This window comes from Asaia sp. Ae19-3, from assembly GCF_059801175.1.
On record NZ_JBCHWF010000001.1, the window covers coordinates 56,685 to 114,355 of the forward strand.

The following is a 57,671-nucleotide window of genomic DNA, read 5'->3' on the forward strand; positions in this document are numbered from 1 at the left end:
TCGTGATCTATGGCGTTTCTCCAGGTCTGATCAGTCTTGTATCGCTGCCGGGTCTGGCACTCTGGATGATTGACGGCTTTGCGTCCTGTCTGCTGTTGGGTGCGCTTTGCGCACGCTTTCGCGACATTCCGCCCATTATGGGGGCGTTTCTCCAGATCGCCTTTTACGTGACGCCGATCATATGGAAGCCATCCCAGCTTTCGCCGCGTCAAAGCGCTCTTTTGATGCTCAATCCGTTCTACGATCTGCTGGAACTCGTGCGCGCACCGATTTTCGGTACCCTGCCGTCGCTTCCGGTCGTCATGATCTCGGTCGGCCTGAGTGCGTTCTGGTGCTTCATTGCCTTCCTGTTTTTCGCCAGGACGCGTGCGCGTCTGGCTTTCTGGGTCTGAGTTCCATGCCCCTGATCCGCCTGATCGATTACTCGCTGACCTATCCGATGTTCCACGGCAGCGCTCGCTCGCTGAAGAAAAGTCTCTTCAAGGGGGTCAGGAACAAGGTTGCAGACCGGAAGAGCGCTGGTGGCAGTATCGTCAGCAACTCGGACACGACAGTGGTTCTGGCGCTGAGCCAGTTGACCCTTTCGATCGAGTCTGGCGAACGTGTCGGGCTGATCGGGCACAATGGCGCAGGCAAATCGACGCTTCTGCGTGCGCTTGCCGGGATCTATGAATCATCGTTGGGCGTCTTGCATGTCGAGGGCGATCTTCATGCGCTTCTGAGCCCGCAGGCCGGTATGAACACCGATCTCACAGGGCGTGAGAATATCCGGCTTTATGCGCGCTATATCGGTCTTAGCGATTCGGCGACCGTGGAACTTGAAGCCGACGTCGAGGCCTTTGCAGAGCTTGGCGCGTTTCTTGATCTGCCGGTGCGGCTCTATTCCTCAGGGATGGCAATCCGTCTGGGCTTTGGCCTTGCGACAGCACCCCGGCCTGAGGTCCTGCTGATGGATGAGTGGTTCATGGCGGGCGACTCCCATTTTCAGGAGAAGGCACGCGAGCGTTTGACCCGCCTTATCGAGCATGTGCGTATTCTGGTCATCACCTCGCACTCGCTCCCCATCCTGCGTCAATGGTGCACACGCATCATCTGGATGGAAGGCGGGCGCATCCGTATGGACGGCCCGCCGGATCTGGTGATTGACGCCTACAAGGCTGTCAATCACGGGTAATCTCACCCCTTGAAGATACCAGTGATCGAAGCGAGCAGCGCAAGGGCTTCCTCGCGAGGGCGCTGGAAGGTGTTGCGGCCGATGATCGATCCAAAACCGCCACCATCATGAATGCCGCGAATGGTGTCGAGCAGCGCGTCGGTTGTCGCATGTTCGCCACCTGAGAAGATGACGATGCGACGCCCGGCAAAGGTCGATTGCACCACGTGGCGGACACGCGCTTCCATGGTCGAGATGTCGATCTTCTGCTCGAGATAGACGGCCTTGGCGGCGGGCAGAGAAAGGGCGTCGGTCGGGGGCTTGACCTTGATGATGTGCGCGCCGCACTCGGCAGCCATATGGGCGGCATAAGCGCAGATATCGATGGCCGTCTCGCCCGCCTTGTCGAGCATCGGCCCGCGCGGATAGCTCCATACGATCACGGCCAGGCCAGCAGCCTTGGCTTCCTGGGCCAGTTCACGCAGCTCGTTCATCTGGTCGAAGCAGTATTCACTGCCCGGATAGATGGTGAAGCCGATGGCCGAGCAGCCGAGACGCAGCGCGTCGGCGACGGTGCCGGTGACGGCCTGGTTCTTCTCGGTCGCCAGCGAGTTCGAGCTGTTGCATTTCAGGATCAGCGGGATCTGTCCGGCAAAGGTCGATGCCCCGGCTTCAAGCATGCCGAGCGGCGCCGCAAAGGCATTGAGCCCTGCTTCGATCGCTAGGGAGAAATGATAATGCGGGTCATAGGCCGGGGGGTTGGCGGCAAAAGACCGCGCAGGCCCGTGTTCGAAACCCTGATCGACCGGCAGGATGACCAGCTTGCCGGTGCCTGCCAGCACGCCCGTATTCATCAGACGAACGAGATTGGCCTTTGTGCCGGGGTTATCGGCTTCGTAATTGGCAAGAATGGCTTTGACCTGGGGTGTCAGCGACATGCAGCGCTCCTGTTTTATTATTGGCCAGCCCGTGGGAAAGGTGACCGAAGGACTATAACGCTTTCTAACTGTCGCCACCCCGATCCGTTTCTTGCGACACCCGAACTAGCCTTCACAGATTCGACATCGGTTTTTGAACCAATGCATCCCACGGGGGGCTGTCGCGTTCACGCGGCACCTCCGTCCGCGCCCTGCCGCGCCACTACCAGCCTCTCAGGAGGGGAGGGAGAAAGGAAAGATGATGCGACATTTCGGCCTGCTCACCTGCCTTGCGGCTGGTACCTGCCTTTTCTCCCCCTCCGTGATGGCCGAGCCGGTTGCGCTGCTCCATGCCCGACTTGTCGATGGAACCGGAGCCGCCGCAAAACCGGATATGACGATCATCATCGACCACGGGCAGATCGTATCCATCGGCCAGGCGCCTGAACATGGGGTCAGGACACTCGATCTTCATGGCAAGACGGTCATGCCTGCGCTTATCAGCGACCACAGCCATGTTGGCCTTGTCGACGGGATGACCACGGCCTCGCGAAACTATACAAGGGCGACCATTCTTGCGGCACTTGAGCAGTACAGACGCTATGGCGTGCTGACAGTCACAGCCCTGGGGCTGAACAAATCGCCGCTCTTCGATCAGTTGCGTCGTGAACAGCATCAGGGCGTCAATCCCGGTGCAGATCTCTTCGGTGTCGATCAGGGCATTGGCGCCCCGGGGGGCATGCCGCCAGAAGCAATGGTGGACAAGATGGGTCATGACCAGATCTTCCGGCCTCATACGCCTCAGGAAGCGCGTCAGGCCGTTGACCGCATGGCCGATGAAGGCACGGATTTCGTCAAGATCTGGCTCGACGATCTGCATCTCACCAATCCTGCCAAACCACCTCTGCCGTTGCTGGGTGCGCCAGTGTGGCAGGCCGCGATGGCAGAGGCCCATAAGCGCCATCTGCGGGTCGCCGTGCATATTCATGACCTCGATCTCGCGCATCAGGCTCTGGCGCATGGGGCAGATATCCTCGCCCATGGCGTTCGGGACAAACCAGTCGATACGGCTCTGATCACCCAGCTCAGAACAAGCGGGGCCTGGTACATTCCAACCCTGTCGCTGGACGAGTCGACCTATTACTTCGCCGAGCATCCTGAAGTTCTGAGTCAGAGCGTTGTTTACGACGCCATGTCGCCCGCTCTCCGCAATACGGTGGCAGATGAGAACTGGCGCAAATCCACGCTTGCCAAACCCGCTTCGGCCGCTGCCCACGGGGCTCTGGCGATGAACGAGCGCAACCTTCTCGCCCTTTATCGCAGGGGCGTGCATATCGGTTTCGGCACGGATTCAGGGGCGACCCCCCTGCGTCTGCCGGGCTTTGCCGAGCACCGCGAACTGGTCCTGCTCGTGCAGGCAGGCCTCACGCCTCTTCAGGCCATCAATCTCGCAACCCAGCAGGCAGCAGCGCTTCTAGGGCTGCAGGATCGTGGCGTGTTGGCCGTTGGAAAACGGGCAGATCTGCTGGTTATTGACGGCGCTCCGGATCGAACCATATCTGATATCGACCTGATTTCTCAGGTCTGGCAGCGCGGTACGCCTGTCTCTGACGGACTCGTTCCTAAAGGAAAGACACCATGAACCGTCATCTCGGGGCTTTACTGGGGGCAGTACTTCTTGCCTCTCCCTCACTCGCCCTCGCACAGCAGGCTCCCGGCCGTTACGCCGATGGCACCGGAAATAGCGTGATTGACCGCCTGAATTCGTCGCAGCTCAACGATAACTACAAGGGGCCATACTACCATCGAGGGGAGGCACCGCCAGCCTTCAGGCCGGTGCAACTCCCGCCGGAGCCGCCGCCACCGCCGCCGCCGCGCCCTCTTCCCCGTCATCGGCATCATCCTCACCCGGTTCATCCCGGCTATGCCCAGCCTGTCCCTCCGCCGCGCTGAGTACGTCACGTCGTGACCCATGCGGTCATTCTGGCTGGGGGAAGGGGGAGTCGGCTTGGCGGATGCGACAAGCCGCTCCTTCCTCTGGGGCAAGGCACAGTGCTCGAGGCACTGTTGAAGCGTCTTCGGCCGCAGATATCGAAAACGGCGCTCGCTATAAGGGGCGACCAGACTGTCTATGATTCCTACGCCTTGCCGCTTCTGCGTGACGAGTTTGCTGATTGCGGTCCTCTCGCGGGCATCATTTCGGCGCTTGCTTGGGGGCAAAGTGAGGGTGCCTCCAGCGTGCTGACCCTCCCTGGGGACACGCCTTTCATACCGGAGGATCTGCTGCACAGGCTTTCGCCGGGGCCATCCTTCGCGATGAGTCTGGGCCGAACCCATCCCCTCGTGGCGCTATGGCCTACCAATTGCCTGCCTCTCTTGCGCGGCCATGTTCAGGCTGCCCTCGCCTCAGGAGATCGGCGCCAGCTGGCCGTACGTTGTTTTGCAGCCCGGCTCGGCATGCGTCCGGTCTCGTTCAGCGATGAGGGGGGAGATCCGTTTTTCAACGTCAACTATCCCGCCGATGTCGAAGCCCTCGCAACGCGGGGCAGCTAGGCCGCTGGGAGGAGGTCAAACTCCCTGAGCGCTGGCACGAAATTCTCGTTTTCGTGGCGAGAGCGGGCCAGCTTGACCAGCGCAAAACGCTGCAGAGGGTGCAGGGTCTTCCAGATGGCAAGATCGGGGGGGGGCAACATCGTCTTGTTCCGCCTGTGCCAGAACGCAGCCAGGAACAGAAGTGGTTTCGCGCCACAGAGACTCATCATTCGCGCCAAGCGCCTTGGGGGGCTCATCGCAATGCGCTTCGATAAAGGCGATCAGCTTGTCACGATAAACAATCTGTTCCGAGGGAGTCTCGCAGGCAAGATGCATGAGGTCGCGACGGATTTCCGCTGGCAGCTGACTCCATTGTCTCAGGCTCAGCTTGATACCGCAGCAATCGAGCTTGAGGCGTACGCGCATCGGGATGCAGCGTAATGTTCCGGCAAAATCCTGTTCGAAGGCAAAAAAATCAGCGTTTGGGTCAAAACTCATCAGGCGCTCATCTCGACAGCTTCCGGTTTGATCAGACGATGCGCCCCGCAGAAAATGGCGAGGCGATCGGGGCGGGCATTGCCAATAAGGGTCATGTCAGCCTTGCGCGCGACCTGAATGGCGCGATCCGTGGGCGAGGAAATCGCGACCAGCGTGGAAATACCGAGCGTCAGCGCCTTTTCGACCATGTCATAGGAGCAACGGCTCGTCACAAGGCAGAAGCCGCGACCAGGATCGCGTGGTGACTGGCTGAGGATTCCGATGAGCTTGTCTAGGGCATTATGGCGCCCGACATCCTCACGCACATAATGGATCACCCCGTCAGGCGCTGCCCAGGCTGCGGCGTGGACCATATGAACCTTCTGGTTCAGCACCTGCAACTCAGGCAGGGCGGCGAGCGCCTTTCGAATGGCGGGCACCAGAATGCTATGGGCGGAAAGGCTCGCTCCGGGGGTTGCGATCTCGTTGAGATCGGTCACGCCACACAGGCCGCAACTGCTGCTGCCCGTCAGAAGTCGTTGCCCTCTGCGGATCAGTCGGCTGAAATCGACGCCAGGAATGCGGATATGTGCCGAGAGCTGGTCTTCGTGCCGTTCGATATGACAGGAGATCAGATCCGCCGGTGTGGCGATGATCTTTTCGGTCAGAACAAAACCAAGCACGAAATCATGAAGATCGAGCGGTGTGACCATCATCACCGCATAGACATGGAATTCGTTGAAAATCAGCGTCAGCGGCGTTTCTTCCGCGATGCCGAGCTCGATGCGTTCCTGAACGCCGTCAGACCCGATCGCGACGGCATGGCGCAGCAGATGCGCGGCGGCAAGGCTGTCAGGTCGTATCGTCATGGCGTCCTCGCCGACGGGATCACGCGCACAGGAATCGATTTGGCAGCCGGTGTGCCGCTGATTTCATCATAGTGATTGAGCGGCAGAAGGGGGTTGAGTTCGGGATAATAACCGGCGATTGCCCCACGTGGCATCGGGTAGGCGATAGCCACCAGATCATCCACGCGCCGGGAAATACCGTCCGTCGAAAGCGTTTCGAGGCTTACCACCATCTCCTGCTCGAGACCGCGCTCTGCCATGTCTTCATCATTCATGAATACGACCATGCGGGTGTTGTAGATGCCGCGATAGCGATCATTCATGCTGTAGATCGTGGTGTTGAACTGGTCATGCGAACGTATGGTCGACAGGCGCAGCATGGCGTCATCCTCGATCGCATCATCAACGGCCAACCCCGGAAAGAGCAGGAAGCGGGCCTTGCCACTCGGGGTTTTCCAGACCCGACGACGGGGCGGTATATCGAGGTGAAAGCCCTGCTTGTTGCGGATGCGTGCATTGAAATCGGCGTAGATCTCCGGATAGACGGCAGCAATCCGGTCTCGGATCAGACTGTAATCATCCGCGAAAAGGGCCCAGGGGATGGGGCTTTCCGGCAGGGTCGCCTGTGCCATGCCACAGACGATAGCCACCTCCGAAAGCAGGTCAGGGCTCGCCGGTTCCAGCACGCCGCGCGATGCCGTCACAGTCGACATGGCATCTTCGATGGTGATGAATTGCTCGCCCGTTGCCTGACGATCGATTTCCGAGCGGGCGATCACAGGCAGGATGAGCGCATCGCGCCCATGCACGATATGGCCACGATTGAGTTTGGTCGCGATCCCCACGGTCAGGTTGAGGCGACGCATCGCCTCATAGGCGCGCGGGGTGTCGGGAATGGCATGAATGAAATTACCGCCCATTCCGATAAAGACTTTCGCCGTGCCTGCCAGCATGGCCTCTACCGACTCAACCGCGTGGTGGCCATGCGCCCGTGGGGGCTCAAAACCGAAGACGTCACGCAGACGGTCGAGATAGGCCTGGGTCGGTTTTTCGTCGATCCCTACCGTACGGTCGCCCTGCACATTCGAATGGCCGCGAATAGGGGCGATCCCGGCGCCTTTCTTGCCGAAATTCCCGCGCAGCATCAGGAAGGCAGCAATCTGCTGGATCATGCGCGCGCCCTGCTGATGCTGGGTAATGCCCATGCCAAAGCAGATGATCGTCGCGTTGGAGCGCGCATAGATTGCTGCAGCGCGCCTGATCTGGGTTTTTTCTATGCCTGAAACCCGTTCGATTTCAGCCCAGTCCAGCTGCATGATTTCTTCGCGCCAGGGGGCAAAGCCTTCTGTATGCGTCTCGATGAAAGCATGATCGAGAACGGCTTTACCCGCTGCGTCGCTCTCGAAAAGCGCTTTTGTCATGCCCTTGAAGAAGGCGAGATCGCCCCCGATGCGGATATGCACGAATTCCGTCGCGATGGCGGTCGAGCCGCCAGTCGCCATGGGCACAGGATCCTGCGGTTCGGTAAAGCGGATGAGCGCGCGTTCCGGCATCGGGTTGACCACGACGATCGGCACATTGCGTTTGCGGGCATGGGCAAGCAGACCCATCATGCGCGGCGAGTTCGTGCCCGTATTCTGACCGACAATGAAGATGGCCTCGGTATGCTCGAAATCATCCATCACCACGGTGCCCTTGCCGATGCCTATGGCACCGGGTAGCCCGCGGCTGGTGGGCTCGTGGCACATGTTCGAGCAATCGGGAAAGTTGTTGGTGCCGAAGCTGCGCACGAAAACTGAATAGAGAAAAGCCGCCTCATTCGATGTGCGGCCCGACGTATAGAACTCTGCCTCATCGGGGGAATTGAGCTGACGCAGATGGCAGCCGATCAGGTCGAAAGCCTCCTGCCAGCTGCAGGGAACGTAATGATCCGTCGTCGGATCGTAACGCATGGGCTCGGTGAGGCGGCCCTGCTCCTCCAGCCAGTAATCGCTTTGGTCAGCGAGCGCCGATACGCTGTGTTCGGCGAAAAACGCCCGTGTGACACGCCTCTTGGTCGCCTCGACCGCAAGTGCCTTCACACCGTTTTCGCAGAACTCGATCTTCTTGTGATGTGTCGGATCGGGGAAGGCGCAGCTGGGGCATTTGAAGCCCCCCGGCTGGTTCATGGAGAGCAAAGCGCGCGAACCCTTGCCGACAACGCTCTGTTCCAGAAGGGCTTTTGCTGTTGCCCTGACAGCACCCCACCCACCTGCCGGATGATGATACGGCTTGTGGATGGTCTTGCGATCGGGCATCGGGCGGTTCTCCGTTCAGGGGGCGGCGCCTGCCACCATATACGTATGAACCTTTCCAGCGTCGGAATCGCTCCCTCATATCTGCGTGAAGCCGATCAGAAGCTGCTCACCACCGAGAAGAATGTGCCGCGCCTCTGCCCATACTGTGCCTGCGTCACTCCTACGCCGCTCCCGTCGCGAATCTGGTAGCGATGGTCGAAAAGATTGACGACATCAGCGCGTAGCTTGAGGCTGTGCCCCATCGGGACGTGGGTGAAGGTATGAGCGTAGCCGATATTGAAAACAGCATAGGAGGGCTGCTTCTCCAGATTGGCGAAGCCGCTTCGCAGCCCGTAGCCATAGAGAAAGTCGAGATAGGCCATGTCATGCTTGTTGCTGTAGGACACGCCCGCCGATGAGGTGAATTCGCTCTGGTGATCGAGCTGGATGCCGTGACGCCTGATATAGTCCAGCTCGGCAACCTCGAACTGGTATTGAGCCGAGTTGATGTCCTTCGCCCAGGTCTTGACGAAGGAGAAATTGCCATAGATCGACCAGCCACCATGGCGCCATGAATTGCCGATTTCGGCGCCATAAACGCGGCCACGTCTATAGCTGAAGGGCGCCAGAATGACGGCACGGCCGAACTGACCCAAATCACCCTGATCGCGCGCCCATTTGCCATAGGCGTCAAGCGTGATCTGATAATCGCGCGTCACATGGTGCAGGATGCCAACATCGACATAATGGGATTTTTCCACCCTCGTTGGCGTGTTCAGCATGGTCTGGGGGGCGTTTGTCGTGCCGGCAAACTTGGCGAGGGTCGCATCTGAAATATATTGCGGCGAAGGCGGCGCGAAATAGCGCGAATAGCCAAAATGGATTGTTGTTGCGTTCGCCGCCTTCCAGACCATGTTGGCCCGTGGGCTGAGCTGCCCCTCACTATGGAAGGAGGAGGCAAAACGGTCATAACGCAAGCCGTAATTGAAGGTCAGGCGAGGCGTGATATGAAACTCGTCCTGAACATAGGCCCCGCCCTCGACGGCCCAGTTGCCACTATTGTCGACGATCCTTCTCGGGGTGGTCGAGGTCTGCTCGCCAGCGTCATCGACCGGGAAAGCCAGCGTGTTGGTATCGAGACGTTCGGCCGTATATTGCCCCAGCAGACCGAAACGCAGAACATGATGGGGCGCAATGTCGTAAGAGGTATCGACCTGCAGCCCGCCCGTGGTGAAGTCGTTTACCTCATGCTGCGAGATACCTGAAAAAGCGAGATCGCGGTTCGGGTCATTGCGGTAATCGATGCGGCCATAGCGAAAATAGGGAGAGATCTGCAGGTTCATCCTGTCGGTGCTGCGCTGATAGGACAACACGGCATAATAGTTCTGTTCGGTCTGTCCGTTATCCAGCAGACGCGACTGGATGCTCTGATCATCGGGCGCGATGGTGGAGGACTGATAGAGCACCGGCAGCCCGGTCGTGTTCGGAAGCTCGAAATCCGAATAGGAGGCACTGGTCAGGAGGCTGATACGGCTTTCGTCATCGAGCTGATAAGCCACATAGCCGAAGCCTTTCTCCTGCTGCGTGAAGTCATGGGTCGCACGGAAGGAATTCGTCGGGTTCTCGATGCCGATATCGTTGCGGTTATAGGAAGCCGTGACGAAATAATCCCAGCGGTCTTTCGAGCCACCAAGCTGAAGGGACGGAATGAAGGTGTTGTAGCTGCCTCCGTAAAGCGAGACCTGATTGTTTTTCAGGCTGTCACCTGTCTTGGTTTTGACATCCACAACCCCTGATGTGCGAAAACCGAACTGGGCGGGCAGTGTCCCTGTCAGCAGATCGACTGACTGGATGATGCGGCTATCCAGTTCCTGACCAAAGCCATTGAGCCCCTCGGGCAGCAGCACACCATTGACGCGATAGGTAAGCCCGCCATGCTCGCCACGCACATGGATTTCGCCATAGGAATCCATCACCACCCCGGGCAGACGAAGCAGGATCTGGCTGAAGGCTGCGTTTTCGCCGCCCGGCGTCACCTGGATCTGTCTCTGGTCAATCCCGTATGAGACGGCCCCCAGACCCGGGGCGATACGTCCGCGTGCCTGATCAAGATGCGCTGTCACGGTGATGTCTTCGCGACCGGGCGGTGTTTGTGCGACGGTTTTCTCGCCGGCCGCAGATAGACGGGGTGCCGTGCTTTTCTTTGGTGATCCCGAGGGCGTGCTGACTGCTGTCTCTACGGGAACGGATGAATGCGGCGTAGCTGTTGCAGGATGCGGTATTCCTCGCCTGGGTCCGGTCTTGACCCGCTGCGTGTCCTGCAATGCGGCTGATGTCAGCACGCTGCCATCCTGCGTCTTCCCCTCGGCTGCCAGGGCTTGTGTTGCGGCAAGGCATAGAAGGCATGGCCCTGTCAGAACTGAGCGCTTCAGAACCGGCTCCAGAAAAGCCGGAGCACGCTTGGGGATGGTGCGCAAATAAGTATATGTTTCAAGGAATCCCTTGAGCTTTCTTAGATAGCAAATGCTATATTGTGAAGCGGAAGGGGGCATGGATCGGTCTTTCACAGCATTTCGGTGGAAAAGGAGAGAGGGCCTCGCCTCAGGCGGCGAGGGTGTCGTAGAGAAGTTTGAAATTGAGGAGCAGAATGATCGCCGCCACGGCCCAGGAGAGGGTTTTCATGCCGGGCGAGATCGTGAAACGCCCCATCTTACGTCTGTCAGAGACGAACATCACCAGCGGGATGACCGCGAAGGGCAGCTGCAGCGAGAGCACGACCTGGCTGAAGATCAGCAGTTTGCCCACACCATGGTCTCCATAGAGCGCTGTCACGACCACGACCGGCAGAATGGCCAGACCTCGTGTGACAAGACGGCGCGCCCAGTGCGGGATGGTCAGGTGCAGAAACCCTTCCATCACGATCTGCCCGGCCAGCGTGCCGGTGACGGTGGAATTGGTGCCTGCGGCAAGAAGGGCGACAGCAAAAAGGGTCGAGGCCAGGCCCATGCCAAGCACGGGCGAGAGCAGGCGATACGCATCCTCGATCTCGGCCACATCCTGATGGCCTGTCCCATGAAAGGCTGCTGCAGACACGATCAGAATGGCAGCATTGATAAACAGCGCCAGCATGAGCGCGACCGTACTGTCGAGAGTCGCCCAGCGTAGCGCATCCTTGCGCCCCTCATCGTCACGCCTGTAGTCGCGCGTCTGTACGATAGACGAGTGCAGATAAAGGTTATGGGGCATGACCGTTGCGCCGATGATGCCAATGGCAATGTAGAGCATGGCAGGGTTGGTCACCACGCTTGCGCGTGGCAGGAACCCGGCCATCACAGCGGCTACCGGCGGGGCGGCTGCGACAATCTGCACGCCAAAACATACGGCGATGATGCTCAGAAGCGCGATGATGAATGCCTCGAGATAGCGGAAGCCGCGATTCATCAGAAACAGGACGATCAGCGCGTCGAAGGCCGAGATAAGCGCGCCAAAAAGCAGTGGGATATGAAACAGCAATTGCAGCGCAACAGCCGTGCCGATGACTTCAGCCAGATCGCACGCGATGATCGCCAGTTCACAGGTGAACCAGAGCACGAAGGAGATGGCGGGTGGAAAATGGTCGCGACAGGCCTGTGCCAGATCGCGCCCGGTCACGATACCCAGACGGGCTGCCAGCGCCTGAAGCAGAATAGCCATCAGATTCGAGATCATGATGACCGAAAGCAGGGTGTAGCCGAATTGTGCTCCGCCCTGCAGGTCGGTCGCCCAGTTGCCGGGGTCCATATATCCCACGGCCACCATATAGCCCGGCCCCACGAATGACAGGAAACGCCTGAGCCAGCCTGCGCCTTCGGGCGCCACACGCACGGAAGAGAAGACCTCGGGCAGACTATGCCCGTCGGCCCCGAGCGCACGTGTAAACCGCCACGGCGTGCGTTTCACATCGGGCTGGTCGGCGCCGATGGGATCGGTTCCGGTCTGGCTGGAGCAGGTTCCCTGTGCGGGCGGAGGGCAGGACATGGGGCGTTACTCAAACCTAAGGCTTATCAATATGCAATATGCTATATTTAGCAGAAGCATACATTCTGGACTGATAACGTCCTGTTGATCAGGTGGTTGGTTTTGGTGCGCTGTCAATGGCAGGGACGGTGCCGCCATCGGCTCGGCAGGTCTGGCCTTTCCACTGCGAAGACGATAGCGTCAGATGCGAACGATTCGCATAATGGCTTCATGCGGCGCCGCAGCAAGGAGTGTTCTGCCATGTTATGCAACGCCCCTCTTCCTGAAATGTCACTGGCAAGGCTGCGCGGAGTGACGGAAACCATGCTGATCACGCTGGCGGCGCGCGTGCTTGCCCCAGAGCAGGCGCCCGATCTCGGGTTTCGCGACCGTACGGCAGAGGCGATCGCGGCGCGGCTGGGTTTTGATCCGGCGCGTTTCGCTGCTGACCGTAAATCGATGCGTGGGACCATTCTGCGGGCCAGATGGTTCGACCGGGTCATCGAGGCCTGGCTCATGCGTTACCCGGCCACACTCTGCCTGAGCTTTGGTTCAGGGCTCGATATGCGCCAGAACCGGCTGAACAACATCGATGCGGCGCTGTGGTATGACATTGAGCTGCCCGAGATCCTGACCCTGCGTGAGCATGTTCGTCCGCCGGGAATGATCGGCACCGGGTTGGTAAGCGATGAACTGGGGGCGGGGTCATGGCTTGATGCCCTGCCGCATAGCCAGGGTCAGCCCATACTGTTTTTTGCCGAGGGTGTGCTGATGTATTTGCCGCCCGAAATCGTATGGCGCCTGTTTGCCCGGCTCAGGGATTTTGCGGCTGCAAGAAAAGCCCCGCTTGGTATCGTGTTCGACTATGTCTCGCCCTTCGTTTCACGGCATGCCCATAGCAATCCCAGTGTGCGTCAGACTGGGGCCCGTTTCGACTGGAGCCTGCGCCAGCTGCATGAGGTATCATCTCGTGTTCCCGGTCTGGTTCTGCGTGAGGACTACGATCTGGCACGTGATATCAGTTGGGGCGCAAGCTGCGTCGCCCGTCTTCATGCGCTGCTCACGCACGGGTCGCTGCTCTGTGGGGCGGCCTTGTTCGAGGCTGGCGCTGATACCGTCTGATCAGTTCGTGTCGGATGGACCAATCAGGGAGCCGAGCCCATTGGCAAGGGCGCGGTCGAAGGCAGCGAGTGTCTCGTCACTCACATAATGTTCGATCCCTTCCGCATCGACGCGCAGTGTCTCTTCACTGATGCCAAGGGCGCGCAGAAAGCTCTCGACGATGCGATGGCGGTTTTTCGCCTCATCGGCCACGCTCTGGCCTTTGCCGGTCAGAAAGACACCGCGATAGGGTCGGCGATGCACATAGCCCTCATTGGAGAGGCGGGTCAGCATCTTGGCGACGGTGGGTTGCGAGACGCCAAGCCGGGTCGCGATATCGACCTGCCTCGCTTCACGCCCTTCGGCCAGGAGATCGGCAATGAGCTCGACATAATCCTCGATCAGCGCATTGCGTCGTGCCGCGCGATTGAGGCGAAACCCTTCAGATTGCGTATCGACGTCAGGAAGCGTGACCTCTGGCATGCCAGTCGGGTCGTCGTGCTGCTCGCCGGGTTTCATGATGCCACCAGTCATGAAGCCCTCATCGCAGATTAGCCCGCCGATCTCAACTGCGCTCATGAAGCGGGGGCGTTGTGCGGTCTGCGTCGCCATGTCATGTCTGTGCCACCCGATCAGGCACCCAGCAGGAAGGACAGGATATGGCCGATCTCGACAGCATCGTTGCCGAAATCGCGCATGACATGCGAGGGATCACCGAGCGTGGCCACGTGGCCGACTATATTCCTCCTCTTGCCTGCGTTGACCCGGGGAAGTTCGGCATTGCCGTGATCGATGCCGGGGGCGGCGCCCATGTGGCGGGCGATGCCGATGAGGCTTTTTCGATCCAGAGCCTGTCGAAAGTATTTGGCCTGACCCTGGCCCTGACACTTGAGGGCAGCGCGCTCTGGAGCCGCGTCCGGCAGGAGCCCTCTGGCAGTGCCTTCAACTCGATCGTGCAACTCGAGAGCGAGCACGGCATTCCCCGCAATCCGTTCATCAATGCGGGGGCCATCGTCATTTCAGATATCCTGGTTTCGCATCTGGGTCGGATGGGCGCCCGTCAGGCACTGCTCGATTTTGCCAGGGCGCAGTCGGGCGCGCCTGAGGGGCTGTATATCGACGAGAACATGGCGCAGCAGGAGCGTGAGACGGGGTTTCGCAACGCGGCTCTTGCCAATTACATGCGCACTTTCGGCAATATCCGAAACCCCATCGACGACACACTCGACCTCTATTTTCATCAATGCGCGCTGACCATGTCATGCCGCCAGCTTGCGGGTATCGGAGGATATCTCATGACGGGCGGGGTGGACCTTCATACCGGTCGCATGGTGACCTCGGTGCCCAATACGCGTACCATCATGGCCCTGATGATGATGTGTGGCCATTATGATGGCTCTGGCGCTTTCGCTATCCGGGTGGGGCTTCCCGGCAAATCGGGGGTAGGTGGCGGTATTCTGGCCATTGCGCCTGGTCTGGCCTCCGTTGCTGTCTGGTCGCCCGGGCTGAATGCTCAGGGCAACTCGCTGCTTGGCACATTGGCCCTTGAGAAACTGGTGCAGAAAACGGGCTGGTCTGTCTTCAACCCGTTTCCGCTCTCGGTTCAGAAAATTACCTGATCAGCCAGAAAGAGAGATCGCATGAGCAAGATCACCCAGTTCTCGACCATTGGTGCGCTGATGGCCGGGCATTTTCGAGGCGAGGCGCCTCTCTCGGCTTTCTGCTCGCATCGGGCTTTTGGCCTAGGCTGCTCGGCCGAGATCAGCGGCGAACTGACCATCCAGGACGGTAAGGTGCATGAGGCGACGGCAGGTGAAGCGCTGCACTGCCTCTCGGCAGAAACGGAAATTCCCTTTGTGCAGGTGACGGAGTTCACCCCTCAGCAGGAGCGGGCAGTTTCGTCTGTCACTCATGAGAATGCACAGGAGCAACTCAGCCGCTTCATTCGCCCCGACAATATCTTTCTGGCTGTCTCGATAAGCGGCAAGTTCGAACATCTCGTGTTGCGTCGCCCGCATCGTGCCGATGACGGCAGTCGCAGCGTCGATCAGGTTGCATCAGCGCAGCAGGTCGATAGGCACGAGGCAATCGAAGGGCGTCTGATAGGCTTCTGGACGCCGGAACTGTTCGGACGCATCTCCGTGCCGGGTTTCCACTTTCATTTTCTCGACGTCAAATCGACGATCAGCGGCCACGTGCTCGAGTTTTCGGCGCAGAATGCCGTTCTGAGTTTCGAAGAGAAAACCACGATCGAGATCGTGAACCCATCCAGCATGTCTTTCAAGGCGCTCGATATCGACGTCGATGCGCTTGATGAGATGATTTATCGGATAGAAAAGTAATTATAATATAATTAATATATATCACTAGAAATTTTTGCAATTACCGCAATCATTTTATAAAATTGTAAATAACAATGATCGTATCAAAAATACCGAGGGCAGTTTTGTGTGTTTTCGTATTCTACGCTGGTTTTTAGATAATCAGCCGCAATTCGACGGGCGGAGTGATAAGGTTGTTTTGCGGCGACGGCTCCGGGTTTTTCCCTTTGCAACAGGTGCCTTGGCCTTTCTATCCAGCCAATCCGCCCACTAGGAAGATCCTCGTGTCAGGGCACTCTGTCTGTTGCCGCAACGATATGCATATGCGACTTTCGGTTTGCAGATATAGGGCGCGTTAAGAAAATGAAGCGGATAGTCAAAGCCTTCATCCTCGTTGCGATCATGGGACTTCACCCGGTTCGAGCGCAGCCCTATCATCCCTCATTTCATCCAGAAGCTCTCAATGACTCTCCGGCTGGGCGTCATAATGACGTTCTGGTGCTTGGCAGCCCTCATCTTTCCGGCCTGACCGCGCCATTTTCGGCCAAAGATCTCGACCCCGTAATGGGAAAACTGGCGGCATGGCACCCCGATGTGATCGTGACCGAGAGCAGCTCCGGCTTGCTATGCGAGTGGATGCGTCATCGGGGAGATGGGCTGGCCGCGTCGGTAGAGCGCTATTGCGCTGACCCGAGCCCCGCCGGAAAGGCGGCGGGTCTGACCGTCGTTCAGGCCAATGAAGAGGCCGATCGTCTTCTGGCCGATTGGCCGCAAAAGCCGAGCCCGGCCCAGCGCCGTCGACTGGCGCTGATCTTTCTGGCGGCGGGCGAGCCGAATTCTGCCGTCGTTCAGTGGCTGCGTCTTCCATCGGCAGAACGCCGGAATGCCGATGGATTGACGATTGAATTGGTCGACTGGCTCACTCTCCAGACAACACGCAGGAATGAGAGTATTCTGATCGGGGCGCAACTGGCGGCACGGCTTGGTCTGGAGCGCGTCTGGGGCATGGATGATCAGAATTCTGCCGGGATGGCGCAGGACGAGAAAGCCTATGGTGCCGCCCTGCAGCAGGCATGGAACAACCCGGCCACCAAAGCGCGTCTGACGCAGGACAAAAGACTTGATGCCCAGCTTGGCACAGTTGACGGCTGGCTCACGCTCTACAGAGCCTATAACGCGCCTGGCTACGCAATGGAGGCTTATCGATCTGACTGGGGGGCGGCTCTGAGGGAGCCCTCAAGGCAGGGATATGGGCGTCAATATGTCGGATATTGGGAAACAAGAAATCTGCGCATGGTCGCCAATATCCGCGAGTTGCTTACCCGCGCACCGGGCAGCCGTTTGCTCGTGATCGTCGGGGCGTCGCACAAGGCCTATTGTGAGGCCTATCTCGATCAGATGCGTGATGTTGATCTCGTCGATGCAGAGGCAGTGCTTCACTGAAAGGGGCCTTCTTCAGGTCGGCGCGCCGGGATTTCTGACGATGAGCCCTTGCCTCGTCGTCACGTCGTGACATGATGACGACCTCTCCCGACATCGTGCCTGACAAGGTGACATGAAGCCGCTCGATCTGACTGTTATCCTGATCTATTTCATTGCGCTCTCGTTTCTGATCTGGCGTGTCAGTCGCAGGGCAGGGAGATCGTCCGACGATTTTCTGTCAGGTCATCATGATCTGCCCTGGTGGGCGCTCTGCCTGTCTCTGGTCGCGACGGAAACATCGACGCTGACTTTCATTAGTATTCCCGGGGTCGGATATACACAGGGGCTCGTCTTTCTCGGTATTGCCGCCGGATATTGTGTCGGACGAGGCGCAGTCGCGCTGTGGTTTCTGTCACGCTATCGCGAGGGCGCGCTCACGAGTGCCTATACCCTGCTTGGGCAGCGCTACGGTGCCTCCATGCAGCGTCTGGCCTCGGGGGCGTTTCTGCTCACGCGCTTTCTGGCCGAGAGCATCCGCCTTCTGGCGGGCGCGCTGCCTGTCGTCTGGCTTTTTACACATGCAGGGCTGCCCGTCGGTCGGTGGACGGTTCTGGGCGCCATACTGGCTTTCACACTCCTCTACACCATGCTCGGCGGATTGCGTGCAGTCGTCTGGTCTGATGCGATCCAGCTGGGGCTTTATGGTTTTGGCGCGGTGTTCTGTGTCGTCTTTGTCGGGCACACCGTCACCATGGCGGGCTGGCATGAAGCCTGGCAGGCCGGGCGCCTGCAGGTCTTTCATCCGATGACGGCCACAAACTGGTGGCATGATCCGTTCACCCTTGCTTCTGCTGTTATTGGCGGGGCAGTGCTTTCCGTCGCGTCTCATGGCACCGATCAGCTTATGGTGCAGCGCCTGCTGGCCGCGCGCTCTCTGCTTGAGGCGCGCCTGGCTCTGATAGGCAGCGCAATCGTGGTGGCTCTGCTTTTCGGTCTGCTTTCGGTGCTGGGGGTGCAGCTCTGGATCCGGGAGGCAGGAAAGAACCTTGCAGGGCTGGGGCTCAACTCCCCTGATGCGCTCTTTCCGCATTTCATCGTCAACGCACTTCCGGCGGGGATATCGGGGCTGCTGATTGCAGGTGTGCTGAGTGCGACGATGGGGTCTTTGTCTTCCACCCTCAATGCGATGGCGGGCGCGAGCCTGACCGATTTCGGCCCTGCGCCACAGCGTCTGATCGAGCGCGCCATGCGGGCGCTGGGCTATCAGCCGCGTGCCCTGTCTGCCCCGCGACTCATGACGCTTTTCTGGGGCGTGGTTCTTCTGACAGGGGCTGCCCTGTTCACCATGGGGACCAAATCGGCGGTGATACTTGGCCTGACCATAGCAGGCTGGTCTTACGGGCCGACGCTCGGCGCCTTCCTCTGCGCGCTTTTTCTGCCGGGTCTTGGCGGGCGGGCCGTCAGGACAGGGTTTGTGGTGTCACTTGCTGCCATGGCACTCGTCCTGATCGGCGGGCAGATGGCGGGCGTTTCGATCGCCTTTCCGTGGCTTGTCCCGCTGGGTATCCTGTTTCACCTTGGCGCTGCCGGGCTCGTGAAGGCCTTTGGGCCAAAAAGCCGGGCGAGGCCGTAAAGGAGCATCATGACCAACAACTCGTCTTTTCCCCAGACCGAGGCGCATGATCCGCGCTACGCGACGATCGAACTCTGGCCCACCGCCACCATTCTCGACGCGCTGGCCGAAGCCCAGATGGCGGCAACCGCATTGGTGCGCGCCGCCGTACCCGCGCTGGAGGCGGTGATCGAGGCTGCTCTGCCACGGCTGCGCGAGGGGGGGCGTCTGTTTTATGTGGGGGCTGGCACTGCCGGGCGCGTCGGCATGCAGGATGGTGTGGAGCTGACGCCAACCTATGGCTGGCCCTCAGAGCGTCTGGTGCTGATGCTTGCCGGTGGCAGCAATGCGCAATCCCAGGCGGTCGAGGGGGCTGAAGACGACGAAGACGCGGCCATGGCTGAAATGGCGGCGCATCATGTCGGCCCGCATGACGTGGTGTTTGGCATCGCTGCGAGCGGGAACACGCCCTATAGCTGCGCAGCCCTGAACGCGGCGCGCAAGGCTGGCGCCCTGACCATTGGTATCAGCTGCGTGGCGGAGACGCGCCTTCTGCGTGAGGCAGAGCTAAGCATTCTGCTGCCGACCGGGCCGGAAGCCGTGGCCGGATCGACCCGGCTTAAGGCAGGGACAGCCCAGAAAGCAGCGCTGAACCTGCTTTCGACAACGCTCATGATCCGTCTTGGCCATGTCTATCGCGGGTTGATGGTCGATATGCGTGTCACCAATGCCAAGCTCGGTCGCAGGGCCGTCACGATGGTGCGTAGCCTCGCCGGGGGGAGTGATGCTGAAATCAACGAGGCGCTCAGGCTCAGCAAAGGCAATGTCAAACGCGCCGTTCTCCTGCGTCACGGCATGACACTTGACGAAGCCAACGCCGCCCTGGCCGCCAATGGCAATAACCTTCACGCCATTCTCAAAGCGTGAGGCCTTCATGATGATACGCCCTGCGGAACCGGGATTTCTGCGTGTTATCGGTCTTATGAGCGGGACGTCGCTTGATGGGGTCGATGCGGCGCTTATCGAGACCGATGGTGTAACGGTCGGGCGCCGGGGGGCGTCGCTCAGTCTGGGTTATGACGCTGCCTTGCGTCAGGCGCTCTATGCCCTGTTCGATCGCGCTTCGGAGCTCAGGGGTGATGAGCCTGAGTTGCTTTCGGCCGAGCGCGCCCTGACCGATATCCATGCAGAGGCTGTTCGTCAGGTTCTGGCGATAGAGGGCGAGGCCGATCTTATCGGTTTTCATGGCCAGACCCTGTTTCACGCGCCACAATCGGGTCGTACCTGGCAGATTGGCGACGCGCTGCGCCTTTCGGGTGCAACGGGCCTTCCGGTCATTCATGACTTCCGGAGTGACGATGTGCGGGCCGGAGGGGAAGGGGCTCCTCTGGCCCCCTGGTATCACGCCGCCTGTCTGGCGGGGCAGGTAGGGCCGGTGGCCATTCTCAATATCGGCGGGGTGGCGAACGTCACCTATGTCGGTCGTGACGGGACTATTCTCGCCTGCGATACAGGGCCCGGGAATGCCCTGCTGGATGATTGGGCCTTGCGTCATACAGGGGTCGCCTGCGATCGCGATGGCGTCCTTGCCCGTGCGGGGCAGGTCGATCAGGCACGGCTTACAGCTTTGCTCGCGGCACCGTTCTTTCATCGTCTCCCGCCCAAATCGCTGGACCGTCAGGCCTTCATCGCGGCCCTTGATCTACTGGCACCGCTTTCGGCTGAAGACGGGGCGGCAACGCTTGTGGCCTTTACGGTGCAGGCTGTCGCGACCACCATTCTGCCGGAGGCGCCGCGCGCGTGGTTTGTCTGTGGTGGCGGGCGCCATAATCCGGCGCTGATGCAGGCCCTCGCAGAGACGCTTGCGGGTCGTGTGGCCCCGGTAGAAACGCTGGGATGGAATGGTGACATGGTCGAGGCAGAGTGTTTTGCCTATCTCGCCATGAGGTCGTTACGCGGACTGCCTCTTTCCGCACCGGGTATTACCGGCGCACCCGGTCTGTTTACCGGCGGGCGGTTGAGTGTGGCGGCTATTCGTCCGGCCCTGGGATTCTGGCCATTGCCATTACGCGATGCAGCTCTGTCGTGTGATCCTCATTGATTGATCTGTCCTTTTTGCGCGCTCGATTGACAGTTTCCATGTGCTGATGCGTTGATGAAGCGAAACAAGGAATGGACGATATCATGGGTAAAATTCTGGCAATTCTGGTGGGCGCACTGACCTTATCCGCCTGTAACGGCATCGAGCATGCGGCCTGCAGCAATGATCCGACGGCGAGTTCCTACCCAGTCAACAGCCCCAAGGCCGTGCTGCATACCTGCAATTAAGGCGGTAACACATCCGTGACTTATTCGCAGATGACGGATGGGTCATGTTTGCGTAAGGTTTTTGACAGGTTAAACAGGTTGGTGCAACGGGTCCTTTCCCCATGCTCCTTCTGGCGCGCCATAGCAGCGTCGGAGGGGTGTTCGGAAAAGCCCTTCATCGATCGGGAGAACACCGTCGATGAGCCCTCTGCGCTGGCAGATGATCGCCTTGTGCTTCGTCGCCAATATCATCAATTTCCTCGACCGATCCAATCTCGCCATTGCGGTGCCGCGCATCGAGGCTGAACTTCACCTGTCATCTTTCCAGACTGGCCTTGCCCTGAGTGCCTTTTTCTGGACCTACGCCCTCATGCAGCTTCCGGTCGGCTGGTTGATTGACCGGTTTGGTGTCCGGCGTTGTCTGGCGGGATCGGTGCTGTGGTGGTCCTTCTTCACTGCGGCAACGGCATTTGTCTCAAGCCTGTCGAGCCTGATCGGGGCCCGGCTTCTGCTTGGCATGGGAGAAGCGGGGGCGCTTCCGGGTTTTGCCAAGGTGGCATTCAACTGGTTTCCACGCACCGAAAGAGGGTTTGCAAGCAGCATTTTCGATAGCGGCTCCCGCGTGGGTTCCGCTCTGGCGCTGCCACTCGTGGCGTGGCTCGTCGCCAGTGTCGGATGGCGCCATTCCTTCATCTGGACAGGGGCCTTGGGCTTCATCTGGGTGGCGGTCTGGTTGTATCTCTACCGCGATCCTAAAGATCATCCACGGGTTACGGATGAAGAGCGTGCGCTTCTGAGCCAGGGTCAGAGCGATGGCGCTGATTCTGACGGAGCCGTGCCTGTTTCTCTTCTCTACCTGCTGAAACAGCGCACGATCTGGGGGATGATGATCGGGTTTTTCTGTCTCAACTTCGCTATTTATTTCTTTATTACCTGGTTTCCGACCTTCCTGATCAATGCGCGGCATTTCTCGCTTGCCGATGTGCGTTATTACGGGCTCTTTCCGGCCCTGTTCGCCATCCCTTTCGGCTGGATTGGCGGCGGCGTTTCAGATGCGCTGCTGCGTCATGGCTGGAGCGCGACACGGGCCCGAAAGACCTGCCTCGTGGGGGGAATGCTCGTTTCCTGCGTGATCGCTTTTGCCCCGATCGTTGAAAGCTCGGCGATGGCGCTGGTTCTCATGGGGATCTCCTATGCGGCTTTGGCCTTTACCGCAGCCAATATCTGGACCTTGCCCGGTGAGGTGGCCCCGAGTGCGGCCAATGTCGCGCTTATCGGGGCCTTGCAGAATGGTGCGGCCAATCTCGCCGGTATCGGTATCTCGACCTTCACAGGCCTTCTGCTGATGCTGACGGGAGGCTCTTTCGTGCTGCCTCTGGCCGTGGCAGGCGTGCTCTGTCTCGTCGGAGCTTTCGCCTATCTCGTGATCATGGGCCCCGTCGAGCGTCTTGCCCTGCCGCAAGACACGCGGAAGTGAGACGCTCTTTGCGCAACGTCGATCGTGTTTTCAGGCTTTTATGCCCGTCTCTTCAGCCAGCAGGAATTTCGTCATGACCCAGGCTCTTGTCATCCACGCGCCGCACAACCTTCAGGTCGAGCAGCGTGACGTGCCGGCCCTGCAAGCAGGAGAAGTAAGGGTGCGTGTGGATGCGGGCGGGATCTGCGGCTCGGATCTGCATTATTATCATCACGGTGGTTTCGGCGCCGTCCGCATCAAGCATCCTATGATTCTCGGTCATGAAATCGCGGGGCGCATTGCCGAGAAGGCGCCCGATGTGAGCGATCTCGCCATCGGGGATGTGGTGGCCGTCAATCCGGGCCTCGCCTGTGGTCATTGCAGCCAGTGTCTCGCCGGTCGGGCCAATCACTGCACCGATATGCGTTTCTACGGCAGTGCCATGCGCGACCCTCATATTGACGGGGCTTTCAGGCAGGATCTGGTCTGCAAGGCGCTTCAATGCGTGAAGGCTGTGCATAAGACGCCGGCTGAACTGGCGCTTTCAGAACCATTTGCTGTGGCGCTGCACGCTGTCAGTCGTGCGGGTGCCCTGATGGGCAAACGCATTCTGGTGACTGGCGCCGGGCCCATTGGAACGTTGGTGGCAGTTGCAGCGAGACTTAATGGCGCCAGAGAGGTGATTGTCACGGATATCCTTGCCGAGCCGCTCGCGATCGCTCTCAAGGCAGGCGCCGACCGCGTGATCAATTCGCGCGAATTTCCCGAGGCATTGGTGGGGCTGGGGCGCAGTATCGATGTCCTGATCGAATGCTCGGGGAATGAGCAGGCCCTGCGTGGCGCGCTCGATCTGATGGCGCCTTGTGGCACCATCGTGCAACTGGGGCTGGGCGATGATGTGACCCTGCCGCAAAGCCGGATTGTCACCGGGGAACTGAGCTGGGTCGGTTCGTTCCGCTTCCGCGAGGAGTTCGCCCTGGCCGTCGATCTGATTGACTCTGAAAAGGCCGATCTAGGCGCGCTCGTCACGCAGCGCTTCGCATTGAGCGACGCAGGCAAGGCATTTGACCTCGCTTCAAACCGTCGGGAAGCGATGAAAGTCCTGCTCGAATTCTGAGGCCCTCTCTCCCGTGATCTGAACGAGAGGGGCCCGCCCCGCGTTCCTGCCGGGCGGTCATAGCCGAAATCTGCCTTCGACATCCTGTATCACCACAGGGCACGCAACCCCGGCAAATACCCCCAGCAGCCCGGCGACATGCGCAGTCGCTCAGGGGAAAGCCACCATGTCCACAGATGCGTGAGAGCGGTCGCTCAGGGTGTCACGCGTTGTCGTCCTGAAGCGGGAGACGGCGCGGGTCAGCGTATCTGCGGTTGAAACCAGATTGCCTACCGCTTCAGCACTTTCTTCTGCGGCTCCGGCATTCTGCATTGTCGTGCGCTCCAGTCCTGACATGGCACTATTCAACTCTGTGATGCTCTGCGACTGTTCCTGTGTGGCTGTGGCAATTGTCGAGACCGCATTATTGATTGCCTCGACCTGCTCCATGACTTTTTGCAGGGCGTCTCCCGTCTCACGCACTTTGGCCGCCCCGGTTTGTACCTGCTGATCCGACTGGCTGATGAGGGCGCCAATCGCTTCGGCAGCCTCGCGCGAGCGCTGGGAAAGGCTCCTGACCTCATTGGCGACAACTGCGAAGCCTTTGCCGACATCTCCCGCACGCGCCGCCTCGACACTGGCATTCAGGGCAAGAAGATTTGTCTGAAACGCGATTTCATTGATGATCGTGATGATGCCGCCAATCTCGCGAGATGAGCCCTCTATGGCTGACATGGCCGCTATCGTGTCGTTTTTGACCTTTTCGGCATGTTTGGCTTCGTGCCATGCGACAGACACCATCTTGTCTGTCCTGAGCGTCTGCTGGGCGGTCTGGCGTATCCGCTCGGTGATCTGCCCCAGGGCAGCGGACATCTCTTCGCCCGCAGCTGCCTGCTGCTCGGTGCGGCTTGAAAGCTGCTCGGCCCCCTGGCGGATGTCATGAGCATTCGTAAGGATATGGTCCGCCTCGGACGATATGTCGTTCATCGTTCGGGAGAGGGTGGCAGCTGTCTGGTTGAAATGCTGCCTGAGCGCCTCAAGTCTTTCAGGAATGTCGTTTTCGCCAATCCTGCGCGTGAGATCGCCATTAGCCAGGGCGCTCAAGGCATCGCCAAGAACCTGCACGGCGGCCTTGTCTTCTTCCGCACGGCGGGTCTGCTCGGCCTGCATGGCGACGCGCGCCTTGTCTATATCGTTCATATAGGTCGAGATCGTCAGATCTATCTCGAGAAGAACAGCCTTGCTGAGACTGACGAGCCGCTCCGTCAGGGCATCCTTGCTATGGGGCGAGAGACGGGTGAGCATGTTGCCGGTCGAGGTGTCGTGGATGATCGCCTTGAAGAGATGCTCCATCACACGGCCATAAGCGCCGATATAGAGGGTGGGCTCAAGGCCGATACGGGCATGAGCAGCACCAATCCGCTCGACATTAGTCACATAGCTCTGATCGAATCTGGCTTCGGCAATGCTGTGCCAATGGGCGATCTGAGCCCGTCTGGCGTGTTCCATATGCGCAGGGTTGGAGAAAAAGCCACCTGCCTCTGGCACCGCGCTGATCTTGCGGTAAAGCCCGTCGAGAGCTGCCGGTATTTCCCGGTCGATCAGATCCGTCATTGAGCGAAGAGCGCGGAGATCCGTCTCCTCCATGCCCATGAAATCCCGTCTGCGATTGAAATCTGTCAGCGTGGTTTCAGTCATGAAAGATCCGGTCCCTTACGTTAATCGCCGTCAGTATGCATGAAAGCCCCTGTATCGACCCGGTAACGTTACACTGTAAAGGCCCAATCCGGATGTAATTATAAAAGGTGAGTCGCCCCCCAAGCCTCTCGGGAGAGGCACTGGCTTAATGCTGACACTGGCGCGCTGCTTCTGAGACGTCTCATTTCAGAACTGGGCATTGATCGTGCCGATGAACTGACGCGGTGAACCGACGAACAGATTGCTGTTATTGTCGCCAGACAGCGAGGCTGCACCATAGACGCCACCGATATAGTTCGTGTCGAACAGATTGGTAATGCCGAAACTGGCCTTGAAATGCTCAGCAAAGCCGATGCGGCCGAAATCATGAGCGATTGTTGCGTTGGCCAGCCAGTAGGGGGGCAATCTGATATCGTTCAGGAAGGTCATCGGGCGCGAGGCGATGTAATTGACGTTGAAATTGAACTGCGTGCCGCGCCAGAGATAGGCCAGATTGGCTTTGTACATATAGGCCGGGTAATAGACCTGACTTTTCCCTTTCAGGCTATAGAGTTTGCCGCCGTAATTGATGCCCGTGCCCTGATAGCGGGCGTCGTTCCAGCTGAAGCTGTTGGTGATCTCAAGTCCCTTGACCGGGCGAATGGCGCCAAGAATATCGACGCCATCCATTGTCTCGCGCCCGACATTCATATAGGCGTTGCGCGTATTATTGGCCGTGCCTTCGGTGATGGAGGCGAGGCGGTTATAGTAATCCGTATGGTAATAATCGATTGTGCCAGTAAAGAATTTCGCGTCGTAGCGATAGCCGACGACATAATTCCAGGTGCGCTCAGGCCGAAGCGTTTTCTTGCTGGCGTCGAAGACCTGTTGGGCCGGTTGCGCGGCATTGCCCAGGCCGCCCCATGCCGTCCCGGACGTTGTCTGTGAGTAGTAATCATAGGCCCGCAGATTTTCGGCGATATCCCAATAGACCTCGTGATGATCGAGGAAATGATAATCAAAACTGAAATGTGGCAGGAAGGCCCCTGAAGCTGTCAGTGAGCCACGGGCCGGTCGCCTGTAATAGGCATTCCAGCCTTCATCCTTGAGTTGCTGCGTATAGTCGTTCTTCGTGCCGCCATGGGTGGTCTGGGTGAGGGATTTGAACCCGGCGAGGAGGGTCATCCCCTTGATGATCGTCCAGCGATCCTGAAGGAAAAACTGGAAGGTATTCGTGTTATAGGTGTTTTCGAACCAGGTATGTCCCGTGCCCTTTCTGAGGTCCGACATCATGTTATGGGCGGCTTCGGGCGTGTCCTCATACAGGCGGGCATCATAGACCCAGCGGTTATTCTCGTACCACAAACCGCCCTCGATCAGATTGTGATGAGGGGCCTCATAGGACAGCTTCTGTGTGAAGCCGAGACGGCGCATATCGGCATGGGCACGCTGCAGCGCCATGGGAACGCCACTTACGGTGCCGTCCGCCAGCAATTGAGGCACGCCATAGCTTGGGGAGGTGACGAAATTATTGGTCCCGCCGTAGACACCGCTTGAGATGTTGCCATAGGCGATGGTGTCGGAATGCAGATGTTCCGACAGATCGAAATGCCCGGTGACGGATGAGAGATAGCTGCGCTGTATCTGTGAGCCATCCCAGGCATAATTGCCGATTTCGTCATTCGACAGGATGCCTTCATAGCCTGGCGGTACATCAGAGGTGTATTGCGCGTAATAGGCCCAGAGCTTGGCCTTTTCGTAATCCGGTTTGAGATAGGTCGTGTCGCGGCCCATGCGCTCCCACATGTTTTTGGTGAGGGAGAGGTAATTGGCCTGTGTGAAATTACCGAAGCCGAAAAAGCCTGTCAGCTTGCCATGTCGGCCAACAGGCTGAATCAGCTTGGCGTCAGCCTGCAATTCGCGCTGATAGCCTTCGCCTTTCCAGAGCTTGCTCTCGGTTCTGGCGAAGGACGTGTAGAACTTCGTGCCGCTTGGATTGAGCGTGCCGCTATCAGCCCGCACATAGGTGCGAAACGCATTATAACTGCCAAAGCTTTGCGAGACGCGCCCACCGGCCTTGTCTGACGGGTCTGACGAGACATAGCTCATCGCCGCGCCCAGAAGCTGTGCTGAAAACGTGTCCAGAGAGCCCGCGCCCTGCGAGAGCGTCATTCCCTGCAAATCGTCCTGGATCATCGCCTGGGTGATCGAAACGCCGTTCTGGTTGGTAAAGCCCTGCGTACCAAGCGGCATACCGTCGAGTGAGGCACCGATCTGCGTCTGGGTAAAGCCGCGCACGTAAAAGGTATTGGCTGCCGTATCAAGGCCGAAAGCGTCAGATGAGGTAAAATTGGCTCCCGGCAGGCTTTGCGCCAGAATCTGCATCGGATTCGTGCCAGGGATGAAACGTTCCATGACGGCACGCGTGACAGCAACCTCTGCCCCATGATTACGCAGGCGTTTGCCGCTGACGGAGATCGACTCCTTGCCTTCGATTGCAGGCAGTGGGTGCGCCGGGCGGGGGGCCTTCTTCTTTGGGCGCCCCCGCTCCTTTTCGGAAACTGCCGAGGGAGACGTAGCAGCAAGCGGGGGTGTTGCCGCCAATGAACTCTGGGGACAGATCGGCATGACCACGCCAAGGGTCAGCAGAGAAAGGGACCATCTCCGGTAACGACGCGTCATTGAGATTTCCTGTTTTTATTACCTATAACATTGCGTTACAATAACGATATATTCATGGCAATATTATTTTGTAATCGTATTGTTTCCGGTTTTTCGGTTCTCAGGAAGCTAAGGGCAAGACGCGGGCAGTTTCCACCCTTTGCGGACAGCCCATGCAAGGGAGTTCCGTGAGACTAGAGAAGCGTGCTGCGCCCGAGCAACGCACCCTGCCTGTCGAATATGACCACATCGAGCTGGCATTCAGGATCGGCGAGGGTGTCTCTTGCCCTCTCGGCCGCACGCTGAGCGATCAGGGAGCCAAGCCTGTCATCACCCAGAGCAGTATAGCCCTGCGCGATCGTCTGGGCCTTTTCCAGCCTGTAGAGCTGAGCGTCCGTCAGGCCAAGCGGCGCGGCAATAAGGGCCAGGGCCTGCGGGTCGGCCAGTGTCCGGCTTGAATGCAGGTCGAGATGGCCCTGGGCCAGTTTTGTCATTTTGGCGAGACCGCCTGCAATGGTGAGGCGCGGCACGGGGTGGCGATGCAGATATTTCAGAAACCCGCCCGCGAAATCTCCCATCTCGATCAGGGCCGGGTCTGGCAGAGTGTAGAGAGAGCGGACGGATTTTTCAGAGGTCGATCCCGTACTGCCTGCGATATGGGGCAGGTTGAGCGCCCTTGCTACATCCACACCACGATGAATCGAATGAATCCATGCCGAGCAGGAATAAGGAATCACAATTCCGGTGGTCCCAAGCACTGACAAGCCTCCGAGAATGCCGAGCCGTGCATTCAATGTGCGTTTGGCCAGTTCTTCGCCATCGGCAATGGATATCGTGACGATAGCGTCTGCGGCACCGGGGGTGATCTGCTCCAGAGCGGTGCGGATCATCTTGCGTGGCACAGGGTTGATCGCGGGCTCGCCGGGGGGAAGGGGAAGGCCTGGCTGGGTGATGGTCCCGACACCGCTGCCGGCACGAAAAACGATACCGCTGCCTGTCGATGCGCGCGCCACGGTGACGGTAATCAGCGCCCCATGGGTAACATCAGGGTCATCTCCGGCATCCTTGACGACACGAGCCCAAACTGTGTCGCCGTTGCGTCCTGATCCATCCAGCGAAAACGCCGCCTCTCCGCCGCCGGGAAGGGTAATGGTGACAGGGTCCGGGCAGTCACCGATCACGAGCAGGGCCCAGGCCGCTTTGGCGGCGGCTGTTGCGCAGCTGCCTGTCGTCCATCCCCGACGCAGGGCCGTGGCTTGCGTCATCTCGGCTCTGCCTCCCTGATATCCGGGCGGCTCGGGGCCGCATCACTTTGCCTAGACGCTCTACATCGCATCTCGCGCCGGATATCACCAGAGCCTGCTTGGAGTGCGTGGTTCTGCGGCTCCTGCGGCGAAAACTCACAATGCGGGCATTTGAGGCATTTTCATTGTGAAGTTTAGTCGGGCGTCTGGTAAATCCTGACACGATATCGAAAAGAAAAAAGGAGGCCCTGACCATTCCCGAGCCCGTACTTGCGATACTTGTTATCGCTGTTGCCGCCTTTCTTGTCGTGTTTTTCCTTCTTGGGGGCGTGATGATCGTCCCGGGGCGGATGGTCTACGTCACCGAATTTCTGGGCAAGCCGCAGCGCAAATTGCTCGAGAGCGGCCTGCACTTCCGTATTCCGATCCTCACGCGTGTTTCATACAAGGTGTCGCTGCAGCAGATGCAGGTCGAGACGTCATCAGAGGTTAAGACGCTGGATGACGTCTTCATCGAGATCCGCTGGGTGCTGCTCTACAGCGTCCGAGATGATAGCGAGGCTGTATTCAATTACGCCTACAAGGTATCGCAGCCTGTCAAACGGCTCGTTTTTCGCGTCGAAAACGAGATCAGGCAGATCGCCTCGACCATGACGCTGGCGGAACTCTATTCGCAGCGCAACGAGATCGCCCGACGGGTGATCGATGATCAGGTGGCGGACGCGCTTGAATCAGGCCTCGATATCCATGGTGTTACCATCGAGCAGCCTATGCCGCCGCGCGAGATACAGGAAGCGATGAACAACAAGCTGGCAGCGATTGCCCGCAAGGATGCCGCTCAGGCAGAAGCCGAGGCCGAGATGGTGCGGCGTGTGGGCATTGCCAAAGCCGAGGCGGAGAGCAAGAAGCTGCAGGGTGAGGGGATCGCCAATGAGCGCAAGGCTATCGCTGCCGGTTTTGCCGAGGCGGCGGAGCTGTTTCGCAAGAGCATTCCCGATGTCAGCGAAGACGCTATTCTCACCTTGATGCAGAATGTAAATCAGGCCGATATGGTCGTGACCGCCAGCCGCTCAGGCAAGGCGACGGTGATTTTCGTACCGATCGACATGAATAGCGGCCAGATTGCCGCCGCGGCTTCTGGCCAGTTCATACCGACCGCCGTGTGACTTTTGCCTGACCCTGTCTTCGTGTCGCCTGTTAGGCGACGCAAAGGCACCAAAATTCCTATGACTTTCCTATAAAGCTTCGGGCTGCGCCTTCTGTCATTCCTATGGCGTGCGGATCGATAATCGGGCTCTCTTCAGGGAGCCTTTTTTCATGTTTGATGCTCTTTACGGCGCACTCGGCCTTTTCGGCTTCGTGCTCTGTCTCGGCTTCATTTCGATCTGCCAGAGGATCTAAAATGACGCCTGATCTTGTTCTTGGCGGTATCGTGACGCTTGGCCTGCTGGCCTATGTCACCGCCGTGCTTCTTCGTCCCGAGAGGTTCTGATCATGAGCCTTTCAGGATGGATCACCATTGCGGTGTTCTTTCTCTGCGTGGTCGCGCTGACACGACCGCTCGGAGGTTTTCTCAAACGCGTGCTCGAAGGCGAGCGCCATCTTCCGGGGCGTATGCTCGGCCCACTGGAGCGCGGGATCTATCGCCTTGCGGGCGTCGAGCCGACGCGCGAGCAATCATGGTCGCAATATGCGCTGGCCGTGATCCTTTTCAAGGTGTTCTGCTTCATCGCCGTTTATGCGCTGCTGCGTCTGCAGGGTGTGCTGCCGTTCAACCCCGGCGGCCTGGGGGCGGTAGCGCCGGATCTTGCCTATAATACGGCCATCAGCTTTCTGACCAATACAAACTGGCAGAGCTATAGTGGTGAGACCACGCTCAGCCCGCTTAGCCAGATGCTGGCCCTGACTGTGCAGAATTTCGTTTCTGCCGCTGCGGGCATCGCCATTGCCGCGGCCATCATGCGTGGTTTCGTGCGTCGTAGCGCCACGACCATTGGCAATTTCTGGGCCGATCTGGTGCGCGTGACCCTTTATGTGCTGCTGCCAGCCTGTGTGCTGCTGACCCTGTTTTTCGTGCTCGAAGGCGTGCCCCAGACCCTTTGGAGCAGCGTGTCGGCATTTACGCTGGAAGGCCGTCACCAGACTATCGCCCTCGGTCCTGTTGCCTCGCAGGAAGCAATCAAGATGCTGGGGACGAATGGCGGCGGGTTTTTTAACACCAACTCGGCCCATCCATTCGAAAACCCCAATGCGCTGACAAATTTCGTGCAGATGCTGTGCATCTTTGCGCTGGGCGCAGGGCTGACGAACATGTTCGGTCGCATGATCGGGCAGGAAAAGCAGGGTTGGGCCATCTTCTCTGCCATGGCCGCGCTGTTCCTGATCGGGGCAGGGGTGCTCTACTGGTCCGAAGCCCATGCCAACCCGCTTTTCGCCTCGCTCGGCCTCGATGGCGCGCTCGGCAATATGGAAGGCAAGGAGACGCGTTTCGGTGTGGCTGCGTCGGCGCTTTTTGCTACCGTCACCACCGATGCGTCATGCGGCGCGGTGAATGCGATGCATGAGAGCTTCCTGCCGCTGGGTGGCATGGTGCCGCTCATCAACATGATGCTTGGCGAGGTGATTTTCGGTGGCGTCGGCTCCGGGCTTTACGGGTTTCTTCTTTTTGCCCTGATTGCGGTTTTCATGGCCGGTCTCATGGTCGGGCGTACGCCGGAATATCTGGGCAAGAAGATCGAAGCCCGCGAGATCAAGATGACCATGCTGGCCGTGCTCTGTCTGCCGCTTGTCATGCTTGGCTTCACGGCACTCGCCGTTGTCATTCCGGCCGGAACTTCCGCCTTGTCGGCAAGCGGGCCGCATGGCTTCACCGAAGCGCTTTATGCCTATACCTCCGCCGCCGCCAATAATGGCAGCGCCTTTGCGGGGCTGACCGCCAACAGCTTCTGGAATGTGACCCTGGGCATCGGCATGATGATCGGCCGGTTCTTTGTGATCATACCGGCGCTTGCCATTGCGGGGTCCATGGCCGCCAAGAAGGTTGCCGCCCCGACGCCTGGCACGTTTCCGACCGATAACGGGCTGTTCATCGCGCTTGTGGCCGGTGTGATCGTGATTGTCGGCGGTCTGACCTTTCTTCCCGCTCTCGCTCTCGGTCCGATTGTCGAGCATCTCGCGATGCTTCACGGCACCACCTATTAAGAGGCGCCTGTCTCATGATCTCCTTTCCTTCTCCCGCGCCCCGGTCTGACGGGGCGCGCAAAGCCCCGCGCGCGCGTACAACAGTGCTGAGCAGCGCGCTGGTTCTGCCCGCGATGGCAGAAAGCCTGCGCAAGCTCGACCCGCGCGTGATGATACGCAACCCGGTCATGTTCGTGGTCGAGGTGGTCACGATGCTGACCACCATCCTCCTGTTCCGCGATATCATCAAAGGGATGCCCCATACGGGCTTCGCGCTTCAGATCACGCTCTGGCTGTGGTTCACGCTGCTTTTCGCCAATTTCGCCGAAGCCATTGCCGAAGGGCGTGGCAAGGCACAGGCCGACTCCCTGCGTCGCACGCGTACCGAAACGCGCGGCAAGCGTCTGATCCCGACCGATACCGGGCTGTATTCTCCCGCCGGGCTTTATGAGGAAGTCGCAGCACCCGAACTGGGGGTTGGCGATGTGGTTCTGGTCGAGACGGGTGATTTCATCCCGAGCGATGGCGAGGTGATCGACGGCATTGCGTCCGTCGATGAATCGGCCATCACGGGTGAATCCGCCCCCGTCATACGCGAGAGCGGTGGTGACCGCTCTGCTGTGACGGGCGGCACGCGTGTGCTGTCAGACTGGGTGATCGTGCGGATCACGGCAGCGCAAGGCTCGACCTTTCTCGATCGCATGATCTCGCTTGTCGAAGGGGCGCAGCGCCAGAAAACACCCAATGAAATTGCGCTGACCATTCTGCTCGCCGGCATGACGCTCATTTTCATCATCGCGGTGGCGACCATTCCCTCCTTCGCCCATTACTCAGGCGGCAGCATCTCGGTGCTGGTGCTCGTGGCGCTTTTTGTCACGCTCATCCCGACAACGATTGGCGCCCTGCTTTCGGCTATTGGCATTGCGGGTATGGATCGCCTCATACGCTTCAACGTGCTCGCCATGTCCGGGCGTGCGGTCGAGGCGGCTGGCGATGTCGATACGCTCCTGCTCGACAAGACAGGCACCATCACGATTGGCGATCGCCAGGCCAGCGCGTTCATGCCTGTGCCCGGTGTGACCGAGCAGCAGCTTGGCGATGCCGCCCAGCTTGCCTCTCTTGCCGATGAAACGCCGGAGGGGCGCTCTATCGTGGTGCTGGCCAAGACGCGTTTCGGCCTGCGCGGGCGCGAACTCAACGCCACCGGGGCGCATTTCGTGCCCTTTACGGCCCAGACACGCATGAGCGGCGTCGATATTGGGGCACGTCAGATACGCAAGGGCGCGGTCGAGAGCGTGATTGCCGCCATTGGCGAGAATGCGGCCTCGGTGGCGCAGATACGTAGCATTGCCGATGGTATTGCCCGTCAGGGTGGAACGCCGCTTGCCGTACTGGATGATGGGCGTCTTCTGGGCGTGGTGCATCTCAAAGACGTGGTGAAAGGCGGCATACGCGAGCGCTTTGCCGAATTGCGCCGCATGGGGATCCGCACGGTCATGATCACGGGTGACAACCCGCTGACTGCTGCGGCCATTGCTGCCGAAAGTGGTGTGGATGATTTTCTGGCTCAGGCAACACCGGAGGCCAAGCTGGCGCTGATCCGCAGGGAGCAGGAATCAGGCAAGCTGGTCGCCATGTGCGGCGATGGCACGAATGACGCCCCCGCGCTCGCACAGGCCGATGTGGGTGTGGCCATGAATACCGGCACCGTTGCTGCGAGAGAGGCCGGGAACATGGTCGATCTCGACAGCGATCCGACAAAACTGATCGAGATCGTGGGCATCGGCAAGCAATTGCTGATGACACGCGGCGCGCTCACCACATTCTCGATTGCCAATGACGTGGCCAAGTATTTCGCCATCATCCCGGCAATGTTCGTCGGGTTCTATCCCGCGCTGTCAGGGCTGAACATCATGCATTTGGCCACGCCGGAAAGTGCGGTTCTGTCTGCTATCATTTTCAATGCGCTGATCATCATCGCCCTTATTCCGCTCGCCCTGCGCGGCGTGCGCTATCGCCCGGTCGGTGCTGCTGCCCTGCTGCGCCGCAATCTGCTCATCTATGGCGTGGGTGGTCTGATCGTGCCGTTTGTCGGCATCAAGCTGATTGACCTTGTCGTCACCCATATCGGTCTGGTCTGAGGAAACACTCATGGTCCTCTCTCAACTGCGCCCGGCGCTTGTTCTCTTCCTCCTGCTCTCTGCCCTGACCGGTCTGGCCTACCCCTTGGGCATGACGGCGCTTGCAAACCTGCTCCTGCCGGAAAAGGCGACTGGCAGCCTTATCCACGCCAAAGGCCGGGTGATCGGTTCGAGCCTGATCGGGCAGGATTTTACGGCGCCACGATATTTCCACGGTCGCCCTTCTGCCACGATGGGGCCTGACCCCAGGGATGCCTCCAAAACGATCGCCATGCGCTACAACGCGGCTGCTTCTCTCGCCTCGAATGCCGGGCCGACCTCGAAGGCGCTGCTCGATCAGGTAACGGCGCGCACGGCTCAGCTCCGTGCTGAAAACCCCGATGCGTTGGCACAGGGCTGGCGTATTCCGGTCGAGCTTGTGACCAGCTCCGCCAGCGGGCTTGACCCCGATATCTCGCCCGATGCCGCGCTCTTTCAAATTGCGCGTGTCGCGAAGGCACGGGGGTTGTCGCCTGACCGGGTGCGTCATCTTGTGCAGAGCCAGACAGAAGCGCCGATCCTCGGTTTTCTGGGGGAGCCACATGTCAATGTGCTGGCGCTCAATCAGGCGCTCGATAGACTGGGCCAATGACCCCACGCGATTACGACCGCCCGGACCCTGACGCGCTGCTTCGCCAGAATGGCGGCTCGTCGCGCCGGGGAAGGCTGAAGATCTTTCTCGGTGCGGCGCCGGGTGTCGGCAAGACATTCGAGATGCTCACTGCGGCCCATCAGCAGCAGCGTGAAGGCGTGGCCGTGCTGATCGGCGTGGTCGAGACCCACGGCAGGAGCGAGACGGCATCTCTCGTTGAGGGGCTGGCTGCGCAGGCGACGCGCCCTGTCGCCTATCGCGGGCAAATACTGCAGGAGATGGATCTCGATGCCCTGCTCGAAAGTCGTCCCGCGCTCGCCCTTGTCGACGAACTGGCCCATAGCAACGCGCCCGGCTCGCGCCACCCCAAGCGCTGGATGGATGTCGAAGACCTGCTCGCCGCCGGTATAGACGTCTATACCACGGTCAATATCCAGCATCTCGAAAGCCTGAACGACGTCATCGCCTCCATTACCCGCGTGCGCGTGCGTGAGACCGTGCCGGACCGGGTGGTGGAGCAGGCCGATGAGGTGGAGCTGATCGACCTGACCTCGAACGATCTGTTGCAGCGTATGCGCGATGGCAAGATCTACGGCCCGCATACGGCGGGTCGCGCCATGCTGCATTATTTCTCGCCGGGCAATCTGACGGCCCTGCGTGAACTGGCCCTGCGCCAGACGGCGCAGCAGGTCGATGCGCAGCTCGTCGACCACATGAAGGCCAATGCCATTGCTGGCCCTTGGGCGGCGGGCGAGCGCGTGATGGTATGCCTGACCCTGCAGGATGGCGATGCCAGCCTGCTGCGCTATGGCAAGCGCCTGGCTGACAGGCTGCACGCGCCATGGATCGTGCTGCATGTCGAGACCAGCCGCGATCTGACCGATGATGCCCGTGCCCGCATGGCGTCGCAGATGCATCTGGCACAATCGCTCGGAGCCGAGACCGTGACCATTCCCGGGCATGATGTTGTGCTCGATACGCTCTCTTTTGCCCGCGCCCAGAACGTGACGCAGATCGTGGCGGCGCATCCTGCCGGGTCGGGCTGGATTGGGCGGTTGCGGCAGATTCTGGGACGTAGCACGACCGAACGGCTGATCCAGCGCTCCGACGGCTTTCCGGTGCATGTCGTGCCGCGCTCTGGCGAGGCGGTAACGGGGCGTCTGCGCGAGAAAATCAGACCAAGCCTGAGCCCTTATCTCGGCAGCACGGCCATCGTTCTGGCAGCGCTGGGTCTGGCGCTGCTGCTGCGTCAGGGCTTTGAAGTGAGCAATGTCTCGCTCGCCTTTCTAACCGCCATTCTGGGCGTGGCGGTGGCCTATGGGCTCTGGCCGTCTCTCTGGGCCTCGCTGCTCGGGATGCTCTGCTTCAATTTCTTCTTTCTACCGCCGCTTTATACCCTGACCATCGCGGCTCCCGATAATGTGGTGGCGCTGTTCTTCTTTTTCGCCACGGCCCTGATTGCGAGCAATCTGGGCGCGCGCGTGCGCAGTCAGGCCGTGGTGGCGCGGCATCGGGCCGAAGTCACGCAATCGCTCTATCATTTCAGCCGCACCATTACTGGCATGATCAAGCTGGATGATCTGCTCTGGTCGGTCAGCCACCAGATGGCGACCCTGCTCAATTGCCGCGTCGTGCTGCTGATGCCCGAAAACGGGGTGCTGCGCGTACAGACCTCTTATGATTCCGGCCATCCGATTGGCGAAGACGGTTTTGCCGCAGCAAGCTGGGCCTGGAAAAACAACCGCGTGGCGGGGCGTGGTTCCGATAATCTGCCCGGCGTCCGCTGGCTCTTTATGCCGCTGCGTACGGGACGCGGGCCAGTGGCCCTGCTCGGGATCGACCGCGACCGCGGCGGCGCCTTGCTGGATGCCGAGCAGCAGGGCCTGCTTGACGCGCTGGGCGAACAGACGGCGACCGCGATAGAGAGCATTCTGCTGGCTCGCGATCTCGACCGCGTGCGCCTTGACGCCGAGACCGACCGCCTGCGCGGGGCGCTCCTGACCTCGATCTCCCATGACCTTCGCACACCGCTCGCCTCGATATTGGGCGCAGCCTCCAGCCTGCGCGACTACGGCGAGGCTTTGGGGGAGGAGGGGCGTCATGACTTGCTCACGACACTGACCGACGAGGCCGAGCGGCTGAACCGCTTTGTCGGCAATCTGCTTGACATGACACGGCTGGAGGCTGGCGCCCTGCCGCTGCGTCACGAACCGGTCGATTGCGCCGAGGTGGCGGCCTCTGCTCTTTCACGCGCCGCGAATTTGCTGGATGCGCATCCTGTCGCCCTGGAAGTCGCGCCTGATCTGCCGATCGTACCGCTTGATGACGTGCTGCTTGAGCAGGCGCTGTTCAATATTCTCGATAATGCCGCCAAATATACCGCGTCCGGCACGCCTATTACGGTCAGGCTGTCGGTAGAGGCCGCGCATCTCGTCATCGCCATTCTGGATGAGGGGCCGGGCTTTGGCGCACGCGACCCGGCGGTACTTTTTGCCAAATTCACCCGCTTCGCCGCTGCCGACACGGCGCGGGCGGGCACCGGGCTGGGGCTTGCCATTGCGCGCGGTTTCGTTGAAGCGATGGGGGGAGAAATAACGGCGGCAAACCGCCCCGACCGGCAGGGGGCGATGTTCACCCTGCGCTTTCCTCTGGCAGAAAAGGCATCCTGATGAGCGACCCGACCCTTCTGGTTGTCGATGATGAACCCGCCATTAGGCGTCTGCTACGCACCACGCTCGCGAGCCAGTCATGGCGCATTTTGGAAGCCGGGTCAGGCGAGCAGGCCCTGCAACGCGCCAGTGAAACCCCGCCCGATCTCGTTCTGCTCGATCTGGGTCTGCCGGATATGGCCGGGGTAGAGGTGCTGCGCCAGCTACGCCGCGACCGGCCCAATCTGCCCGTGGTCATTCTTTCAGTGCGTGACGACGAGCGCGGCAAGGTTGCGGCCCTCGAAGCCGGGGCGGATGACTATGTGACCAAACCCTTCAGTATGGCCGAACTCATCGCCCGCCTGCGCAACGCCCTGCGCCACGGCCTGCAACAGGAGGGCACGGTGCCGCTTTTTACCTCGGGCGATCTGACCATAGACCTCGTCCGCCGCCAGATATTTCGCAGTGGCGAGGAACTCCGCCTCTCCCCTCGCGAGTGGGATATCCTGCGCATGCTGGTGCGCTACGCAGGCCGCGTGCTGACGCACCAGACCATCATGAAACAACTCTGGGGCCCGACAGGCGATGTGCAGCAGCTACGGGTCTATATCCGCCAGATCAGACAGAAGATTGAGCCTGACCCGGAAAGGCCGCGGCATATTTTGACCGAGACGGGGGTGGGGTATCGGCTGGTAAACTGCGCAGCGTCGAAGATTGAATGAACATCCAAAAAAGAGGGAAAGCGGAATGTCTGTTTTCGAGAAGAGATGACCGAAAACAGACATTAGCACAGCCTACGTTGATAAAGTTATCGAGGAGACTCCGTCCTTTGGGAGAGCTTTCTGATACAAGCTTCAAATCACGTGCTAGGCACCTCTATCAGCCGTTTTTTAATCAATCAAAGTGATAGAATATTTTCCAAAATATCAAATATGATCATAAAATGCACGAAATCATTATTTTTCGAGTTATTGCATATCCAATCACATAAGTTCCTTTTCTCGTCTTTATTTATTTTCCACTCTTCGGGAATTGTTTTTTTTACTCCTCTCACTGTTACTGTATGATCGCCGCTTATATCCACAAAGGCAGGTTTATATTCAATCGCCCGTTGGATTGTTTCATCCGGAAATAAATTTTCTATTCCTGATGAGATTTTATGTGTCTGCTGCGGAATCGTTCTGCAAAACAAATTTCCAAGCTGAGTAGAAGTCTTTTGTATATCGCAATCATATAACAATATCCATTTCTGTTTTATGGTTTGGCCTAGATGTGTTCTGTAAGTATCCCAAATTTTGTTTAACTGAGAATAGCCCACAGCATCGACTAAATCGAATTGATCAATAATATGGTTTTTATCTAAAATATTTGCAGCTTTTTTTATGTAGTCTATATCTATTGTCCCTTCCAAATAAATAATTGGCCTTTTGCTGGCATCTATTCTAGATTGGACTTCGGCCTGGAAACGTGCACTATCGCACATATGTCTATATGCTGCTTCAAACTCGGAGAAGCGCTCAACCTCGATCTCTCTGCCATAAGGAAGTTCAACAAGTTGGAAACCTTCTGACGTAAACGTCTTTTCCATACCAATCAAAAACAGAGGGGAATGAGTAGTTAGTATGAATTGTACTTTAGGAAATAGGTGAATTAAATTTGGTAAAAGATCATGTTGGAAATCAGTGTGCAAATGAAGATCAATCTCATCGACAACTACTATACCAGAAATGTCACCCAAGCTATTAATATTAGAATGTCCAAAATCAAAATCTTTGATTATAGAAAGAAAAAGATCAAGAAGTACTGACTGTCCAGTTGAGAGTTGGAATAGGTTATCGGTAATTTTTTCGTTATTTATGGATATACCAACGCTTCTCATGTTTCTTCTGCCAACAATCCAAGTTAAATTTCCGTCCTTTCCGAATAACTTCTTTAAGAACATAGCAATTTGGTTTAAGATTGATGTTGCTGGGCCATTTTGCTGTATTACTTCTTTGGCGGGCGGCATCGAATATCCTGCTGTGTGATATGCAGGGATGATAGTTCTGGTTTTTTCGAGCGCGTTGCTATCATATAATAAATCAAGAAGCCAATTTTGTATTTCTCGCATTGGCGCATATATAATAACTGGACGGTTTGAGTAATTCAAATAATTTTTTATCGAGGTGTAATTTGCTTTGTTTATCAGATTTAACTCATTAAGCCAAGCAGGTTCCTCGAATCTGTTTGGTGGAAAGAAAATATGAGTATTGGTATTCAATTCTTTCCTGAGTTCATTGATTCGCTCGTGAAAATTTGTCGAGTAGTGTGAGGTATCATCTCCCTGAATTTCGTCCCATTTTGGATAATTAGGTAATGGTGCTTCATATTGGTTTTTGGGCTTTAGAAATTGACCTTCGTGAACGGTGAAATTATTGGAGAAATTTAATTCTGCAGTCGAATATGTCTCTCCATTCCGAATATAAGTTGGACTTCTTAACTTATAGACTTTCCCCGCCTCAACATCCGAATCTACGAAAATAGTTCCATGTGCTGCGATCAAGGCATTTACTATATATGCTGTGGCTACGCTCTTTCCTGCGCCGTTTTGTCCCACAAAAATAATGGGCTTCGGAGAACCATCGCTATTGAATTTCAAAACAATATCTGCGTGATCGATAGGGCCTGTGTTATTGAGATTTATTCTGGTTAAATACATTAGATTGGCCTTTCGTATTGGTAAAATATGTACGGAAATAATTGTAAATTAGTAATTCGAGAACATCCATCTTATTTTTCTTTTTTCATAGGCCATTATCTTTCATCCGGATTTTGAGGCACTGAGTCGAGAATCTGCTGCTGGTAGCACTAGGGTTTAGGGCCTATTAGGAGATTTGGTATGAGGTGTTTTCCGGCGGTCTTGTGCGTGATTCAAAGTCAGGATGTAGACGCCAGAACAACGAGGCTAGATGGCCAATATCAAGCGCAAGACGAAGCGTTATCCGGCTGATCTGACCGATGGGGAATGGGAGCGTTTAGCGCCCCTGAAGCCCCCTTTGCACCGGCGTGGCCGAAAGCGGGCAACTGATTTTCGTGAGATCATCAACGCGCTGCGTTATCTTGTCCGTTCAGGCTGTGACTGGGAAATGTTGCCTGTTCATTTTGGTCCAAGGCAGACCATCTATTGGTGGTTCCGCAGGCTGATGCGCCGTTTCCTGTTTCAGGCCATCCATGATGTCTGCCTGAGGATTGATCGTGAGGCCGCAGGACGCGAGGCCAGTCCATCTGGTGGCGTTATCGATAGCCGAAGTATCAAGGCGCCGAATGCAAAGACCCGTGGTTATGACGCAGGCAAGAAGGTCGTTGGCCGGAAACGCCACATCGCAGTCGATGCAGATGGCCGACCGCTTCTGGTCCGACTCACACCTGCCGATATTTCTGATAGTGCGGGCGAACAGATAATCCTGGATGCTATCCGCAAACGCTGGCCGTGGGTAAAGCATCTGTTCGCTGATGGGGCCTAGGACCGCTTGCAGTTGATGGACAAAGCGGCCATTCACGACTTTACGGTCGAGATTAGCCGCCGGTCAGATACAGCAAAAGGATTTGAGGTGTTGCCACGCCGATGGGTCGTTGAACGCACCTTCGGCTGGATGATCCGCTGGCGCCGACTGGTGAGGGACTACGAATAGCGTATCGACGTCGCAAAGGCCATGATACACATCGCCATGGGAAGCCTCTTGCTACGCCGAAACGCTCATTCGTGAATTTCCAAAAGGGCGCTCAGGACGCTGAAATCGATCTTAAGTTAACGGATCTCGGTATCAGATATGCACATAGGTTTGAGGAAATATTTTTTATTCAGCGATCGCTATCTCACTATCGATTATTTGAACGTTTTTCCACAACGGAGCATATAGCTGATTCTACCGTTGTCACGGTAAGGCGGCAAAGAGCTTCTCTTTTGTGGTGTCCTTTTTGGATGTCAAACGGCAACCACACGCCTTCGGCGCGGGAAAATGCTTGCAACGTAGGGTCTTCCGATAGAGCATTTGTGACGATCGCGATCACGTAACGATCTTGCTCGGCATCCTCGATATCATTCCTGAGTTTTGCGTACTCATTGGGTGTAAGCTGAATCGTTGCTACCGATCCTGACAGCCCTTTGACTTCAACACGTAGGTGTCGAGTTCCTTTCTTTGCGGCGGAGATATCCCAACCCTTGTTGAGAGCCGATACATCCTCAACCGACCAATCTCCAGCTCGAAGCGCATGTGTCACGGCTTTCATCGCCGCTTCTTCAACGGCGAGACGCATTTCAGTGTCGGGCTGGCGAGGGCCTTTATTAGAGGATCCGGCGCGAGGCGCGTTTGATTGTTTGGTATTATCGGATTGTGTTTTAGAAATCACTTGTGATGGCACGATTTTCAAATATTGTATTATCTCTTTCTTCACTCGTTCTCCGGGGTAATAGAAGGCGTCGTTCCCTGGGCCGTCTCCATCTGAGGCTTTGCGAGCGTGTTGAATTTCGAAGTCCCGAAGTTCGGCCGGGATAAGAAAACAATGATTTGCGGGCGCAGAAAAATAGAAGCTTTCGCCGGGACGCGATGGATCTAAGCCTGTTGCGGCTATGCGATTCGCCGTAGCATTCTCGTACCAGCCTACTATTACTCGCTGTTTCCCTTGACCTGGGGTCGCAGTCCAAACAACGGTGACGCCGTTAAGGGAGTCATCCAAGGGTGACGCCCCGAGACGGTCGATATTCATAGTCTTGAATCTCTTCGGAGATTTTGTTGTATGCTGGGTAAAACGCGGCACATACCCTATGCATCGTCCGCCTATAGGGCTGAAGTTGAAGACTTCTCCGGAATTTTCATCTATATGATCCGCTTGCTCAAACCGATGGCCAACGTTTCGTACTGTTGCCGTATCGCCCTGATAACGGTCAACCCAAACCACATGTGCTACGATTATTCTGGTCACGGCGCTTCTTTTCTGGTTCAGATAATTGTGTTTTATATAATATAGAGAATATTTCGTTTAAATGGGCATAGAGATTACTAATTGTCATCTAATGAATGTAAAAATAGTGTGATTTCTTCGCGTTCATCCTCAGTGAGAGCAGGAACTGAGCGAAAGCCGAAAGGTGCGTCACTATTGTCAATATTTTTCCAATATTGATGTGGCACATCGGAATATAGGTTCAGGGTTCCGTTACTCTGAAGTAGATAAAACCGTTCCGGCTCGATATCTCGCAGCACATAAAAATCCATGACCTGACGCAGCGAGGTGAAGACGCCGTTATGGAAAAACACTTTCCGCGTGGCGCTGTTGCGCAGCGATGGGGTGCGGAAGAAGCCGCAATAAGCGTCGTTGTGGCCGATATCTGCGCGACCCGCTGCGCAGAGGCCGAGATCGTAGGTGCCTTTGGGGGCAAGGGGGTTACGCGGGGCGGCGAGGGCTTCGTATTGATGGTCGGTGAAGAGCGGCGGTCGGCCTTCCTCATCCACGGCGCTCAGATGGCAGGCGGCGCAATTGCCTTTCGCCGGGTCGTTGAAAAGTCGCAGCCCTTCGGCTTCGTCTCGTGTCAGGCGGGTTTTCCCCTCCAGCCAGGCATCATAGCGGCTCGAGTAAGGGTGAAATGACGGCGCTTCGATCTGGTAGCGCGCCAGCGCGAAAAGCGCCTCGGCAATCAGCATATCGTCAGAAGCATGGGCGCCGATCAGGCGAAACAGATCGGCGCTATAGGGCGCATTCCGCAGGCGGGCCGCGACACCGGCGTGGGTCGCCGCCATCTCGCGTGTATCGAATAGCGGCCCGGCGGCCTGGCTTTGCAGCGTTTCGGCCCGACCGTCCCAGAACAAGCCGCCCTGCGGCACCATGGCTTGCGCCGAGGCACCGGTATTACTGGCCGATTTGACGCCTTTAATGCCGGGTGGTGGTGGGGGAGGCGGCGCCGTCTCGCTGGTGGCATTATCAGGGCCAACGCTGAAAGGCGGTTGGCGCTCGCGATAAGTGAGCGAAGGCACGGCACGTACGCCGAATTTGTCCATCGCTACACCGCCCTTGGCGAAAGCCAGCGCGTTGTCTGGCGCGTAATGCGCGCTCGGCACATGGCACGAGGCGCAGGAAAGCTGCCCAGACCCGGAGAGCCCTTTATCGAAAAACAGCGCCTTGCCGAGCTTTGCCATGGCAGAAAGCGGCGCAACAGGGGGGCGCACCAGCGTGACCGGGCAGGGGTTGCTGCCATCGCTGGCAGGGGAACAATCCTTGGCCAGTGCGGCTGGAGCGTTCGCCATCAGCGTTCCGAGCAGAAACGCCTTCGTCAGAAAGCTGCGGAAGCTGGCGCTCTGCCCGCCGACACTTCCCGAGCGTTCTTCCCTTTCGACGAAATCAGAAAACCTTTGGCGCATCACGCAGCACCGATCCGTCTTTCGGCGCGAGATAGAGCGGTGAGGCATCGGGTTGGCTCTTGAAGTCGAACAGCCCGTCCATATCCTGCGCATCCTGATCGAAAGACCCGCCGCCAAGACGAGCGCCTTCAAGGAAGTTGTTCTCGATAAAGCGCAGAACCGAGCTTTGCGTCAGCAGGGTATGATCGATCGCATTCCGGCGCGCCCAGGGTGAGAGAACCAGAAGCGGTGTGCGCGTACCGGGGCCGCAGCGTCCGTTCACGGGGGCGCCCTTCACCCCAGCCGACGGGGCTCCCTTGCCGCACTGGCCGGGCGCGTTGAGCTGGTCGGCCTGCATGTCATGCGAGCTGTGCTGTACAGGCGTAAAGGCGTGGTCATACCAGCCATCGGAGTCATCATAGGCGATGATGATAGCCGTATCCTTCCATTCCGGTCGCGACTGGATGAAATTGACCAGACGCACCATGCCTTCCTGCTCGTCCAGCGGGTCGGAATAGCCAGCATGCGCATCCTGAAACGCCGGGAGTTTCAGGAACGACACCGCAGGCATATGGCCCGCATTGGTGGCGGTGATGAAATCATCCAGATCATACTCATGGTTGGCAGGGTCTTTTGTCTTGCCATCCACACCCATGGTCTGACCGATGGCCGCTACACCTGAGGGGCGCAGATGCTTCGGGTTGGAGGTGCTGGGGTAATACTGAAACCAGTTGTGATGCGGGATGTAGTCAACCACCGTCTGCGCCACGACTGTTGAGTAGGTGGCGCGCTGGCAGCCGCTCGTGCCATTGCGGTTATGCTGCGAGAGATCGAACCCCGCCATGAACCCGCCCCAGCTCACGTTTTTCGCCGTCAGCAGATCGCCGATATTGCGGCCTTCCATCCAGACCTGCTCACCCGGCACCGAACAGACATCGCCCGTCGGGTCGATATCGTTGATCATGGTCATGCCGCCTTGCCCGTCATTGATGAAAGGCGAGACCGCATCACGCGTCGAGGGCTTCTGCGAAGAGGCCGTGATATGCAGCCCGTTGGTCTGGCCCGAAACAATCTCGAGCGCACCTGGCGTCGAGGGGCCATAGGTGTCGGTATAGGCGTTGTCGCTCATGGCAAAACGCTGGGCGTAGCGCCAGAGCGCAGTCACAGTGTTGCCGTCGAAATATCCCATCACCTGCCCGCGCGTGGCAAAAGCCCCGACGCCACCGGGCGAGCCCCGGCCTGTATGCAATGGAAAGAGATCGGCCTTGCCGTTGTGATAGGCCATCTGCTCGGCTGTGTAGCCGTGATTCTGGTCTGCCGTGCTGGCCTGTGTCCGGTCGAGACGGAAAGGAAGCGCCGCATCGGCCCCATTGGCCGGATTGGTATTGGGGTTGGTGACCAGAAGGTTCGATCGCAGCAGCGTATTGGCTGGCGGCGTGCCAAGTCTGGGCAGAAACACCGGCTCGCCTTCGGGATTGGCGGCCTGCGGATAGGTGGCAAAGTAGTGATCGAACGAGACGTTCTCGTCAAAGATCACCACCACATGCTTGATCGGCGTTTTCGTCTGTATCTCGGCCCGGGCCTGAAGGGGGGCGCTGAGGCTGGTGAGGGCGAGAAGGGCGGAGGCGAAAGAACGGATCGGAAAACTCATGGGAAAATACGACAACACCTGTTCAGAAAAGAGAAGGCACCGGTCTTTCAAGGCACCGAAAGGGGCACCGGATAGGTGAGAGACCAGCCGCTTGTGGCTCAGGTGCGATCATCGTCGCGCAGCGTCTCTTCGTCCAGAGCCATCAGCGCGCCACGACGCGATTGCAGCGAAATGGCAGTCAGACGATGCTCGCGCCACGCAGCGACGAGCGTCTGACGCCAGCGATCCGAGGGAGCCGTAGGGGTTTGATGCTGAAGCTGATAGTCCATTGACCTGCTCCTTTTCCAGAAGGCCGTCGGGTTACGGCGCCTCGATAGAGGATTCGCTGGCGATGGTGTGTGACCATTCCATGAATTTGCCCGGCCAAAGCGTTTGAGCGAACAATGCGTTGCATTGGCACAGACGAAAACCGGGCGTTTGGAGGGACAGGTCTGCGATGCAGGCAATCCTGACGGGCGCGCCTCCATGTGAAACGCGCCACGTTGTTGGGGTTCAGTTAAACCCTGCCGAGACCCCGGCGAACACGCCAAAGCCGTCGCCCGGCTGGAAGGCGGCTAGCTGCTTGCCCGCTGCGATATAGCCCGGCACGACGATGGAGGCGTAATGGGTGTTGGCGAGATTGTTGAACGACAGGAAAACCTGACGGTGCTTATGCGGCCAGTCATAGCCTATGGTCGTGTTGAAGATATGATAGGACGGCGCAAAATACGTGTCGTCATATGAGCCTGAGACCTTCGACGATACCTGCGTATTGAAATTGGCATAGAGCCCGTTCTTCAGATCGAGGCGTATCTCGCCCTGATAGAAATGGGCCGGAATGCCCGGCAGCGCGTTGCGGCCAAAGACGGCGTCGTGTTTGAAATGGAAGTCCTGCCACGTATAGGACTGACGCAGGCCCAGCTTGCCGCCTGACCACTTGATGAGATCGGTCTCGAGCGAGGCCTCGACGCCCTGATGCGTCGTCGGGCTGGCGTTGGAGTAGGTAGTCGCGCCGTAAAGCTGCGAGAGCGGTGTCATGACCGTCAGCAGCTCATTGCGCACGTCGGAGTAGTAATAGGAGACGCTCCAGCGGTTGTTCTTCCACTCGCCGCGCGTGCCTGCCTCATAGGTCGTGGCTGTCTGGTTGTCCAGCTTGACGCCTGAGGCATTGAGCCCCTGCGCCGGGCCGGAGGTGTAAAGCGCGCCAGAGAGAAGCTGCCAGTCATTGGGTGGCTGAAAGCTGCGGCTTACATTGCCGTAGATCGATACATGCGGCGAAATGACATAGCGAAAGCCACCACGCGGAGTAAAGCCAAGCCCGGATGTGCTGACCGAACTCGTCGTCGGATAGGCAACATCCATCGAGCGCTGAACGAAATCGAGCGCACCCGCAGCGGTAAGCCAAAAATTATGGAAGAGCTCGAAATTGTTCCGGATGTGGAAGTAATTATCGGTGCCGCCGTAATCCGAATGGCGCAGAACAGTGCCGAAGGGGATCTTGGCATAAATGCCGGTTGTGGTGCGTGAGCGGTTGGTCTGCCAGGCTTCGAGATCGGTATAGGTGTCGACGCCGAAAAGCGTCTCGCTCTTATGACCCCAAAGCTTGTCGTTACGGCTGTAGCGCACCACGCCTGCAACGGTCTTGTAGCCCCAGCGCTGGGCGGTTGCCGTGTTCTGGATATCGATTGGCGCATCCTGATAGTCGAAACCGAGTTCGAGCTTCGATTTGTCATCGATGCGTATGGTGGTCATATCACCATAGAATTTGCTGCCTGGCTGAATGCGATGGCCATGCAGCGTGGCGTAGAGCGCCTGTGCCTGTTTGGGATTGGTTTCGATCTGGTCACGCGTCAGATAGCCGGGATAGCCGTTCTGCGTCTGGCGATAACGAAAGAACAGTCGTGTCGAGACATTGTCGTTGAAGCGATAGCCATAATTGGCGTTCACGCCAAAGCTGCTCGCCGCTGTCTGGGCCTGATAGCCGCCACGATAGGATTTGGTGATGCTGATATAATAATCGGATTTGCCAATGACCGCGCCAGAACTGATCTGCTGCTTGTTGTAGTTGAAGCTGCCTGCCTCGACACGGGCCTGATAATGGTCGGCTGTATAGCCTGTCGGGGTCACGTAATTGATGGCGCCACCCAGCTGCACGCCACCGTAATCGAAGGCATTCGCGCCGCGCAGTACCTCGGTGTACTGGATGCCGAGTGTCTCGAACAATTCGTAGGGCGTTCCTGCCGGGGTCGTGACCGGCAGACCGTCGAACATCATCAGAATGCCCGAGCGGAAATAATTCGTGCCGGTCTGGATACCCGAGCCGCGAATGGAAAGGCGCAATCCGTCACCACCACCGGAGCTCTGGGCAAAAACGCCCGGCTGAAATGCCAGAATATCGGCATTGGTCAGATTGCGGCTGCGCAGCACTTCTTTCGAATTGATCACCGATACCCCGCCCGGCACCGTGTCGAGCTGGCGCGAGGCCGCTGCGGCAGGAGAGAGACGCTGCTGTGAAACGGTAATGGATTCAGTCGAGGGTTTGAGGGTGGGCTTGTTGTTTGCAGGCCTGGCTGCGGCGCGGGTTGGCGCTGCATGACGTGTCTTGTTGGTGTCTTTCGAAGCCAATTTGGCGGCATAGGCGCCTTCATGGGGGAGCAGGCTCATGCCGGTGAGAAGCACCAGCGAATTGGCGCCGATAAGAGCGCGTCGTGAGGAAAGAAAATCAGATCGGTGGCGGCGTTTCATTGGGTCGATGTCCGTTCGGGCGATGAGTAGAGATCAGGGGAGAAGGCGCGGACGAACATCGTGACCGGGCGGCAAAAATCGGAGAGACGCAGTTTTTCATCATGTCAGCTTTTCCGGCTGGAACTGGTTCTGGATGAGCAGGGCGCGGCCGGGTGGAAATGGCCGCGCCACAGCGATGAGTCACACGCTGCGTCCTGAGGGGCAGAGCGTTTCATGCGGCAGGGAACGACGAGAGGTGTCGAGCGCGCGTTCCAGCGCCTTGTCGCTATCGGCGTCATAGCCGAACACCTCCCAGCGCAGGACAAGATGGAGCGCTATGCCGACAACCGGGGCAATCAGAATGACCCAGAAAATGATCGTGCCCATCGAGGTGAAGGCCGAGGGCAGCGCCCACATGCTCAATGTTCCGGCAAACCCGGCCACGAAATTGGTAAAGCCAATTCCCGTGCCACGCAGTTCGGTCGGATAGCTGAGCGTCGGATACACCATCTGCTGGCAGCCGGGGCCGAAACCCTGAGCAAACAGAAAGGCCGCAAACCCTGTCATGACCAGCACGATACCGAGCGTGGAATGGGGCGTGCCGACAAGCGCCAGAAGCAGAATGCCGACGCATTGCAGCGCATAACCGGCCACCGTGATGGGGCGTGATCCGAAAGAGCGTGTCAGACGTACGCCCAGCAGCCCGCCGCTGAGGGCAAACACCAGATTGAGGGCAATCGAAACCGCCAGTACCTGTGTGCGGTCCAGATGCAGCATGGTACTGAGCAGGCTCGGTGCGCCAAAGGCAATGGCGGCATAAGACGTGGCGCTGACGATTTTCATACCAATCACAAGGATCGTCCGTCGCAGCAGCGGCGCACGCAGCAGGGCCATGATGCCCGGCGATGGCACAGGCTGCGGTTTGACCGCCACCTGAAGCACCGGGTCGATGCCATGGGTCTTGCGCAGGATGGCAGCGGCTTTTTCCAGATCGCCATGACGTGCTGCCCAGATGGGCGATTCACTCATGTAGCGGCTGCGCACCAGAATGATGATCAGCGCAGGCACAGCGCCAAAACCCAACGACGCACGCCACAGCCAGTCGGGGTGGCTGGCGGGTACGATCGCGTTGAGCGCAAAGACGATCAGAAAGCAGGCGGAAGAGGCCGCATACCAGGTGGGGCACCAGGCAGCAGCGCGCCCGGCCTTGCTACCCTTGCCCGAAAGCTTCGAGAATTCGGAAAGAAAAGCCATCGCAACAGGCAGATCCATCCCGACGCCAAACCCCATCGCAAAGCGCGCCAGAATCAGAATGCTGGCCGTTGGCGCAGCAGCAGCAACCAAGGCTGCAATGACGAAGCAGGCCATATCGGCCATGAACACCGCATAGCGCCCGATGCGGTCGGTCAACCAGCCGCCAGACAGACTGCCGATGATGGTGCCGGCGCTCATGGCTGCTGCGACCATGCCGGTTTCGTAGCCCGAAAGGCCGAAATATTTCTGCACGTCGCCAATCCCGTAGGAGAGGGTCGTCAGATCATAGGCGTCGAGAAACACACCGCCGAGGGCGAGCATGACGATGATATTGGCATGACCCCTGCCTGTCGGCCCCTGATTGATCAGGGCGGCAATGTCATCGGCCGAGCGAATGACGGGGCGCGAGGCAGGTTGGGGGGGCAGAGCACTCATGAGCGCACCTCATCCGAAAAGACATGGGGTGTCTGGGGCACGAGAGAAGCGATGGTGCTCGCTACTGACTGCGCGTTTTCCGTTACCTCTGGCAGGCCCATCAGTTCACCGAACTGCCCGCGTGACAGCGGCCCTGCGATCAGCAGATCGGGAATGCTCCGCGTGCCGACACGCGCATGATGATCGGCCCCGGTATGAAGGCCGAGCCCGACAGGATCGGCCTCGAGAAGCCGTGCTGCGGCCAGCGCGCGCAGATAGGGCGTATGGCGCACGATCCCGGCATGATCGGGGCCTGTCGTGTTGACCACATGATCGACAACGCGGGTTTCTTCCGCGCCCCCTCGTGTCTTCAGGGTCAGGACAATCCCGTCCGCTGTGGCTTGTGCCGACAGCAGGCGTGCTGCGCCGAGGGTCAGGCGTCCTTCATTGAGACGTGTCTGCAGGATATGATCGACCTGAGGGGCGATACGAAACCGATGAACATCCCAGAACGGGCGGAGATGGCGTATCAGCCTGCGACGCTCGACCTCGTTCAGGGCGCCCCAGAGGCCGCGCCCCTGCCTGCGCACGGCATCAATGATCTCGTGCCACGAGAGATCGGCGTGATCGCGCAGCGCAGAGCGGATGCGTTGCAGCAGACCGAGCGCCGTCGTGGAAGGGATCAGCCTCAATATGTCCGACAGGGCCGAAGCCTGTGGCGCATGAGCGCGAGGGCGTAATCCTCGTCTGGAAAAAGCCACTATCTCGCCGCTATGGCCACGTGCTGTCAGGCTGGCCACGATATCGGCCATGGTCAGCCCTGTGCCGATAATGGCGACGCGATCCTGCGGGGCTATGTGCGACAGCGCATCGTCACGCCACGGATTGCCAATGATCCGTGGCTCCTGGGCCAGCGGCGCCAGAGGGGCCGGCAGGGAAGGGGCCGGATGCGTGGTGGCGAGCACCAGCCTTTGCGCCAGAAGAGATCTCCCCTCGCTGACGCTGATTTTCCAGTCTTTGCCTTCCAGTGTCACGTCCTCTGCCGTGCCGCGCAGATGGCGTAGCCGCCCTGTTTCCAGATAGGGGGCCAGACGCGCTGCCAGATAGCGGCCGAACAGCGCGCGCGAGGGATAGAGGTCGCCTGATGGCAGAAAAGCATCAGGGTCGATGGCGGCCAGGGCATCAAGGTCGAGCCAGTCGCGAAAATCGCTCGGCTTTGCCGTCTGAAGGCTCATGCGCGACGCAGGCACGTTGATGCGATGCTGCGTGTCATGGGTGCCATAGGCCTGACCTGCACCGAGCTGCTCCCGCGGCTCGATAATGGTCACGCCATGACGCCCCAGATCAGGGCGCAGGCGCAAAATATGCCAGGCGACCATGGCGCCAGTCGCGCCGCCACCGATAATGACGATCGGAATTCGGGTGTCTGACTGGGCCGTCATGAGGAGGAAACCCGGCCTGGCCGGTGGCTACCGGCAATGGTTTCGCCAAATGGCCCCATATTGCTGCTGGTCTGCGCCGCACGCACGGGGTGAGCGGTGGGCAGAAGCGGCAGAACGAGTTCGCCAAAGCGATAGGCTTCTTCGAGATGCGGGTAGCCGGAGAGGATGAAACTGTCACACCCTGCGCGTCTGTATTCGTCCATCCGTTCGGCAATGGTTGCCGGGTCACCCACGAGCGCCGTGCCTGCACCGCCGCGTACAAGGCCGACACCAGCCCAGAGATTGGGGCTGATTTCCAGCTTGTCACGACGGCCGCCATGCAGGGCGCTCATGCGTGCCTGCCCCACGGAATCGAGGCGGGAGAAGACAGATTGCGCCTCGGCGATGGTGGAGTCATCGAGCTTGGAAATGAGGCGATCGGCCTCGCGCCAGGCTTCTGCCGTGGTCTCGCGGGCAATCACATGAAAACGGATGCCGAAGCTGACCTCGCGCCCCGCTTTTGCGGCTTCCTCACGAACACGGCTGATCTTCTCGCGCACGAGCGCCGGAGGCTCACCCCAAGTAAGATATTTCTGCACACGACGCGCCGCAATATCGATGCCGACATCGGAGGAACCGCCGAAATAGAGCGGAGGACCGTTTTCCTGATGCGGCGGAAAGAGCAGCCGCCCGTCTTCGATGCGGAAATGCGGCCCGTCATGGGCGACTGTCTCGCCACGCAACAGACGCGAATAGATGTCGAGAAACTCGTCAGTAATGGCGTAGCGCGTGGCATGATTATGGAACAGGCCGTCTCCGCCATTTTCTCGCGGGTCTCCTCCCGTCACGACATTGATCAGAAGCCGCCCGCCAGAGAGGCGGTCAAGCGTTGCCGTCATCCGCGCGGCAAGCGTCGGCGATTGCAGGCCCGGACGCACGGCCACCAGAAATTTCAGACGTTCGGTAGAGGTGACGAGCGCCGAGGCCACGACCCAGCTATCCTCGCAGCTGCGCCCCGTCGGCAGCAGCACGCCGTAATAACCGAGTGAATCTGCAGCGCGGGCGATCTGCTGCAGATAGGGAAGATCGACCGCCCTGCCACCCTCACTGGTGCCCAGATAACGGCTGTCGCCATGGGTCGGCAGAAACCACAGAACATTGATCTTGTCGGGAGCATTGTCTCCCGCAGCGATTTTTTCAGGGGCAGCGTTGAACGGGATCGTGGTCATGACAGGGCGCTCTCTTTCTGGGCATTCGCATTCTGGGCGTTTGCTGGCGAGGGGCTCGCGTTGGGGGCGGCTGTTTCGGTGCGGGGCTGGGGCGGGGCGAAATTCCTGCGCTGAATTGCAGCAGGGTGACTGTCCGGCAGGCGGTCCCGCCCTGTCAGGCGGTGCCGCAGCGTTTCACCCGGCTGGGCAGGTGCAGGCAGGCGCCCCCGACGACGCAGCTCTGGCGCGATGAGCGTTGCGTAATCATCAAGCGTTTCAGAGCTGTGATACTGGCGCAGGTTGATGCCATCGATGCCGTCTTCATCGAGCCAGATTTCGAGCGCATCGGCGATCTGCTCTGGTGTGCCGACAGCGAAGAACCGCCCCTCATCGAAGCTGGCAATCTGCTCGAGCGCCGCGCCAACCGTCAGCTCGGTGCCAAAACGGCGCCCCATATTGCCAAGGCTGCGCCCTCTTTCGGCCAGAGCCTGCCCGATGGTGATGGATGGATCGAACTGGCGCAGATCGATTTCTGCCTGGGCATGAACGAGGGCCCCTTCCACGCTGTAATAGGCGCGATACCGGGCAAGCTTGGCCTGTGCCTCTTCTTCCGTACGGCCAGCGATCAGACCGGCCATCACATAGAATTTCAGCTCGGCAGGATCGCGCCCCTGGGCTGCGGCTTCTGCTCTTGTCCGGGCAATATGAGAGCGCACCTCTTCCTGTGTGCGGCCGCCTATGAAGATCGCTTCGGCATGGCGCGCGGCTGTCTTGAGGCCACGTGATGAGCCCGTCGCCTGAAACAGGACCGGTGTACGCTGGGGCGTTGGCTGAACCAGATGCGGTCCTTCGACACGAAAATGCGCCCCCTCATGGTTGATATGACGCACGCGCGAGGGATCGGTGTAGCGGTCTGACTCGCGGTCCTGAATCACCGCGTCTTCCTGCCAGCTTCCTTCCCAGAGCTTGTAGAGCACGTCGAGATATTCATCGGCGCGATCATAGCGGCTGTCATGCTCGAGCTCGCCATCGAGCCCGAAATTGCGGGCAGCGTTGGGGAGGTAGGAGGTGACGACATTCCATCCCACGCGCCCGTTGGTCAGCAGATCGAGCGTGCTCATCCTGCGGGCAAAGGCGAAAGGCGGCTCATAGGTGGTCGAGAATGTCGCGGCAAAACCCAGTGTCTCCGTAACCGCAGCCATGGCCGGAATCAGAGAGAGCGGATCGAGATTCGGGATCTGCAGCCCAAGGCGTAGAGAGGCGTCGAGCCCGCCAAAGCGGTCATAGATTCCGATCACATCGGCCAGAAAGATCGCATCCATTCCGGCGGCTTCGGCGCGTTTGGCTGTGTCGAGCCAATAGCCCATCTCGCCAAAGCGGTGACGGTTATTGCTTTCCTCGCGCCACATGCCATGCACGATATGGCTCACACAGGCCATTTCGAAGAGATTGACGTGCAGGGTCTTGGGAGTGCCGCTCTTGGAATGAGAGGGCTGGCGCGAGGAAGAGGTCATGCGGCTTCTCCGGCGCGACGGGTTTCGGCCAATCGGCGCAGACCGTCGCGATAGGGTGTCCAAAGTCGTGTGCCGTTCAGCGCCACATCGCCAAGCTCGCGCTGGCGCTGTGCGGCGGGGTTGTGCGAGGCAAGGGTGCGGGCATTGCGCCAGTGGCGGTCGAGATCGAGCGATTCAGACGTGGCAGAGGCGCCACCCACCTCGAAAAGCGTCGTTGCTGCCTCGAGTGTCTGCTGGGTGATGATCTGCTGCGCCTTGAAGATCTGCTCCTGCGCCTGCTCGATGGCATCGTCGTCATGCGCGCCAGCCAGAAAGAGCGGTTCGATAGCTTCGAGGGCTCTTGCGCCCTGATCGGCCAGAACAGCGGTGGAATAGGCGAGGGAAGACAGACGGCCGACCACGCTCTGAACGATTGGGTCATGTCTCTGACTGACCTTGCCCGGCACGCCAAAAACGCGTTCCCGCGGGCGAACAAAAGCCAGAGCATCCTGCAACACAGCCTGGGCAATGCCTGCCAGGGTCGTGTTGTGGAATTGCTGGTAATACGCACCCAGAAAAGGCTGGCTGGGGGGCGTATCGGCAGGGACCCGCTCGACGATCTGGTCAGGAGTGAGGGCGACCTGATCGAACAGGGTCGTGCCGCTGCCAGTCAGGCGCTGGCCGAAACCATCCCAGTCATCCAGCCTCGTGACGCCGGTTGCCGTGGCGGGCACCAGAACACGCACCCTGTCGCCGCCCAATGTCGCCCAGACAATGATCCAGTCGGCATAAAGTGTGCCGGTCGAATAATATTTGCGGCCATTGAGCACGAGACCGTTCAGTCCGTGGGTTACCTCGGTCGTCACGCTGGTTTCGTTGGCACGCTCGGCCATGGCTGCGCCGAAGATCCTGTTGTCACGGACAAGGCCCTGCCAGGTTTCGGCTTGGGGCAGGCCGGCGCGCAGTGTTTCGACAAAGGCAAAATGGGCGCGGAAGATCTGGGGCAGATTCGAATCCGCACGCGCCAGTTCGCGCAGTTGCACGAAGCTTTCCGACAAGCTGAGCCCGTAACCGCCTTCGTTCCTGCCAAGGCGCAACCGGCCGAATCCTGCCGCAGCAAGGGCGGAAACGGAATCGTAGGGGCGTGTTCCCTTGCGGTCGCGATCTGAAGCGCCCTTGCCTATATCACTAAAAATTTCGGTAAAACTCATCGGGCGACTTCCTTGCGAAATGTGGTGTGAAGACGATTCCACATCGTCCGAGCGTTGTTATTCTTTTATAACAAATCAATATATGGGCACATGTCAACGTGAAATGCGTTGATTTAAAAATACAACTATGAACGATAGTTAAATAAGGCCTGACAAGATTTCTGCCCCGGAGTGATCCGGGTTGCCCGAATGTCCGGAGACGGGGCCATTTCAGGCCGGGCCAAGGGGCGCTAGAAGAGCGGGATAGGCGCTAAGGGAGAGAGAAGCAGCATGGCGGCCGAAGCCTGTCTCGAAGGATGGAAAATCGCGATCAGCCGCGATACGGGCGCGCTTTATCTCGCGATTGTCGAAGCCATTGCTCAGTCCATACGCAAGGGCGAGTTGCAGGAAGGGGAAAAACTGCCGCCACAGCGTGTGATCGCCACCCGTCTTGGCACCAATCTCAGCACAGTCACGCGCGCCATTGCCGAGGCGCAGAAGCGCGGCCTGCTCGATGCCACTGTCGGTCGTGGTACTTTTGTCAGGATCAATGCAGGCGGTAGTTCCTGGCGCATTGCGGGAGGAAGCGTTCTCGACCTGACCATGAACTCGCCGCCTCTGCCCCAGGATCCGGGCATTCAGGCCATGATCCAGGGTGAAATTAGCGCCATCTTCAAACAGCAGGATGCGCAGTCGCTCATGTCATATCGCGTGACGGGCGGTACGTTGCAGGACAGGCAACTGGGCATGCAGTGGCTGGCGCCGGTTCTGGGCAGGCGGCGTGCCAGTGAAATGCTGATCGTGCCCGGCGCGCAGGTGGCTCTTTCGGCCATCATGAGTTCGCTCGTGAGACCGGGCGAAGCCATTGTAACCGATCTCTTTACCTATCCCGGCATGCGCTCGATCGCCGCCCAGTTCGGCTATGTGCTGCTGGGTGTAGAGCAGGATGAGGAAGGGATGATTCCCGAGGCGCTGGAAGAGCTTTGCGCCCGGCATCGCCCGCGTGTGCTCTACTGTACGCCAACACTGCAGAACCCCACGACGGCAACATGGTCGGTGCCTCGCCGTGAGGCCATTCTGGCCATTGCGCGACGCTTTCAGATGAGCGTCGTCGAGGATGATCCCTATAGTCTTCTGCTTAAGGCACCTCCACCGACGCTGGCGATGCTCGACCCGACAAGGGTGATCTATGTCGCCACCATGTCGAAGGTTCTTAGCCCAGGTCTGCGCACGGCCTATATCGTGCTGCCGGGGGCAGAAATGACCCGGCGCATCACCTCGGGAGTGAGAGCTATCTGTCTGGCCAAGGCCGGTATTCTCGACGCCATCGTTTCACGCTGGATCGAGACCGGCCTGGCACAGCACTGCCTGCGCAGCATTCGCGATGAGCTGACACAGCGCCACGTGGTCATGCGCCAGATACTGGGCTCGCGGGCACCCGACAAAACACCGAGCCCCCATGTCTGGCTTTCTTTGCCAGAATGGTGGAGCAGTGCCGATTTCGTGGCTTTCGCCCGCCGTCAGGGGCTGGCCCTTGTGCCCAGCTCGGTCTTTACCGTGAGTGGCGATCCGCCGGCTGCGGTGCGCATGGCGCTGGGTAGCGCGTCAGATCTTTCTGAATTGCGGGATTCGCTGACCAATCTGCGCTCTGTGCTGGAATATCGCCCGGCAGAAGGGTTTTCGGACGTCGTTTGAGGGGGCATGAGGCGAGGAACCAGCCTGTGAAAAGACTGGCTTACCGCGAATTCATCTGAAACATCCATTGGAGAAGATCACGAAAAAGAGATATAATAATAGAGAAAAAACAATGATCTAACGATTTTCATGCAGATTGTTTTTTCACGTATGGCATATTGTATGCATTTGTGTGAGCTAAATTTATCCAGAACATGATAAAGATTATTTTGTATGGTTTTTCATATCCATACAATTTCTTGCGTCGACGGTCAGAACTCCCCATAGAATAGGACACCAGCCGCTTTTGCCCGAGCTGGATGTCTCTCATCAGACATACTGGGCAGGCGGCGTTGCTTATCAAGCTTGGCGCCGCGGACGCACCATCCACCGCCGACGCCTCTCTCAAGGAGAGTCAGGATGAACGCAGAACTCGCTAATCCCTCGCTGGCCGCACAGGAAGAATCTGCCCAGCGGCGCCTGCGGTATCGCATGATCGCCATGGTGGTGGGTGTGCTCATGTTCCATGTCTGCCTCGCCTGGGCCGTCGCAGGGACGTCGGTCGATCTGGAAGATCATTTCCACACCAATTACTG

Annotated in this window: 45 protein-coding genes and 2 pseudogenes (2 of these 47 cut by a window edge); 25 read left to right on the plus strand and 22 right to left on the minus strand. The window is 58.7% G+C overall.

The window, feature by feature from the left end; genetic code table 11:
• Both AAID99_RS00280 and AAID99_RS00285 read left to right on the plus strand, forming a co-directional pair.
• Window positions 1-392 carry the final stretch of an ABC transporter permease gene (locus AAID99_RS00280; protein ID WP_188424498.1) on the plus strand. 409 nt of this gene lie to the left of the window's left edge, so the window shows 392 of its 801 coding nt (coding positions 410-801); its start codon lies off the left edge, out of view; it ends in the stop codon at window positions 390-392.
• A gap of 5 nt (window positions 393-397) precedes the next feature.
• Entirely contained in the window at window positions 398-1,174 is a 777-nt protein-coding gene (locus tag AAID99_RS00285) for an ABC transporter ATP-binding protein (protein WP_188424500.1), read from the plus strand.
• A gap of 2 nt (window positions 1,175-1,176) precedes the next feature.
• On the opposite strand, the gene AAID99_RS00290 is transcribed toward AAID99_RS00285, so the two are convergent.
• Window positions 1,177-2,091, minus strand: a complete 915-nt coding sequence (locus AAID99_RS00290; RefSeq protein WP_188424502.1) for a class I fructose-bisphosphate aldolase — start codon at window positions 2,089-2,091, stop codon at window positions 1,177-1,179.
• Between the two features lie 238 nt (window positions 2,092-2,329).
• Between AAID99_RS00290 and AAID99_RS00295 the strand changes: the two genes are divergently transcribed.
• Genes AAID99_RS00295 through AAID99_RS00305 form a run of 3 tightly spaced genes read left to right on the plus strand, consistent with a single transcriptional unit; the run spans window position 2,330 to window position 4,623 of the window.
• Window positions 2,330-3,712 (plus strand): amidohydrolase family protein, encoded by a 1,383-nt coding sequence (locus AAID99_RS00295; protein ID WP_188424509.1) that lies wholly within the window; start codon window positions 2,330-2,332, stop codon window positions 3,710-3,712.
• Window positions 3,709-4,023, plus strand: coding sequence for a hypothetical protein (locus AAID99_RS00300; RefSeq protein WP_188424511.1), 315 nt, complete (start codon window positions 3,709-3,711; stop codon window positions 4,021-4,023). Before AAID99_RS00295 ends, AAID99_RS00300 begins: the two co-directional genes overlap by 4 nt.
• Window positions 4,024-4,035: 12 nt before the next feature.
• Complete coding sequence (locus tag AAID99_RS00305) at window positions 4,036-4,623, plus strand: molybdenum cofactor guanylyltransferase (protein WP_188424513.1); 588 nt, start codon at window positions 4,036-4,038, stop codon at window positions 4,621-4,623.
• Here AAID99_RS00305 and AAID99_RS00310 read toward each other — a convergent pair.
• The 6 genes and pseudogenes from AAID99_RS00310 to AAID99_RS00335 form a co-directional block, all read right to left on the minus strand.
• The gene (locus AAID99_RS00310; protein WP_498494220.1) at window positions 4,620-4,859 is read right to left on the minus strand and encodes a nitrate reductase associated protein; all 240 of its coding nucleotides are present in this window, start codon (window positions 4,857-4,859) and stop codon (window positions 4,620-4,622) included. The genes AAID99_RS00305 and AAID99_RS00310 overlap by 4 nt on opposite strands.
• Window positions 4,819-5,100: pseudogene (locus AAID99_RS00315) on the minus strand (nitrate reductase associated protein); the annotation flags it as partial. The pseudogene AAID99_RS00315 and the gene AAID99_RS00310, both read right to left, overlap by 41 nt.
• Window positions 5,100-5,948, minus strand: coding sequence for a formate dehydrogenase accessory sulfurtransferase FdhD (fdhD, locus tag AAID99_RS00320; RefSeq protein WP_188424517.1), 849 nt, complete (start codon window positions 5,946-5,948; stop codon window positions 5,100-5,102). The gene fdhD and the pseudogene AAID99_RS00315, both read right to left, overlap by 1 nt.
• Entirely contained in the window at window positions 5,945-8,224 is a 2,280-nt protein-coding gene (locus AAID99_RS00325) for an FdhF/YdeP family oxidoreductase (RefSeq protein WP_498492665.1), read from the minus strand. The genes fdhD and AAID99_RS00325 overlap by 4 nt, the downstream gene beginning before the upstream one ends.
• Window positions 8,225-8,319: 95 nt before the next feature.
• Window positions 8,320-10,680 (minus strand): TonB-dependent receptor, encoded by a 2,361-nt coding sequence (locus AAID99_RS00330; RefSeq protein WP_498492667.1) that lies wholly within the window; start codon window positions 10,678-10,680, stop codon window positions 8,320-8,322.
• A 124-nt stretch (window positions 10,681-10,804) separates the two neighbouring features.
• Window positions 10,805-12,220: an Nramp family divalent metal transporter gene (locus AAID99_RS00335; protein WP_498492669.1), complete on the minus strand. Its 1,416-nt coding sequence runs from the start codon at window positions 12,218-12,220 to the stop codon at window positions 10,805-10,807.
• Window positions 12,221-12,460: 240 nt separating this feature from the next.
• Here AAID99_RS00335 and AAID99_RS00340 point away from each other — a divergent pair, with 240 nt between their 5' ends.
• Window positions 12,461-13,321, plus strand: a complete 861-nt coding sequence (locus AAID99_RS00340; RefSeq protein WP_498492671.1) for a class I SAM-dependent methyltransferase — start codon at window positions 12,461-12,463, stop codon at window positions 13,319-13,321.
• Here the strand turns inward: AAID99_RS00340 and mntR are convergent, their stop codons facing one another.
• Window positions 13,322-13,783 (minus strand): manganese-binding transcriptional regulator MntR, encoded by a 462-nt coding sequence (gene mntR / locus AAID99_RS00345; RefSeq protein ID WP_188425352.1) that lies wholly within the window; start codon window positions 13,781-13,783, stop codon window positions 13,322-13,324.
• Between the two features lie 176 nt (window positions 13,784-13,959).
• Here mntR and AAID99_RS00350 point away from each other — a divergent pair, with 176 nt between their 5' ends.
• The 9 genes from AAID99_RS00350 to AAID99_RS00390 all read left to right on the plus strand — a co-directional run bounded on the left by AAID99_RS00350 (window position 13,960) and on the right by AAID99_RS00390 (window position 23,535).
• Window positions 13,960-14,919, plus strand: coding sequence for a glutaminase (locus AAID99_RS00350; protein ID WP_188424528.1), 960 nt, complete (start codon window positions 13,960-13,962; stop codon window positions 14,917-14,919).
• 21 nt (window positions 14,920-14,940) lie between these two features.
• The gene (locus AAID99_RS00355) at window positions 14,941-15,642 is read left to right on the plus strand and encodes an acetolactate decarboxylase (RefSeq protein ID WP_188424530.1); all 702 of its coding nucleotides are present in this window, start codon (window positions 14,941-14,943) and stop codon (window positions 15,640-15,642) included.
• 342 nt (window positions 15,643-15,984) lie between these two features.
• Window positions 15,985-17,064 (plus strand): DUF5694 domain-containing protein, encoded by a 1,080-nt coding sequence (locus AAID99_RS00360; RefSeq protein WP_188424532.1) that lies wholly within the window; start codon window positions 15,985-15,987, stop codon window positions 17,062-17,064.
• Between the two features lie 112 nt (window positions 17,065-17,176).
• The gene (locus AAID99_RS00365; protein ID WP_498492674.1) at window positions 17,177-18,676 is read left to right on the plus strand and encodes a sodium:solute symporter; all 1,500 of its coding nucleotides are present in this window, start codon (window positions 17,177-17,179) and stop codon (window positions 18,674-18,676) included.
• A gap of 9 nt (window positions 18,677-18,685) precedes the next feature.
• Window positions 18,686-19,582, plus strand: coding sequence for an N-acetylmuramic acid 6-phosphate etherase (locus AAID99_RS00370; protein ID WP_498492676.1), 897 nt, complete (start codon window positions 18,686-18,688; stop codon window positions 19,580-19,582).
• 7 nt (window positions 19,583-19,589) lie between these two features.
• Window positions 19,590-20,756, plus strand: a complete 1,167-nt coding sequence (locus tag AAID99_RS00375) for an anhydro-N-acetylmuramic acid kinase (RefSeq protein WP_498492678.1) — start codon at window positions 19,590-19,592, stop codon at window positions 20,754-20,756.
• Window positions 20,757-20,839: 83 nt separating this feature from the next.
• On the plus strand, window positions 20,840-20,983 hold the full coding sequence (locus AAID99_RS00380) for a hypothetical protein (RefSeq protein WP_188424538.1): 144 nt from the start codon (window positions 20,840-20,842) through the stop codon (window positions 20,981-20,983).
• A gap of 178 nt (window positions 20,984-21,161) precedes the next feature.
• Entirely contained in the window at window positions 21,162-22,439 is a 1,278-nt protein-coding gene (locus AAID99_RS00385) for an MFS transporter (protein ID WP_498492680.1), read from the plus strand.
• A gap of 73 nt (window positions 22,440-22,512) precedes the next feature.
• On the plus strand, window positions 22,513-23,535 hold the full coding sequence (locus AAID99_RS00390) for an L-idonate 5-dehydrogenase (protein WP_498492682.1): 1,023 nt from the start codon (window positions 22,513-22,515) through the stop codon (window positions 23,533-23,535).
• A 150-nt stretch (window positions 23,536-23,685) separates the two neighbouring features.
• On the opposite strand, the gene AAID99_RS00395 is transcribed toward AAID99_RS00390, so the two are convergent.
• From AAID99_RS00395 to AAID99_RS00405, 3 genes are all read right to left on the minus strand, one after another.
• Window positions 23,686-25,212, minus strand: a complete 1,527-nt coding sequence (locus tag AAID99_RS00395; RefSeq protein WP_498492684.1) for a methyl-accepting chemotaxis protein — start codon at window positions 25,210-25,212, stop codon at window positions 23,686-23,688.
• Between the two features lie 186 nt (window positions 25,213-25,398).
• Window positions 25,399-27,873 (minus strand): TonB-dependent receptor domain-containing protein, encoded by a 2,475-nt coding sequence (locus tag AAID99_RS00400; RefSeq protein ID WP_498492686.1) that lies wholly within the window; start codon window positions 27,871-27,873, stop codon window positions 25,399-25,401.
• A 173-nt stretch (window positions 27,874-28,046) separates the two neighbouring features.
• Window positions 28,047-29,117, minus strand: a complete 1,071-nt coding sequence (locus tag AAID99_RS00405; protein ID WP_188424548.1) for a cobalt-precorrin-5B (C(1))-methyltransferase — start codon at window positions 29,115-29,117, stop codon at window positions 28,047-28,049.
• Window positions 29,118-29,428: 311 nt separating this feature from the next.
• On the opposite strand from AAID99_RS00405, the gene AAID99_RS00410 reads away from it, so the two are divergent.
• From AAID99_RS00410 to AAID99_RS00440, 7 genes are all read left to right on the plus strand, one after another.
• Window positions 29,429-30,262 carry an SPFH domain-containing protein gene (locus tag AAID99_RS00410; RefSeq protein WP_229719521.1) on the plus strand — a complete coding sequence of 278 codons (834 nt, stop codon included), beginning with the start codon at window positions 29,429-29,431 and terminating at the stop codon, window positions 30,260-30,262.
• 236 nt (window positions 30,263-30,498) lie between these two features.
• The gene (gene kdpF, locus AAID99_RS00415) at window positions 30,499-30,588 is read left to right on the plus strand and encodes a K(+)-transporting ATPase subunit F (RefSeq protein WP_148301563.1); all 90 of its coding nucleotides are present in this window, start codon (window positions 30,499-30,501) and stop codon (window positions 30,586-30,588) included.
• Between the two features lie 2 nt (window positions 30,589-30,590).
• The gene (gene kdpA / locus AAID99_RS00420) at window positions 30,591-32,297 is read left to right on the plus strand and encodes a potassium-transporting ATPase subunit KdpA (protein ID WP_498492689.1); all 1,707 of its coding nucleotides are present in this window, start codon (window positions 30,591-30,593) and stop codon (window positions 32,295-32,297) included.
• 14 nt (window positions 32,298-32,311) lie between these two features.
• Window positions 32,312-34,417 carry a potassium-transporting ATPase subunit KdpB gene (gene kdpB, locus AAID99_RS00425; RefSeq protein ID WP_498492691.1) on the plus strand — a complete coding sequence of 702 codons (2,106 nt, stop codon included), beginning with the start codon at window positions 32,312-32,314 and terminating at the stop codon, window positions 34,415-34,417.
• A gap of 10 nt (window positions 34,418-34,427) precedes the next feature.
• Entirely contained in the window at window positions 34,428-35,048 is a 621-nt protein-coding gene (kdpC, locus tag AAID99_RS00430) for a potassium-transporting ATPase subunit KdpC (protein WP_498492693.1), read from the plus strand.
• Entirely contained in the window at window positions 35,045-37,717 is a 2,673-nt protein-coding gene (locus tag AAID99_RS00435) for a DUF4118 domain-containing protein (protein WP_498492695.1), read from the plus strand. The genes kdpC and AAID99_RS00435 overlap by 4 nt, the downstream gene beginning before the upstream one ends.
• Window positions 37,717-38,418, plus strand: coding sequence for a response regulator (locus AAID99_RS00440; RefSeq protein ID WP_498492697.1), 702 nt, complete (start codon window positions 37,717-37,719; stop codon window positions 38,416-38,418). Before AAID99_RS00435 ends, AAID99_RS00440 begins: the two co-directional genes overlap by 1 nt.
• Before the next feature lie 176 nt (window positions 38,419-38,594).
• On the opposite strand, the gene AAID99_RS00445 is transcribed toward AAID99_RS00440, so the two are convergent.
• Window positions 38,595-40,394 (minus strand): AAA family ATPase, encoded by a 1,800-nt coding sequence (locus tag AAID99_RS00445; protein ID WP_498492699.1) that lies wholly within the window; start codon window positions 40,392-40,394, stop codon window positions 38,595-38,597.
• Between the two features lie 250 nt (window positions 40,395-40,644).
• Here AAID99_RS00445 and AAID99_RS00450 point away from each other — a divergent pair.
• Window positions 40,645-41,442, plus strand: a pseudogene (locus AAID99_RS00450) (IS5 family transposase).
• 112 nt (window positions 41,443-41,554) lie between these two features.
• On the opposite strand, the gene AAID99_RS00455 reads toward AAID99_RS00450, so the two are convergent.
• The 10 genes from AAID99_RS00455 to AAID99_RS00500 form a co-directional block, all read right to left on the minus strand.
• On the minus strand, window positions 41,555-42,658 hold the full coding sequence (locus AAID99_RS00455; protein WP_498492701.1) for a protein NO VEIN domain-containing protein: 1,104 nt from the start codon (window positions 42,656-42,658) through the stop codon (window positions 41,555-41,557).
• 77 nt (window positions 42,659-42,735) lie between these two features.
• Window positions 42,736-44,088, minus strand: a complete 1,353-nt coding sequence (locus AAID99_RS00460) for a cytochrome-c peroxidase (protein ID WP_498492703.1) — start codon at window positions 44,086-44,088, stop codon at window positions 42,736-42,738.
• Complete coding sequence (locus tag AAID99_RS00465) at window positions 44,069-45,718, minus strand: phospholipase C (protein ID WP_498492705.1); 1,650 nt, start codon at window positions 45,716-45,718, stop codon at window positions 44,069-44,071. The genes AAID99_RS00460 and AAID99_RS00465 overlap by 20 nt, the downstream gene beginning before the upstream one ends.
• A 98-nt stretch (window positions 45,719-45,816) precedes the next feature.
• Window positions 45,817-45,987 carry a hypothetical protein gene (locus AAID99_RS00470; RefSeq protein ID WP_159101685.1) on the minus strand — a complete coding sequence of 57 codons (171 nt, stop codon included), beginning with the start codon at window positions 45,985-45,987 and terminating at the stop codon, window positions 45,817-45,819.
• Window positions 45,988-46,210: 223 nt separating this feature from the next.
• The gene (locus AAID99_RS00475; protein ID WP_498492707.1) at window positions 46,211-48,442 is read right to left on the minus strand and encodes a TonB-dependent receptor family protein; all 2,232 of its coding nucleotides are present in this window, start codon (window positions 48,440-48,442) and stop codon (window positions 46,211-46,213) included.
• A 180-nt stretch (window positions 48,443-48,622) separates the two neighbouring features.
• The gene (locus tag AAID99_RS00480; RefSeq protein WP_498492709.1) at window positions 48,623-50,110 is read right to left on the minus strand and encodes an MFS transporter; all 1,488 of its coding nucleotides are present in this window, start codon (window positions 50,108-50,110) and stop codon (window positions 48,623-48,625) included.
• The gene (locus AAID99_RS00485; RefSeq protein ID WP_188424568.1) at window positions 50,107-51,531 is read right to left on the minus strand and encodes an FAD/NAD(P)-binding protein; all 1,425 of its coding nucleotides are present in this window, start codon (window positions 51,529-51,531) and stop codon (window positions 50,107-50,109) included. The genes AAID99_RS00480 and AAID99_RS00485 overlap by 4 nt, the downstream gene beginning before the upstream one ends.
• The gene (gene ssuD, locus AAID99_RS00490; RefSeq protein ID WP_188424570.1) at window positions 51,528-52,739 is read right to left on the minus strand and encodes an FMNH2-dependent alkanesulfonate monooxygenase; all 1,212 of its coding nucleotides are present in this window, start codon (window positions 52,737-52,739) and stop codon (window positions 51,528-51,530) included. The genes AAID99_RS00485 and ssuD overlap by 4 nt, the downstream gene beginning before the upstream one ends.
• Complete coding sequence (locus AAID99_RS00495) at window positions 52,736-54,157, minus strand: NtaA/DmoA family FMN-dependent monooxygenase (RefSeq protein ID WP_498494221.1); 1,422 nt, start codon at window positions 54,155-54,157, stop codon at window positions 52,736-52,738. Before AAID99_RS00495 ends, ssuD begins: the two co-directional genes overlap by 4 nt.
• 71 nt (window positions 54,158-54,228) lie before the next feature.
• Window positions 54,229-55,422, minus strand: a complete 1,194-nt coding sequence (locus AAID99_RS00500) for an acyl-CoA dehydrogenase family protein (RefSeq protein WP_188424572.1) — start codon at window positions 55,420-55,422, stop codon at window positions 54,229-54,231.
• Window positions 55,423-55,692: 270 nt separating this feature from the next.
• On the opposite strand from AAID99_RS00500, the gene AAID99_RS00505 reads away from it, so the two are divergent.
• Together AAID99_RS00505 and AAID99_RS00510 are read left to right on the plus strand one after the other, a co-directional pair.
• Complete coding sequence (locus AAID99_RS00505; protein WP_188424574.1) at window positions 55,693-57,096, plus strand: aminotransferase-like domain-containing protein; 1,404 nt, start codon at window positions 55,693-55,695, stop codon at window positions 57,094-57,096.
• Between the two features lie 399 nt (window positions 57,097-57,495).
• On the plus strand, window positions 57,496-57,671 hold the 5' portion of the coding sequence (locus AAID99_RS00510) for a hypothetical protein (protein WP_188424577.1). It continues 61 nt past the right edge of the window; 176 of the gene's 237 nt are visible here — the first part of the coding sequence; it begins with the start codon at window positions 57,496-57,498; its stop codon lies off the right edge, out of view.

Excerpts from the sequence above, each read along its gene's own strand:
- AAID99_RS00285 (WP_188424500.1), top strand. The coding sequence starts at position 398 with ATGCCCCTGATCCGCCTGATCGATTACTCGCTGACCTATCCGATGTTC.
- AAID99_RS00290 (WP_188424502.1), bottom strand. The coding sequence starts at position 2,091 with ATGTCGCTGACACCCCAGGTCAAAGCCATTCTTGCCAATTACGAAGCC.
- AAID99_RS00295 (WP_188424509.1), top strand. The coding sequence starts at position 2,330 with ATGATGCGACATTTCGGCCTGCTCACCTGCCTTGCGGCTGGTACCTGC.
- AAID99_RS00300 (WP_188424511.1), top strand. The coding sequence starts at position 3,709 with ATGAACCGTCATCTCGGGGCTTTACTGGGGGCAGTACTTCTTGCCTCT.
- AAID99_RS00310 (WP_498494220.1), bottom strand. The coding sequence starts at position 4,859 with ATGAGCCCCCCAAGGCGCTTGGCGCGAATGATGAGTCTCTGTGGCGCG.
- fdhD (WP_188424517.1), bottom strand. The coding sequence starts at position 5,948 with ATGACGATACGACCTGACAGCCTTGCCGCCGCGCATCTGCTGCGCCAT.
- AAID99_RS00325 (WP_498492665.1), bottom strand. The coding sequence starts at position 8,224 with ATGCCCGATCGCAAGACCATCCACAAGCCGTATCATCATCCGGCAGGT.
- AAID99_RS00335 (WP_498492669.1), bottom strand. The coding sequence starts at position 12,220 with ATGTCCTGCCCTCCGCCCGCACAGGGAACCTGCTCCAGCCAGACCGGA.
- AAID99_RS00340 (WP_498492671.1), top strand. The coding sequence starts at position 12,461 with ATGTTATGCAACGCCCCTCTTCCTGAAATGTCACTGGCAAGGCTGCGC.
- mntR (WP_188425352.1), bottom strand. The coding sequence starts at position 13,783 with ATGCCAGAGGTCACGCTTCCTGACGTCGATACGCAATCTGAAGGGTTT.
- AAID99_RS00350 (WP_188424528.1), top strand. The coding sequence starts at position 13,960 with ATGGCCGATCTCGACAGCATCGTTGCCGAAATCGCGCATGACATGCGA.
- AAID99_RS00355 (WP_188424530.1), top strand. The coding sequence starts at position 14,941 with ATGAGCAAGATCACCCAGTTCTCGACCATTGGTGCGCTGATGGCCGGG.
- AAID99_RS00360 (WP_188424532.1), top strand. The coding sequence starts at position 15,985 with ATGAAGCGGATAGTCAAAGCCTTCATCCTCGTTGCGATCATGGGACTT.
- AAID99_RS00365 (WP_498492674.1), top strand. The coding sequence starts at position 17,177 with ATGAAGCCGCTCGATCTGACTGTTATCCTGATCTATTTCATTGCGCTC.
- AAID99_RS00370 (WP_498492676.1), top strand. The coding sequence starts at position 18,686 with ATGACCAACAACTCGTCTTTTCCCCAGACCGAGGCGCATGATCCGCGC.
- AAID99_RS00375 (WP_498492678.1), top strand. The coding sequence starts at position 19,590 with ATGATGATACGCCCTGCGGAACCGGGATTTCTGCGTGTTATCGGTCTT.
- AAID99_RS00380 (WP_188424538.1), top strand. The coding sequence starts at position 20,840 with ATGGGTAAAATTCTGGCAATTCTGGTGGGCGCACTGACCTTATCCGCC.
- AAID99_RS00385 (WP_498492680.1), top strand. The coding sequence starts at position 21,162 with ATGAGCCCTCTGCGCTGGCAGATGATCGCCTTGTGCTTCGTCGCCAAT.
- AAID99_RS00390 (WP_498492682.1), top strand. The coding sequence starts at position 22,513 with ATGACCCAGGCTCTTGTCATCCACGCGCCGCACAACCTTCAGGTCGAG.
- AAID99_RS00395 (WP_498492684.1), bottom strand. The coding sequence starts at position 25,212 with ATGACTGAAACCACGCTGACAGATTTCAATCGCAGACGGGATTTCATG.
- AAID99_RS00400 (WP_498492686.1), bottom strand. The coding sequence starts at position 27,873 with ATGACGCGTCGTTACCGGAGATGGTCCCTTTCTCTGCTGACCCTTGGC.
- AAID99_RS00405 (WP_188424548.1), bottom strand. The coding sequence starts at position 29,117 with ATGACGCAAGCCACGGCCCTGCGTCGGGGATGGACGACAGGCAGCTGC.
- AAID99_RS00410 (WP_229719521.1), top strand. The coding sequence starts at position 29,429 with ATGATCGTCCCGGGGCGGATGGTCTACGTCACCGAATTTCTGGGCAAG.
- kdpF (WP_148301563.1), top strand. The coding sequence starts at position 30,499 with ATGACGCCTGATCTTGTTCTTGGCGGTATCGTGACGCTTGGCCTGCTG.
- kdpA (WP_498492689.1), top strand. The coding sequence starts at position 30,591 with ATGAGCCTTTCAGGATGGATCACCATTGCGGTGTTCTTTCTCTGCGTG.
- kdpB (WP_498492691.1), top strand. The coding sequence starts at position 32,312 with ATGATCTCCTTTCCTTCTCCCGCGCCCCGGTCTGACGGGGCGCGCAAA.
- kdpC (WP_498492693.1), top strand. The coding sequence starts at position 34,428 with ATGGTCCTCTCTCAACTGCGCCCGGCGCTTGTTCTCTTCCTCCTGCTC.
- AAID99_RS00435 (WP_498492695.1), top strand. The coding sequence starts at position 35,045 with ATGACCCCACGCGATTACGACCGCCCGGACCCTGACGCGCTGCTTCGC.
- AAID99_RS00440 (WP_498492697.1), top strand. The coding sequence starts at position 37,717 with ATGAGCGACCCGACCCTTCTGGTTGTCGATGATGAACCCGCCATTAGG.
- AAID99_RS00445 (WP_498492699.1), bottom strand. The coding sequence starts at position 40,394 with ATGTATTTAACCAGAATAAATCTCAATAACACAGGCCCTATCGATCAC.
- AAID99_RS00460 (WP_498492703.1), bottom strand. The coding sequence starts at position 44,088 with ATGCGCCAAAGGTTTTCTGATTTCGTCGAAAGGGAAGAACGCTCGGGA.
- AAID99_RS00465 (WP_498492705.1), bottom strand. The coding sequence starts at position 45,718 with ATGAGTTTTCCGATCCGTTCTTTCGCCTCCGCCCTTCTCGCCCTCACC.
- AAID99_RS00470 (WP_159101685.1), bottom strand. The coding sequence starts at position 45,987 with ATGGACTATCAGCTTCAGCATCAAACCCCTACGGCTCCCTCGGATCGC.
- AAID99_RS00475 (WP_498492707.1), bottom strand. The coding sequence starts at position 48,442 with ATGAAACGCCGCCACCGATCTGATTTTCTTTCCTCACGACGCGCTCTT.
- AAID99_RS00480 (WP_498492709.1), bottom strand. The coding sequence starts at position 50,110 with ATGAGTGCTCTGCCCCCCCAACCTGCCTCGCGCCCCGTCATTCGCTCG.
- AAID99_RS00485 (WP_188424568.1), bottom strand. The coding sequence starts at position 51,531 with ATGACGGCCCAGTCAGACACCCGAATTCCGATCGTCATTATCGGTGGC.
- ssuD (WP_188424570.1), bottom strand. The coding sequence starts at position 52,739 with ATGACCACGATCCCGTTCAACGCTGCCCCTGAAAAAATCGCTGCGGGA.
- AAID99_RS00495 (WP_498494221.1), bottom strand. The coding sequence starts at position 54,157 with ATGGCCTGTGTGAGCCATATCGTGCATGGCATGTGGCGCGAGGAAAGC.
- AAID99_RS00500 (WP_188424572.1), bottom strand. The coding sequence starts at position 55,422 with ATGAGTTTTACCGAAATTTTTAGTGATATAGGCAAGGGCGCTTCAGAT.
- AAID99_RS00505 (WP_188424574.1), top strand. The coding sequence starts at position 55,693 with ATGGCGGCCGAAGCCTGTCTCGAAGGATGGAAAATCGCGATCAGCCGC.